This window comes from Haloactinopolyspora sp. (assembly GCF_027324685.1).
In the GTDB taxonomy this organism is placed as follows: Bacteria; Actinomycetota; Actinomycetes; order Jiangellales; family Jiangellaceae; genus Haloactinopolyspora.
The window spans coordinates 1-44,976 of the sequence record NZ_DAHVSH010000179.1 but is presented as its reverse complement, the minus strand read 5'-3'; the positions used below and the strand labels follow the sequence as shown (position 1 = coordinate 44,976).

The following is a 44,976-nucleotide window of genomic DNA, read 5'->3' as shown; positions in this document are numbered from 1 at the left end:
CAGCACTCCGGCGACGGCCAGGGCGACGGAACTGAGACGGTGGCGGGACATGACGTTCTCCTGAGCGTGGCGGCAGCATCACCGGTGACCGGGGAGGCTGTCGATGAACATCTGGATGAGGTGGTCGTAGCTCTCGTCGAGCTGTTCCGGCAGCCCGAAGCCGCCGCTGACCTCGATGGTGGCGAAGCCGTGTGCGATGGAGCGCAGCGCCCGGATCGCATGGATGGCCGCAGAACCCTCCAGGCCGTAGCCGCGCATGACGGCACGGAACACGTCCAGCAGGACGGCGGCGGGTGCGGCGAGCGCGGGATCGCCCAGCGCGTCGGGGGTGATCGCGGCGTACCGACCTGGGTGCTCGACCACGTAGTCGCGGTAGGTGTACATCAAGGCCCGGACGGCGTCGTCGTGGCTGCGGCCCATGATGGCGGCGCTCAGGCGTTGCGTGACCTCGTCGATGACCCGGGCAGCCACGCGCGAGCGCAGCTCGGTGAGCCCGCCGACGTGCTTGTACAGCGATGGCGCGGCCACCCCGGTCCGCGATGCGACAGCGGCCAGGGTGAGCGCGTCGAGTCCCTTGTCGTCGATGACGGCGAGCGCGGCGTCGACGACGACCTCAGGTGTCAGTCCGGCTCTAGGCATGCCGGCGGGCCTGGTCGAGGAAGCCGACGACGCGCGGGTTGACGAGGTCGGGGCGCTGGGCTTGCGGGTAGTGCCCGGCGTCGGGCACCACGTCGATCTCGGTGGGCCCGCCCAGAGCGTCGGCGATGAAGCGTGCCTCGGCCGCGGGATCGGCGAAGTCGGGGTCGCGTTCCCCCATGACGACGAGCGTGGGTGCCATCACGTGGGCGAGGCGCGGGGTCACCTGGGCATGCGACGTCTTGGTCGTGCGGACCACGGCCGCCCATGCACCCGGGCGGCGCAGCGCGGCCCGGATGCGTTGGAGGTGGTCGCCGAGGTCGGGCGGGGTGACGCCGGCATTGAGTGAACGATAGAACGCCGCGACCGCCGGGACGCCCCACGGGCGCCGCAGCATCAGCCACATCATCGCGCGCTGGAACCACGTGGTCGGTGGATTACGCACGAACGGCCCGAGCATGACGATGGCCTCGATCAGGCCGGGCTCGTCCGCGGCGACCAGAGTCGCTGCCGCTGCGCCCATGGAGTTGCCCACGACGACGGCCGGGCTCTGGTCGAGGTGGCCGATGAGCGCCAGGACGTCCGATGCGGCGGCCTGGTCGTCGTAGGCCGAGAACGTCGTGTCGCTCTCGCCGTGGCCGCGCAGGTCCATGGTGGCGACTCGATAACCCGCCTCGACCAACGCCGGAGCCAGGTGCCGATACGACGAACGGACGTCGACCATCCCGGGTACACAGACGACCAGCGGACCGTCGCCGCTGACGTCGTAGGCCAGGCGTCCCTCGGGGCGATCGAGGAACAATGTCTTGCTGCTATGACCCATAGCTTCGAAGCTACGCCTATTAGCCAGATGCGACAACCCTGCTCGTCACATCAGCGCGGTAAGGTCTGGGCGCATGGTGGGGTGGGAGTTCTGGATCGATCGGGGCGGTACTTTCACCGACGTCGTGGCCCGCCGTCCAGACGGCGCACTCGTCACCCACAAGCTGCTGTCCGAGAATCCCGAGCGCTATCGCGATGCCGCCGTCGCCGCGATCCGGGAACTGCTCGAGCTCTCGCCCGACGAACCGGTGTCCGCCGACCGCATCGATGCGGTCCGGATGGGCACCACCGTGGCCACCAACGCGCTGCTGGAACGCCGTGGAGAGCGGACCGTGCTGGTGGTCACTCGTGGTTTCGCCGACGCGTTGCGCATCGCCTACCAGGACCGTCCGCGCATCTTCGACCGGCACATCGTGCTGCCCACGTTGTTGCACGAGCGGGTGATCGAGGTCGACGAGCGAGTGAGTGCTGACGGTACGGTGCTGCGCGCGCCGGACTTGGCGGCACTGGAGGCGCCGCTGCGCCAGGCGTACGACGACGGCATCGGTGCGGTGGCGGTGCTGTGTATGCACAGCCACCTGTATCCGGCACACGAGCAGCTCATCGGACAGCTCGCCGCGCAGATCGGGTTCCGGCAGATCTCGTTGTCCAGCGAGGTCAGCCCGCTCATGAAGATCGTTCCGCGGGGCGACACCGCGGTGGCCGACGCCTACCTGTCGCCGATCCTGCGCCGATACGTCGACCAGGTCGCCGCCGAACTTCCGGGTGTCCGGTTGATGTTCATGCAGTCCAACGGTGGGCTTGCCGAGGCGCGGCACTTCCGTGGCAAGGACGCCGTCCTGTCCGGACCGGCCGGGGGCATCGTCGGCATGGCACGCATGTCCGAGCTCGCCGGGTTCGATCAAGTCATCGGGTTCGACATGGGCGGAACCTCCACCGACGTCTCGCATTACACCGGGGCGTACGAGCGGGTGTTCGACACCGAGGTGGCCGGGGTGCGGCTGCGCGCGCCCATGCTCGACATCCACACCGTGGCCGCCGGCGGCGGGTCGGTCCTGCACTTCGACGGCAGCCGGTATCGGGTGGGCCCGGACTCCGCCGGGGCCTTCCCCGGGCCGGCGTGTTACCGCAACGGTGGGCCGCTGACCGTCACCGACGCCAACGTCATGCTCGGTCGCATTCAGCCGGCCCACTTCCCGGCGGTGTTCGGCCCCGGCGGCGATCAGCCGCTGGACGAGCAGACCGTGCGCGAGAAGTTCACCCGCTTGGCTGCCCAGATCGCCGAGCACACCGGCGACGATCGCACGCCGGAACACGTGGCGGAAGGGTTCTTGGCCATCGCGGTGGCCAACATGGCCAACGCCGTCAAGAAGATCTCGGTGCAGAAGGGCCACGACGTCACCGAGCACGTCTTGACGACCTTCGGTGGTGCCGGCGCCCAGCACGCCTGCGCGGTCGCCGATGCGCTGGGCATCCGGACCGTGCTCGTCCCGCCCCTGGCCGGCGTCCTGTCAGCCCTGGGCATCGGCATGGCCGACACGACGACGATGCGTGAGCAGTCCGTCGAGTGCCGTCTCGAACCCAGCACCATCGATCGCCTGACCGGTGTGGCCGCATCACTGTCGGCCGACGCCCGCTCGGAGTTGCTCGCTCAAGGCGTTGCCGAGCACACCATCGAGGTGCACGCGCGTGCCCACCTGCGCTACGACGGCACCGACACCGCGGTCCCGGTCGCGCTCGACACCGTCGAGGCGATGCATGCGGAGTTCGAGCAGAGCTACCGGCGTACGTACTCGTTCCTGATGGACCGCCCGCTGCTCGTCGAAGCAGTCTCCGTAGAGGCGATCGGCCGCAACGAGCAACTTTCTGGTGGGGGTGGGGGAGGTTCCGGCCATGGTGCGGACGGGCATCGGCGAGCGAGGGACGAGCGAGTCGCGGGCGAGGACGGAACCTCCCCCACCCCCACCGACCCGTCCACCGTTCGCCTCTACTCGGGTGGGGAATGGACGGACGCGCCGCTGTACCAGCGGGCGGACCTGAACGAGACGGACAAGGTCACCGGCCCGGCGATCATCGTGGAGCCGAACGCGACGACGGTCGTCGACGACGGGTGGCAGGCGACGGTGACCACCCACGGTCATCTGATCGTCCGGCGGGTGCGGGCCCGCAGCGACGTCGAGCGGGTCGGAACCGCCGTCGATCCGGTGATGCTCGAGATCTTCAACAATCTGTTCATGTCGATCGCCGAGCAGATGGGCGCGCGTTTGGAGGCCACCGCCCAGTCGGTCAACATCAAAGAACGCCTCGACTTCTCGTGTGCGCTGTTCGATCCCGACGGCAACCTGATCGCCAACGCGCCGCACATGCCGGTGCATCTGGGGTCGATGGGCTCCAGCGTGCAGGAGGTCATCCGTCGTCGCGGCGAGCGGATGCGGCCCGGCGACGTGTACGCGGTCAACGACCCTTACCACGGTGGCACGCACCTGCCGGACATCACGGTGATCACCCCGGTGTTCGCCGAGACCGGCGATGCCGTGCTGTTCTACGTCGCCTCCCGCGGACACCACGCCGAGATCGGCGGGCTCACCCCGGGCTCGATGCCGGCGTTCAGCCGCGACGTCCACGAGGAAGGCGTCCTGTTCGACAACTGGCTGCTCGCCGAGGACGGCCGCTTCCGTGAGCAGGAGACGCTCCACCTGCTGACCGCCTCGCCGTATCCGTCCCGCAATCCGGGCACCAACCTGGCCGACCTGCGCGCGCAGATCGCCGCGAACCACAAGGGCGTGGCCGAAGTCGGCCGCATGATCGAGCACTTCGGGCTGGACGTCGTCCAGGCGTACATGCGACACGTGCAGGACAACGCGGAAGAGGCGGTGCGCCGGGTCATCGACGCGCTCGACGACGGGCAGTATCGCTACGAGATGGACAGCGGCGCGCAGATCGTCGTCAACGTCACCGTCGATCGGGCGAACCGGCAGGCCACGATCGATTTCACCGGAACGTCGCCCCAGTTGGACACGAACTTCAACGCGCCGACGTCGGTGGCGACGGCCGCGGTGCTGTACGTGTTCCGCACCCTCGTCGCCGACGACATCCCGCTCAACGACGGGTGCTTGCGACCGCTGCACATCGTCGTCCCGGAGCCGTCGATGCTCGCGCCACGCTTCCCGGCCGCGGTGGTCGCCGGAAACGTGGAGACGTCGCAGGCGGTGACGGGTGCGCTGTACGCCGCGCTCGGTGTGCAGGCCGAGGGGTCGGGAACGATGAACAACGTGACCTTCGGCAACGACCGCTACCAGTACTACGAGACCGTCGCGTCCGGTTCGGGCGCGGGCGAGGGCTTTCACGGCGCGTCGGCCGTCCAGACCCACATGACGAACTCTCGGCTCACCGATCCCGAAGTGCTCGAATGGCGCTTCCCGGTGATCGTCGACAGCTTCGAGATACGGCGCGGCAGCGGCGGTTCGGGCCGGTGGCGTGGCGGTGACGGCGTCGTGCGGCGGTTGCGTTTCCGAGAGGCGATGACGGTCAGCACGCTGTCGGGTCATCGGCGAGTCCCGCCGTATGGCATGGCCGGCGGTTCTCCCGGCGCGCTGGGGCGCAACGTCGTCGAGCGGGCCGATGGCACCGTGGTGGAGCTGGCCGGATGCGACTCGGCGCAGGTGGAAGCCGACGACGTGCTGGTCGTCGAGACCCCCGGCGGCGGCGGATACGGGCAGCCGTGACGCTGGTGCCGTAGCGAAAAAGTCCTCGAAAATTGTTCGGCGGGTGTCGTATCGGGGTAGCGGCGTTCGTGGTGATGATGAGAGGCAGCCACACGGGCCGCCCGTGATCAAGGAGAACCGCATGACGCAGTACCTGCTGACGCTGCCGCACGATTCAGCCGAAGAACCCACGATGGAGTCGATGGACCCGGCCATGCTCGAGGATGTCTTCGCTGCGGTCGATGGGTTCAACACGAGACTCAAGGAGGATGGTGCTTGGGTCTTCGCCGGTGGCCTGCACCCGCCGTCGACGGCGACGACGGTCGACTTCACCGGCGAGGCGCCGATCCTCACCGATGGGCCCTACGTCGAGGCGAAGGAGTACCTGGGCGGCTTCTGGGTCATCGAGGCTCCGGACCGCGATGCAGCGCTGGAGTACGCCAAGCTCGCCTCGAAGGCGTTGAAAGGTCGTATCGAGGTGCGGGCCTTCCAAGAACCGCCGGAGCAGGGTGAGTCCTGAGGCGCGGATGCGTGTCGGAGTCTGTCGCGTCGGCTACTCATGCCACGGTCGAGCGGATCTTCCGCGAAGAGTACGGCCGGGTGATCGCCTCGCTGGTCCGCCGATTCGGTGACATCGACGTCGCCGAGGAGGCAGCCGGCGAGGCCCTCGTGGTCGCCCTCGAGCGCTGGCCGGTCGACGGTACGCCACACAACCCGGGTGGCTGGCTGACGACGACCGCCGTACGCCGGGCGGTGGACCGGTTGCGTCGCGAACAGCGACGCGACGACAAGCATCAGGCGGCGCAGATGATCTACGACGACACTCCGCACGAGCCGACCGGCCCGGTCCACGACGACCGGCTGCGCCTGATGTTCACCTGCTGTCATCCAGCGCTGTCGCTGGAGGCCAGGGTGGCTCTGACCCTGCGACTGCTCGGCGGGCTGACCGTCGCCGAGGTCGCTCAGGCCTTCCTCGTCCCTGAGACGACGATGGCCCAGCGGATCACCCGGGCCAAGGCGAAGATCCGCGACGCCAAGATCCCGTACCGGGTGCCGGCCGAAGCCGACTTGACCGAGCGGCTCTCCGCCGTACTGGCCGTGTTGTTCCTCGTGTTCAACGAGGGGTACCTCGCCAGCGCAGGCACCGAGCCGATCCGCGACGAGCTCACCGGCGAAGCCATCCGGCTGACGCGGGCCCTGCGTGCTCAATTGCCTCGAGAGACCGAGGTCACCGGCTTGCTCGCGCTGATGCTGCTGATCGAGGCCCGGCGCGTCGCCCGGGTTTCCGGCGGCGAGCTGGTTCCGTTGCACCAGCAGGATCGTCGACGGTGGGACCGTGCACTGATCGCCGAAGGACATGCCATGGTGCGAGCCTGCCTCGCGGTCAACCGGCCGGGGCGCTACCAGCTCCTCGCCGCGGTCAATGCCGTCCACACCGACGCGCCCACCGCCGCCGACACCGACTGGTCCCAGATCGTCGCGCTCTACGATCAGTTGGCTGCGATGGACCCGTCGCCGATCGTCGCGCTCAACCGCGCTGTCGCCGTCGCCGAGCTGGACGGCCCGGAGGTCGCGCTCGCTCTCGTCGACGCGCTCCCGTTGACGACCTACCACGCGTGGCACGCGACACGCGCCGACCTGCTACGGCGCCTCGAACGCCAGGACGAGGCACGCGCGGCCTACGACGCGGCCATTGCGGCCACGCAGAACGTCGCCGAGCGCGGCTACCTCGCCCGGCGGCGCGACGAGCTCGGCGCCTGACGCCGGATGTCACAGCGCACGGGTGCCGGGCACCTTCACCGGCAGCAGAGGTGGATTTCCGGCGGTCGGGCGAGGGTGATGCGACGTGGGCGAGCGCCCGGTGTCCGACGTCGCCGACGCGCTACGGGGACTTCGATCAGTCGTCAACGACGAGGTTGATCGAGCAGTCGAACTGATCCAGGGTGAGGCGACGGCACTGAGCGCCGCCTGCGTGCAGGCGGCCGCTCTCAACACCTGGCCCACGTCGCAGCTGAGATCGAGCAGGTGTCGCAGCAGCTGCCGTCCGTGCTCGCCGACATCCCTGCCGAGGTGGGCACCGTCGTCGACACCGCGATCGCCGACCTGGACCGACTGTTGCGTCCACCCGGCGAATCGACGGCCGCGGGCGCTTCTCCGCTCGCAGCGGTGCCCGTGTTCGAACGGCGCGACCCGCCGCAAGCGCCGAGCGCCGCGGGTCAGCACCCGCTGATCGAGTTCGCCACCGAAGCCGAGTTCAAGGTCGCCGCAGAGAATCCGGAGCCGAACACCAGGTACCGCTACCGCGACGTGGAGTGGACGACCGACGAGCTGGGCCGGACCATCAGCGTGATCGGTAAGCCCAGCTTGACACGTGCAACTCGCGACAAACGGCTGCAGGCGCAGATCGGCCGTGAGGGTCGCCCCACCGACGTGGGGTTCCACCTGTTGGGGCATGCCCTCGGTGGCCCGACGAACCGGATCAACGTCGTCTCGGGTAACGGGGTTCGCATCGACGACGGGTTGGCCAACCTCAACCAGGGCGCCTACGCGAAGTTCGAGAAGGAGATACGGAAGCAACTGGCGGCTGGCCGTGACGTGCGTGTAGAGATCCGCGTGGTGTACGGCCCTCGGAATTCCACCACTCGGCCCGACGAGTTCGTCGCACGGCTTACTGTCGATGGTGATCGGTCTCGGCCGTACAGGTTCGTCAACAAGTGAGGACTGCATGAACAAGCCACAGTCGACGGTCGATGCGGTCGTGGAGCGCCTGACCGATCTAGCGCCTCCGGGCTGGATCAGACTGGTCCTGAACTGGGAAGTCACCCCAGACGAAGACGACGATCTGATGGCCGGCATGGCCATTTTCGCGGTCGTGCGGGACGGCACCGAACTGAGGCGCAGCGAGATCGACTACGACTGGACTCTGGGGCAGTGCATCGACTGCCTCTACTGGTTGATGGCGGAGGTCAACGACCGACGTTGGACGACGATGCATTTGGAGGTCGACGTCGACGGAGATCGCCGTGTGGGATTCGAATACGACCGGCCGGCGCCGTTGGGGTCCATCGATCATCGCTTCGATGACTACATCGAGAAGCACCGGGCCGAGCTGGATGCGCTGGCCGAGGCTGTGCAGGTCGGTGAATCTGGTGGCGCCGCATCCATGAGCCCGTCGCCCGGCACGCCGCAGCCGGCCGGCTTGGACGAGCAGCAAGAACTCATCCAGACGATCGTCCAGCGATTCGCCGCGATCGCACCCGACGGGTGGGCGAGGCTCGCCGGCAACTGGGAGGCATACCGCGACGACGACGGCCGGCTGACGCTGAACTACATCACGGTGGCGATCGTCAACGGCGGGCACGAGTGGCTGTACGGGCAGGTCGGTTACGACCACGTCCTCTACGACGCGGTGATCGAGCTCAACGAGCGCATGGCCGGCGGCGACGAGCAGCGCCGGTGGACCGTGTTCGACCTGGAAGTCGATGCCGATCCGCCGGAGTTTCGCGTCGATTTCGGCTACGGCACGCCGAAGCGGGTGAACGGCATCGACGACCACGAGTCGATCGGGCGGTTCAGGGATTACCTGCAGACGTGGATCGACGCCCACGGCCCGACGCCCTGATCTGGCCGCGGCTCACCTCGACGGCTGACACGTGGGGCACCAGAACGCCACCCGTTCCTGCGGAGCTCGGCCGATCTCGCCGACACGCACGGGTGTTCCACATCGCCGGCACGGCCGTGGCGCCCGGCCGTACACCCAGTGCTGCCGACCGGGACGAGGGTCACCGGTGGTGACCTGCTGGCCCGTCTGCGCGTTGCGCGCCATCAGCGTATGCGCCCGCACGACCAGTTGCTCCAGGTTCGCGACCCGTTCGACCGGGGTGTACGGCGACTCACCGGCCAGGAAGCACACCTCGGCGAGGTAGACCGTACCGATGCCGGCGAGATTGCGTTGGTCGAGCAGCGCGGCTCCGAGCTCGCGGCCGGGCGTCGCCAGCAGCCGACGTACCGCCTCGGCCGGGTCCCAATCGGCGCCGAGCAGGTCCGGACCCAGATGCCCGACGACGCCGGGTTCCGCACTGGTCCGGATCAGCTCCACGATGGGCAACCGGTAACCCACAGCGTGCACGCGCTCGGTCGACAGCACCACCCTGATCTGGAAGCCGGGCCCACCGCGCCACCGCTCACCCGGCGCGTAGACCCGCCACGCTCCCTCCATCCGCAGGTGGCTGTGCAGCGTCAGGTCGCCGGTCATCCGCGTGAGCAGGTGTTTTCCGCGCGAGACCACTTCGGTGACGGTGCGGCCGCTGAGATCGGCCGTGGCAAACCTGGGAACCCGGAAGTCAGTACTGGTCAGCACGTCGCCGGCCAGCACGCCGTGCAGCCGAGCAGCCGTTCTGTAGACGGTGTCGCCTTCGGGCATGTTTCAGAGTGCCATAGTCCGGCTGAACTCTCGTCGGCCCGGCCAGGGTCTCGTCACGCCGCCCGTCGGCGACTAGCATTCTGAGCAGGGGCGACCGCGGATGAACACGAACTTCGCCGATCTCACCCGAGCCTTGCGACGGCGCTGGTCCTCGGGTCGGAGCCAGCCGTGCGCAGTCGCTGATCCGTTCCGGACTCTCACGGTGCAGCTGCGGCTGTCCAGGATGGCCGATGAGATGCGGAGCCTCGAGCGCGACGTGGGCCGGTGGGCCCGCGCTCACCATCTGACCGCGGCGACGGCTGCCTACGACGATCTGCTGATCGAGGCTGCCCACATGGCCGGTCTCGACATCCCGGATGCGCCACCGGCGGTGCGCCGCCTGATGATCGAGAGCGCGTTACGCCATGACGGTTGGAGCTGGTGACGCGCCGACGTTGGCGGCCTCGAGATCCAGCAGCGCGCGCTTGCGGTCGAGCCCGCCGCCGTAGCCGGTGAGCGCCCCGCTCGAGCCGATCACGCGGTGGCACGGCACGATGATCGACAACGGGTTGCGGCCGTTGGCCATCCCCACCGCGCGCGAGGCCGTCGGGCGCCCGATCTGCGTGGCGATCATGGCGTAGCTGCGCACGTGACCGTACGGAATGGTGCGCAGGGCCTGCCACACCGTGAGCTGGAAGGGGGTACCGACCGGGGCGAGCGGAAGATCGAACTCATGCAGCCGTCCCTCGAAGTACGCGTCGAGCTGGCGGCGAGTCTCGGCGAACCAGGCGTCGTCGCGGCGCCAGGAGGCGTCGATGCCGACGGGCCCGTGCCGGTGTTGTTCCATGTAGACCCCGGTGAGGCCCGCATCGCTGGCGGTCACCCGCAGCGGGCCGATCGGGCTGTCGATGGAGGTCCAGATCGTGGTGGTCATCGTCATTCCTCGCTGTGCGTAGTCGTCAGGCACGCCCAGATGTGCATCAATGCGTACGATCGCCAAGGGCGCCAGCGCTCGGCCAGCTTCGTGACGGCCTTCGGCTCGGTGGGCAGGCCGAGCCGACGCAGCCCGTGTTTGACGCCCAGGTCGGTGGGCAGGAACACGTCCGGATCACCGAGCCCCCGCATACGGAGGTAACCGGCGGTCCAGGGTCCGATACCGGGAACCTCGAGCAGTTGGCGTTCGGCTTCGTCGCGGTCCACACCCGGGTCGAGCCGAATCCGCCCGGTGGCCAACCTCCTGGTCAGCTCGTGCAGCGTGTTCTGCCGGGTCCGTGGCATGGGGAACGCGGATGGGTCGGCCTCCGCCAGGGCGGCCGCCGTAGGGAACGCGTGGGTGATCGTCCCGACCGGCGCATCGAGTGGCTTGCCGTACGTCGTGGTGAGCCGCGCGGCGATCGTGCGCGCGGCGGCCACGGACACCTGCTGGCCGAGCACCCCACGCACGGCGAGTTCGTCGGCATCGACCGATCCCGGCAGGCGTCGCCCGGGGGCGGAGCCCACGAGTTCGGCGAGCGCGCGATCGGCGGCGAGGACGGCGTCAGCTGCCTGCGGGTCGGCGTCGAGATCGAAGATCCGGCGGCATCGGGCGACCGCCGCGGTCAGGTCTCGGGGATCGGCCAGGCGCAACCGGGCCTGAACCCAACCGTCCCGGGGCGTGAGCTCAGCGACCCCGACGCCGTGCGGCAGCGAGATGCTGCGGCGGTAGGTGTCGCCGTCGACTTCCTCGACACCGGGGATCGCGCGCTGGGCCAAGAACGTGAGGACGCCGGCGAGGTGGGCCGGCGCCCGGTAGGCGAGCCGCAGGTCTATCGCACCGGCAACCCGAGAGCGCTCGTGGCGGCGGGAGGTGGCGCGCAACTCGCTCGGCGAGGCGGCGTAGATCTCCCGGACGGTGTCGTTGAACTGGCGAATGCTGGTGAACCCCGCGGCGAACGCGATCTCGGTCACCGGCATGGCCGTCGTCTCCAGCAGTGTCCGGGCGGTGTGGGCACGCTGCGAACGGGCCAACCGGAGCGGCCCGGCGCCGACCTCTTCGGTGAGCGTACGGTGCACCTGCCGCTCGCTGTAACCCAGCTTCCCGGCCAAGCCGGCCACGCCGTCGCGGTCGACCACGCCGTCAGCGATCAGGCGCATTGCACGCCCGACCACGTCCGCGCGCACGTTCCACTCCGCCGAGCCCGGCGTGGCATCCGGCCGGCAGCGTCGACAGGCCCGGAACCCAGCGGTCTGGGCCTGCGCCGCCGTGCGGAAATAGCGGATGTTCGTCCGTTTGGGCGTCATCGCCGGACAGCTGGGCCGGCAGTAGATGCCCGTCGTGGTGACACCGAGGTAGAACACGCCGTCGAACCTCGCGTCGCGGCTGCTCACCGCTCGGTACTGCGCTTCTTCGTCCAGCATGATTCCAGTGTCGTTGCTGGACGACGCTGCGACTAGCGGAAATCAGACACGGCAGAGCAATCAGATGTCGCGGAACGCTTCGATCCGGGCACCGAGCACGGACAGCCGGGCGGCGAGGTCTTCGTAGCCGCGGTTGATGACGTAGACGTTGCGCAGAACCGACGTGCCTCTGGCTGCGAGCATCGCCAGGAGGACCACGACGGCCGGGCGAAGCGCCGGCGGGCAGATGACCTCGGTACCGGACCACCGGGTCGGGCCCTCGACGAGGACGCGGTGTGGGTCGAGCAGCGTGACGCCGGCACCCAGCTTCGTCAACTCGGTGAGGTAGATGGCCCGATTCTCGTAGACCCAGTCGTGGATCATCGTCTGGCCGTGGGCCGTCGCCGCGATCAGCGCGAAGAACGGGAGGTTGTCGATGTTCAGGCCCGGGAACGGCATCGGGTGGATCTTGTCGCGCGGCGGGCGCAGCATCGACGGACGCACCGTGAGGTCGACCAGGCGCGTCTTGCCGTTGGCTGCCACGTACTCCGCGCTGCGGTCGTAGTCCAGCCCCATCTCCTCGAGCAGTGCGAGTTCGATCTCGAGGAACTCGATGGGCGCCCGGCGGACCGTGATCTCCGACGATGTCACGATCGCAGCCGACAGCAGGCTCATGGCCTCGATCGGGTCTTCGGACGGGGAATAGTCGACATCGCAGTCGATGTCGGCCTTGCCGTGCACGGTCAGCGTGGTGGTGCCGATTCCCTCGATCTTGACGCCGAGCCGGGTGAGGAAGAAGCACAGGTCCTGCACCATGTAGTTCGGGCTGGCGTTGCGGATGACCGTCACGCCGTCGTTGCGTGCGGCGGCCATCAGGGCGTTCTCGGTGACGGTGTCGCCGCGCTCGATCAGCACGATCGGGCGCGTCGGCGACGTCACCTGATCACGTTCGGCGTGGTAGTAGCCACCGGTGGCCTTCAGTTCCAGGCCGAACGGACGCAGCGCCGACATGTGCGGTTCGACCGTGCGCGTGCCGAGGTTGCAGCCGCCGGCGTACGGGAGTTTGAAGCTCTCTTCACGATGCAGCAGTGGGCCGAGGAACATGATGACGCTGCGCGTGCGGCGTGCGGCCTCGACGTCCATGCTGTCGAGATCGAGCCGTTCCGGCGGAGTGATCTCGAGGTCACGGCGATCACCGAGCCAGCGGGTGCGGATCCCGATGCTCTCCAGCACCTCGATGATGCGGTTGACCTCTTCGATCCGGGCGATGCCGCGCAGGACCGTGCGGCCCTTGTTGAGCAGGCTGGCACACAGCAGCGCGACGCTGGCGTTCTTGCTCGACTTGACGTCGATACTGCCGGACAGTTGCTGGCCGCCGGTGACTCGCAAGTGAGAGGGGCCAGTGGGAGCCAGGGACACGATCTCTTTGTCAAGAGCCTCGCCGATCCGGGCGATCATCTCGAGGCTGAGATTCTGCTGTCCGTGCTCGATCCTGTTGACCGCGCTCTGGCTGCTGCCCAGGGCGTCGGCGAGCTGGCTCTGAGTCCAGCCGCGATGCTGACGTGAGTCGCGGATCAACCGACCGATTCGACTCCGATAATCTTCTGCCACGCTGGCACCATAACTCACGTATGAGTTCGCTTACACCACAACAGCCACATTGGCCCCACCGTGGCGCGAATCACGGGCTCGTTCATGCACGTGATGATGTTGACGTGTCAGCCAAACCGTGGGGAGCGTCTGAGCTCAGCCGGCGCGCCGCGAGTCTAATCGACTCGCGCACAAGTTGCGGCTCACACGTCGAACGCGAGACGGCAGAACTCGCGCCGGATCGCGTTGAGAGGATCGCTGGCACGCGTGTAGAAGAGCTTGTTCGTCAGGAGTACAGCCCACCGGCCCCGGCGGGGCGACACCCACAGGCCGGTTCCGGTGAATCCGAAGTGCGCCCACACGTCGTTGTCGTCCGCGCTCGCCGGATGCCAGAACAGGCCACGCGACGGCGTCAGATTCGCCGTCCGGATCTTGAGTGACTCTTTGATCCACGCTGGCCCGAACCCAGGCCGGCGTGGTGCTTGGTCGGGCGCGACGAGGTAACGCAGGAACGCGGCGAGATCGGCCACCACCGAAAATGCCCCTGCGCTGCCGCACACCCCCAGCAAGCGCGCCGAGTAGTCGTGCGGGATGCCCTTGAGGTGGCCTCCGTGGTCCGGATCGAACTCCGTCGGTGCGCACCGGCCCACGAAGTCCGGGGACAGCGGGCTGAATCGGGTGGACATCATGTGCAGGGCATCCCATGCGCACACGCGGCTGAGCTCGTCGAGAGGCATCGCGGCCACCCGCTCGGCGAGGAAGCCGAGGATCAACGCTGCTCGGTCGGTGTATTCGACGGTTTGACCCGGCGGCCGGCTCAGCGGTTCGTGCAGGATGCCGCGCTCGATGGCGCTGCGGTCGGTGCCGTACAGCGCCCGGAGGTTGGCCCGCGACGGCACGCCGGCGGTGTGGGTGAGCAGCTGGATCACGGTGACGTCGGCGAGATCGTGGCCGCGCACCTCCGGCAGGTGGGTCGCCAACGAGTCCTCGAGACCGATGTCGCCGGCTTCCCACAGGGCGCCGATCGTCGACCAGACAACGATGATCTTGGTGAGGCTCGCCAGGTCGAACACGGTGTCCGGGGCCATGGGTGCGCGCGGATCCGCGGGATCGAGCAGGCCGGTGGCGCCCCAGCTGCGCGTACCGTCGGGCCCGCCGACCGCCCAGACGGCTCCCGGGAACACGAGGTCGTCCACGCCGCGGGTGAGCAACTCGCCGATGGGATCTGCGGTGCCTCTGGTCATCGGGGCCGTCCTGTTCGCTTGCCGGTGACGCCGGGTGTGCGTCGCGCCGTTCGCAACGGATGGGTCTACACCTGCTGCCCTTTCCATGATCCGCTGAAACGGCGCCCGACTGGGAGCACTCAACCACATTCTGGGCAAATACGACGTATCACCCCGGCGATGACGCCATCGGCGTGCGCGGCACACTGGGACCCGACCTCGATGCTTCACCCCGTCCTAGGAGTTCCGGGTGCGCGACCAGTCCATTGACGACTTCCTGGAGGAGCTAGCCGCCCGTGTGCCCGCGCCCGGGGGCGGCGCCGTGGCCGCGATGCACGCTGCGCAGGCCGCAGCCCTGCTGGCGATGGTAGCTCGCTACAGCGTCGGGCCGCGTTTCGCCGAGAACGCCGAGCTCGTGGAGCGTGTCCTCGTCAAGGCCGATGCGTTGCGGGTGGACGCCTTGGAACTGGCAGAAGACGACGCCGAGGCGTTTCTGGCGGTGACCGGCGCCTATGACCTGCCACAGGAGACCGACGAGGAAGCCGAGGAGCGCTCGGCCACCATCGCCAACGCGCTCGCCGAGGCGGCGGAGCCGCCGGCTGCCGTCATCGTCGCCGCCACCCATCTGATCGCCATGGCCGAGGAACTCCTCCCGGTGGCCAATCCCAATGTGGTGGCCGACATCGGCGCCGCCGTGGAGTCCGCCCGGGCGGCGGCGCTGACGGCGCGACTGAACATCGAGGTCAACGTCGCAGGTGTCACCGACGATGACGCGCGCCGGCGGCTGGCCGCGACGGTCGACGGCGTCGGTGCGTTGGCCCAGCGAGCCGACGAGGTGACCGCCTCCGTGCGGCAGCGGATGTCACGCTCGGCGTAGGTCCAGCCGCCAGACTTCGCCGACCAGGTCGTGGCCGAAGCTGTGGTGCGGTTCCTGCTCCACGAGTTCGAAGCCGGTCTTCTGATAGATGTGCCGAGCTGCGGTGAGCACGTTGTTGGTCCAGAGCGTGATCGCCTCGTAGTGGGCGTTCCGGGCGAAGGTCACGCACTCGTCGACCAGGCGCTTGCCCAGTCCGTCGCCACGCGCTGACGGCTCCACGTGAAGCAGCCGCAGCTGTGCGGTCTTGTCGTCCTTGCGCATACAGAACACGGCGCCGGCCCGGCGACCGTCGAGCTCGGCGATCCATGCGTTCTCTCGCCGTGGGTCGTGGCTCGCGCCGTAGTCGGCGACGATGCGCGCCACCAGAGCTTCATAGGTCTCGTCCCAGCCGTACTCCTCGGCGTAGAGCGCGCCGTTGCGTTGCACGACCCATCCGAGATCGCCGTTGCGCAGGCCGCGCAGCACGTAGGTGGCGCGGCTGTCGTCGTCGGCGCCGTCGTCCAGCAATTCGCGCACCGTGGCGAACGCGGCGATGAGCCGTCGCTGGTCGTGCTCGGAAAGCGAGCTCAGCAGCTTCTCCGCCTGGCGGTTCGAGCGCGAGTCGAGCGTGGCGAACGCGTCGCGCCCGGCTTGGGTGAGCGACGCGCGAAGCCGGCGGCCATCCGCGCTCGAGCGCGATCGGTCGACCAGGCCTGCGGAGTCCAGCCGGGCGAGGATCCGGCTCAACTGGCCGGCGTCGATGCCCAGCGCGGAGCGCACATCAGCGACGTCGGACTCCGGCTGCTGGGCGAGCTCGAAGATCACCCGCGCCTCGGTCAGCGTGTGCCGAGACATGAGCAGACCTTGGTCGAGGAATCCCATCACGCTCGTGTAGAAGCGGTTGAAGGACCGCACGGAGGCGACGCGGGCGGATGTGTCGGCATCCATGAGTTGACGGTATCAAGCAATATGTTGACTGAGTCAAGTATGTGAGTGGGCTCGGCCACCCGAGAACGGCGACTGCGCGTCGACGGCATGGTTAAGCTGACCGCGATGGCTGTTGAGGGGACCAGCGGCGGCTCGCGCCAAGAGCTGTCGATCACGATCCTCGGCCCGGTGAGTGCGTGGCGTGGCGGCGTCGAACTGGCGCTGCCCGCGGGCCGGCCCAGTGTGGTGTTGGCCGTACTGGCGCTGCGTCCCGGCTCCGTCGTGGGCCTCGACGTGCTGGAAGAGTATCTGTGGCCCGACCAGCCGCCGGAGCGTCCGCGCAGCACCATCCAGACTCATGTCGCTCGGCTGCGCCACGTCGTCGGCCGCGACACGATCCGTGCGGTCGCCGGTGGGTACGTCCTCGACGTGGCGCCCGACGCCGTCGATCTCGGGGCGTTCCGGGCTCTCGTGTCCGCGGCCACCGCCACGGCTGAGCCGCGCAACGAGCTCGACCTGCTCAACCGCGCGTTGTCGCTCTGGCGTGGTGCCCCGTTGTCCGGGTTGACCCCCGATCACGTCGAGCGCGAGCGGGCCACGGCCATCGTCGAGGAACTGCTCAATGCGACCGAACGCGCCAACGAATTGCGACTTCAGCTCGGTCACCTCGATGGACTACAGCGATCGCTGCGTGCGTTGGTCGCTGCGCATCCGTGGCGGGAGCGAACATGGGCCCAGCTGATGTTGACCCTCTACCGGCAGGGCCGACGGAGCGAAGCGCTGGCTGCATTCCATGACGTCGGGCATATCCTGCGTGACGAGCTCGGCATCGACCCGGGCTCGGAACTGGTCACGCTGCATCGCCGCATCCTCGAAAACGACTCGACGCTGCTGGAACCCGAAACCTCGCCGGCGCGGCCGTACACCCGCCCGGCCCAATTGCCACCACCCGTGCCGGATTTCATCGGCCGCGAACAGCAGGTCGAGCATCTGGTCGACGTGCTCACCGGTCCCGCCGCGGCCACCAGAGTCGTGCTGATCTCCGGCCCAGGCGGTTCCGGCAAGTCCACGCTCGCGATCCACGTCGCCCACCGCGTTCGGGAGCACTATCCCGACGGGCAGCTGGTCGCCGAATTGCGAGGTCCACACGGGCGGACCGAACACGGCGACGTCCTCGGGCGCCTGCTTCGATCCCTGGGGGTCGCCGCGGCCGAGGTGCCGGCCGACGTCGCCGAGCGGGCCAGTCTGTTCCGGACGCTGTGCGATGGCCAACGGCTCCTGCTGATCCTCGACGACGCGCACATCGCCGACGATCTCCCGCGGTTGATTCCCGGCGGCGAGATGTGCGGGGTGATCGTCACGAGCCGACCACCGTTGACCAATGTGCCCGCAGCCGCCCGCGTCGACCTCGGCTTCTTCGGCGAGGCCGATTCGGGCCGGCTGCTCACGTCCATCGTCGGCGCTGAACGCACCTCGAGCGACCCGGAGTCGGCAGCGGCGATCAGTGCGGCGTGCGAAGGCTCGCCGTTGGCACTGCGGATCGCCGGCGGACGGATCGCGGCCCGGCCCACGTGGCCGTTGGCTCATTTCGCGCAGCGACTCACCGCGGGCAACCGCCTCGACGAGCTCGCCATGGGCGGACTCGGTGTACGGGCGATGCTCGAAGCGAGTCACGACGACCTCGAACCACAGACCGCACAGCGGTTGCGGTTGCTGGCGGCCGCCCCGATTCCCGCGATCGACGTCGAGTTCGCCGCGGTTGCCTGGGACGTCGATGACGACGACGCGCAAGCGTCGTTGGAGGCGCTGGCCGACGTTCGGTTGATCGAACCCACGGGACCGGGCCACTACACCTGGCACGATCTGGTCAACGACTACCTGAACGATGACGGCGACCCAGCCGACCAGGCCGCTGTGGCTGCCGCGACTCGCCGGCTCATGCGCTACTACCTGCGCAGCCTCGACAACGCCAAGTACGTGTTCCGCCCGGGAGGCACCAACCGCGACACTTCATCGTGGTACCCGCACGACGTCGCCGGGCGAACGTTCGAAAGCCAAGTCGCCGTCCACACGTGGCTGCATCCGCGCCATCACCTCATCGCGGGGTTGGCCCGGCGGGTCCTGACGACGCCGGGTACGCCGGATTCGGCGGATGCCGCCCAGGCCGCAGCGTTGATGTTGCTGCTCGGGTCGGTGGCCTACGAGTGTTGTGACGATCGAGAGCATCTGGAGAACACCGCGCGCGCTGTCCTGGCGGCCGAGGAACAGCTGTCCGACCGGTTCTTCGTCTCGGCCGCGTGGCACAGCGTCAGCCTGGCGCTCAGCGAGGAGATGCGCATCGACGAATCGCTGGAAGCAGCCGCTCGGGCGCTGGCGATTCGCCGCGAGATCGGGGACCGGTTCGGCGAGGTGACGTTGCTGAACAACATGGCGATGCTGCACCAGCACGCCGGGCGGCATCACGAGGCCGCCGAGTTACTGGAACGGTGCGTGACCACCGAGGACCCCCTCCCGCCTGAGGTCCGGGCCTGTTGCCTGCGGAATCTCGGGGAGGTTCAGCTGAGTCTCGGTCGGCTCGACGATGCTCGCCGCAGCCTGCAAGCCGCTGTCGCGACGTGCCCGCCCGAGCCGGTTTCGCGCGACGCCTTCTACCAAGCGGCCGCGGAGGCATCGCTGTACCTGCAGTGTGGTGATCACGACGCCGCGTTCGCGTCGTGCACCGAGGCGGCGGCGGTGGCCGAGAAGCTGGGGGCGTCGTCCCTGCAGGCCGTGGCGTGGGTCCAGCACGGGCGTATCCATGCCGCGGTGGGAGCGACGGCCGATGCCGTGCGCCTGTGGCGGGATGCCATGGCCGTCCCAGCGGGATTGGACGACGCCACGGCTGCGGAGGTGCGCCGGTTGATCGCCGAGGCCACCGGCTGCGGAGCGTCCTGATGCCGGCGGAGGCCACCTCGGTCGTGCGGTTGGTCACCGACGAGGAGCGTCGGGCGCGGCTGGGCGTCCGGCATGCGCTGGCGCCGTCCGGTCGAGTGCGCTCACCCGAAGACGCTGCTCGAGCGGTCGTGTGCTTGCACGCGACCGAGCCGCCGAGCGTGCACCTGTCCTGCTGGGCACGGACCGAGGCCAGCAGCGTCGACGACGTTGAACGAGCGCTCTACGACACGCGTACCCTGATCAGGCAGCAGGCCATGCGTGAAACGCTTTTCGTGTTTCCGCGCGAGGTCGTCCCCGCTGCCTGGGGCAGCGTCTCCGCGCGCTTCGCCGCGGTCAGCCGCAACCGACTCATCAAGGACCTGGAACGCTGGGGCACGGTGCCGGCCGGGGAAGGCGCGACGTTCGTGCAGGCTGCTGAGATCGCGGTCCTCGACCACCTCGCCGACGGCGTCCCGCGGTCGTCGGCCCAACTGCGGGAGGAGGTCCCCGAAGTCGGCGGGTTCATCGTGCAGGCTCCCGGCAAGTCGTGGGGCGGCAAGGTGGCGATCGCCCCTCGCGTCCTCGCTCAGCTCAACCTGGCCGGAAAGATCGCCCGGGCGGGCAACGCCGGCCCCTGGTACACCAGCCGGCCCACGTGGACGACCACCGCAGCATGGTGGGGTCACGAGGTCCCCAACGCGCTCGAGGCACGGCAGGGCTACGCCGACCTGGTGAACCGGTGGCTGTGGGCCTACGGCCCCGGCACCATCGACGACATGGCGTGGTGGCTCGGCGCCACCAAGGCCACGGTCCGGACTGCACTCGACGACCTAGCAGCGGTGCGGGTGTCGCTGGAGAATGGTTCGGTCGGCTGGCTGCGAGAAGACGACATCGAGCCGGTCCGCGCCCCCGAACCCTGGGTGGCGCTGCTGCCGTTGCTCGATCCCACCGTGATGGGGTGGAAGAAGCGCGATTTCGTCCTCGGCGAGCTCGGCCCCCAGTTGTTCGACAGCGTAGGCAACGCCGGAACGACCGTGTGGGTCGATGGGCGGGCCGTCGGCGCCTGGGTGCAGGACGTCGATGGCATCGTCCAGGTGAGACTCCTCGAAGACGTCGCCCCTCCGGCTCGCCAGGCGTTGCAGGCCGAAGCGCGCAGGCTCACCGAGTGGCTGGCCGGCCAGCGGGTCTTCGCCGTCTACCCGTCACCGGCCATGAAGTCACGCGCTGCTGGCTGAGCGGTGTCAGGCGACGGCGAGCCAGGGGTCTTCGAGCACGGTCGCGAGGTCTCGGATGAACTCCGCGGCCTGAGCGCCGTCGACGACCCGGTGGTCCGACGACATGGTCATCGTCATCCGCTGGACCACGCCGACCGCACCGTCGCGGACACCGGCCTCGGAGCGCACCGCGCCGACGGCGAGGATGGCCGCCTCAGGCGGGTTGATGACGGCGGTGAAGTGGTCGATGCCGTACATGCCGAGGTTGCTGACGGTGAACGTGCTGCCGGTCATCTCGTCCGGGGTCAGCTTGCGCTCACGAGCCCGGCCGGCGAGTTCGCGGGTCTCGGCCGCGATGGTGGTGAGGTTCTTGCTGTCGGCGTCCCGGATGACCGGCACGACGAGGCCCGCGTCGGTGGCCACGGCGACGCCGACGTGGATGCGTCCGTGCTGCACGATCGAGTCGTCGGCGAACGACGAGTTCACGACCGGGTGATCGCGCAACACCACGGCGGCGGCCCGGACGATGATGTCGTTCACGCTGACCTTCGGCCGGCCGGCTGCGACCAGCCGGTCGTTGAGATCTGCGCGCAGCGTCATCAACGGCTCGGCGTCCACGGTCTTGGTGACGTAGTAGTGCGGTGCGGTCTGCTTGCTCTGGCTCAGCCGGCGCGCGATGGTGCGCCGGATCGGGGTGAGCGAGATGACCTCGTCACTGTCGGTGACCGGCACTTCGGGAGCAGGTGTCGCCGCGGCCGGTGCGGCCGCCGGGGCGGATGCCGCGCGAGCCTGCTCGTCGCGAGCGCGGGCGACGTCGGCGCGGATGATGCGCCCGCCGGGACCGGTTCCCGTGACGGTCGCCAGGTCGATGCCGTACTCGCGGGCGTCACGGCGTGCCAACGGCGAGGAGAGGATGCGCGCGCCGTCGCCCGTCGACGCCGCGGCGGGCGCTGCCGGTGTGGCTGGCGTGGCTGGTGCTTGCGCAGCCGCCGGTGCCGCCGGCTCGGCCTCGGCGGATTCGGCCTCGGCCGCGGCGACTCCCGTCTCAGCCGGCGCCGGCTCGGACTCTTCGGCCGCTGGGGCAGACTCGGGTTCACCGGCCGCCCGCAGCCGCGCGATCGGTGCACCGATCGGAGCGGAATCACCCTCGGCGACCACGATCTCTTCCAGAACACCGTCCTCGTAGGCCTGGTGCTCCATGACTGCCTTGTCGGTCTCGATCTCGACCAAGGTGTCGCCCGCCTTGACCTCGTCACCGACCTGCTTGAGCCAGGCGTTGACGACGCCCTCTTCCATCGTGTCCGAGAGGCGGGGCATCAGGATGTCGACCATGGTGTCTCCTCGTCGCCGCGCTAGCGTGCGCGGGCCCGGTCCGATCGGCGCCCGACGGCGTCGAGAGTCTGTTGAACGACGGTGACGACGTCATCCGCCGACGGCAGCGCGGCGAGCTCCAGTGGTTTGGCGTAGGGCAGCGGCACCTCGGCCATCGCCACCCGGCGCACCGGTGCGTCCAGCCAGTCGAAGGCGCCGTCGGAGATCGACGCCGCCACCTCGGCGCCGATGCCGTAGGTGAGCCAATCGTCTTCGAGAACCACGGCGCAGTTGGTCTTGCGTACCGATTGGACGACGGTCTCGCGGTCGAGCGGGCGCAAGCTACGCAGGTCGACGACCTCGGCGTCGATGCCTTCCTCAGCTGCCAGCTTCTCCGCCACCTGCAGCGCGACCCGGGCCATGCGCGAGTACCCGACGAGGGTGATGTCGCTGCCCTCGCGCGTCACCGCAGCGCGCCCGATCTCGCCGGGCTCGTCGCCGTCGGGCACCTCGCCCTTGGTGTTGTACAGCGCCAGATTCTCGAGGAACAGCACCGGATCGTCGTCGCGAATCGCCGCGAGCAGCAGCGCCTTGGCGTCGGCCGGCGACGACGGCGCCACGACCTTGAGCCCGGGGGTGAAGGCGTAGAAGAGCTCGACGTTCTGCGAATGGGTGGCGGCCAGCTGCTGGCCCCCACCGCCTGGCGTCCGGATGACCATCGGGACGCTGTTCTGCCCCCCGAACATGCCGTAGATCTTCGCCGCATGGTTGACGATCTGATCGAGCGCCAGCAGGGAGAAGTTGATGGTCATGATCTCGACCACGGGCCGCAGCCCCAGCATGGCGGCACCGACGGCGATCCCGGTGAAGCCTTCCTCGGCGATCGGGGTGTCACGCACCCGGCGGGGCCCGAACTCGTCGAGCATGCCGGCAGTGATCTTGTACGACCCCTCGAACCGGCCGATCTCCTCGCCCATCAGGAAGACGTTCTCATCGCGCAGCATCTCCGCACGCAGGGTGTCGTGCAGCGCCTGGCGGTAGGTGATGACGGCCATGTCAGGCTCCCGCGGTGGGGTCGAGGGGGAAGAGCGGGTCAGCGGGCAGCCGCCGGGAGTCGTTCGGCACCGGCGTGGCGTAGGTGTAGTCGAACAGTGACTCGACCTCGGGGTGTGGGCTGTTCTCGGCGAACTCGACGGCAGCCGCGACGACCTCGCCGACTTCGGCGTCGATGGCGCTCAACTGGTCCGCGTCGGCGATGCCCTCGCTGATCAGGTGGTTGTGCAAGGTGGCGACGGGGTCCTGCTCCTGGACCGCCTGGACCTCCTCGGGATCGCGGTAGGTGGCGGGGTCGACGACGGAGTGCCCACGCAGCCGCCCGCTCATCGTCTCGAGCAGGAACGGCTTGTGTTCGGTTCGAGCACGCTCGACGGCCGCCGCCGCGGCGTCGCGCACGGCGATGACGTCGTTGCCGTCGACGCGTGCGGACTCCATCCGATACGCCGAGGCTCGCTTGTACAACTCCGGTTCCGCTGAGGCCATCTCGACCGTGGTACCCATACCGAGCTGGTTGTTCACGACCACGAACACGACCGGAAGGTCCCACAGGGCGGCGATGTTCAGCGTTTCGTGGAACGCGCCGATGTTGGTGGTGCCATCGCCCATCTGGCACATGACGACCTCGTCGCCGCCGCGGTACGAGATCGCCATCGCGGCCCCGGCGGCCAACGGCAGCTGCCCTCCTACGATGCCGTAGCCCCCGAGGAGGCGAACCTCGGTGTCGAACAGGTGCATGGAGCCGCCCCAGCCGCGGGCGACGCCGTCTGAGCGTCCGTACAGCTCGGCCATGACGCGGCCCGGATCCATGCCGCGGATCAGCGCGTAGCCGTGGTCACGGTAGTTCGTGAACAGATAGTCGCGCTCGGTGATCGCTTCCATCAGGCCCACGACGGTGGCTTCCTCGCCGAGGTTGAGGTGGCAGTAGCCGCCGATCTTGGCCTCGGTGTAAGCCCGTGCGGTCCGTTCCTCGAACCGCCTGACCAGCAGCATCTGGCGGTAATAGGTCAGCAGCTGTTTCCCGTCCTTGGTCGAACGGCGCTGCGGGCGCTTGCGCGCACGACTCGTGGTCGCCACTCTCGCTCGCCCCTCTCGTGTGCCGAGACGCTCAGATCCGGCCCGGCGGTGACCGGGCTACAAATGAAACGCTATCGTTTCATTCTTGGAAAGCATAGATCGGGGTCGCCATGGCAACCAACGAGGTTCGGCGGTCACCGGCGCGAGGCCGCCCGCGAGACGAGGATCGCGCTGCTCGGCGCGATGCGCTCCTGGAGTCGGCCATGCGCCAGTTCCTGAGCCGCGGGTACTCGGCGACCACCATCGAAGACGTCGCCGCCGGCGCCCGGGTGGCCAAGCGCACGATCTACACCACCATCGGCGACAAGGAAGAGCTGTTCGTAGCGGTGGTCCGGCGCCTCGGTGACCGCGCGGTCACAGCGACGACGGGCGACTCCGACGACCCCGTCTCGCTCCTGCACGCCTTCGGTGTCCGACTGGTGCGGCTGATGCTGTCCGACGAGGCTGTGGGGCTGCACCGGTTGGTGATCGGCGAAGCCGCCCGCTTCCCGGAGCTGGCCGAGCGTCACTACATGAACGGCTCTCATCGCTACATCGGCGTGTTGTGTGACCTCTTGGCCGCCTTGCCGCCCGGCGCCCTCGTGCTGCCCGCCGACCGCAACGGGCACGGCCTGGCGGCCCAGGCCGAGGCGCTGTTCACGCAGTGGCTGGGCGAGCGACACCGGCGACGCCTGTTCGGACTCGACCCCGCGCCTTCGGATGACGACATCGAGAAGCACGTCGCGACGGTGCTGCAGCGATTCGTGCGCACGGCTTGACGTGCACGAGGAATTCGTTCCTCCGCGCCGAGGTTCTGCGCCCGAAAACGGCGATAATCACCGCGATGCGCAAAGCGCGCGGAGACACGTCATTGCGCCAAGAGCTGGGTCTACCTCGGGAAACGCACGCTTGTAGGGACATTTCCGGACAAGGATGCAGGAAAAGGCCGGGCTTGCGTCACCGATTCAAGAACTCCACGTGACTTGATCACCCGCATGATGTATGTCAGCTGTCAAGCTGTGTAACGTTGCCCCAGATCCGGTTTGGACACCTGGCCGATTCGGCCGCTACGCACCGTCTTTTCCGGACCAGCCATGTCAAATGACACTTATTGGAGAACATCAGTGAGCACCATGTTGCTGCGCCGCCGAGGCGCAGCACGTGCTACCGGGGCCTTCGTGGCTGCCGCCGTCGCCGGCGGGTGCGTCATCGCATCCGCTGCGGTGCCGGCTCATGCCGACGACGACCGTGCCCCGTTAGCCGTGCAGACCTTCGCCGCTGCGGACTTCACCGACCTGGCAGCCGAGCTGCCGGCGGCGCTGCGCGAAGCGATCCAGCGTGACCTCGGCCTCGAGCCGGCGCAATATCTCGCCAATGCCGAAGCGGCGCGTACGGCGTCGGACGTGGCGGACTCGCTGCGTGCCGAAGGCGTGAACGTCCTGGGCTCGTCCATCGACGGCCAGGACGTGACCATTCACGTCGGCTCCGACAGCGACGTTCCGTTGGCCGAGGCCACCGGCGCCAAGGTCGAGGTCGGCGGGCTGATCGAGCTCAGCACCGAACGCGAGGTCCAGCCCGCCCGCGATCACAAGGGCGGCTACGGCTACGCCTACCAAACCAGCGAGCCGGATGAAACCGGTGCCTTCCAGCTCGGCCGGTGCTCGGCCGGGTTCAGCGGGTACGACGCTGACGGCAACTCGCGCTTCCTGACCGCCGGGCACTGCGGTACGGACACCGCGACCGGTGAGCAGCTGACCTACCCCGTCCACCACATCGAGCTCGACGAGCCGATCTGGGCCAGCGAGGACTGGGCGCAGGAGTTCCCCGGCACTTCGCTGGGCGAGTTCGTTCCGGGCTCGATGCACTACGGCAACGAACACGACGGCGGCCTGGTCGACGTCACGTCGGAGTGGGACGGGATCCCGCAGGTCGCGGGCTGGGCCGGCGGTGCCGGTAGCCCGGACGAGGCCTCGGTCGACGTCCTGGGGACCATCGGCGCGGTCGCCGGTGCGCAGGCGTGCAAGTCCGGCGCGACCTCCGGCTGGAGCTGCGGCGAGGTCCTCGTTCCGCAGGAGAGCATCGCCGTGGGCGACCAGCAGGTCACCGGGTTCATCTTCAACGCGTGCCTGCTCGGCGGTGACAGCGGCGGCTCGATCCTCGTGGGCAGCTACGCGCTCGGTGTGAACAGCGGTTCGACTCACGACGGCCGCACCGACTGCGACACCTGGACGCCTGCCACCGGGCCGGACGACACCAGCGGTGACTTCAGCATCGGCTACGCCGTGGCTGGCGGCGAGTACAGCGCCAAGAGCCTGTTCGGTGCCGACTGGGAGCCGGCGATCAAGATCAACACGCCGGTCGTCACCTCGCCCGAGGACGGCGGCGAGACCGGCCCGACCCCGACGTTCACCGGGACCGTCGAGGGCGCGCGCTCCACGCACAAGGTCCGCCTCGTGATCGACGGCGAGAACTCCTACGGCGGCGAGGTGACCAACGACGGCGCGTTCTCCGTCGACGTCACCGAGGCCCTCGAGCCGGGTGAGCACACCTACGAGCTGCAGGCCACGTACGGCCAGTACTCGAAGTCCGAGGTCGTCGAGGGCAACTTCACCGCCACCGAGGTGCAGGTCGAGCAGCTCGCGGTGGAGTCCCCGACCGATGGGCAGACCACCAGCGACGTCCGTCCCGACTTCACCGGCACCGGCCAGCCCGGCGCCACGGTCACCCTGACCGTCGGCGACGAGGTCGTGGGCGAGGCGACGGTCGGCGAGGACGGCACCTGGACCATCACGCCGGAATCGGACCTGCCGATCGGCAAGCGCTTCGACGCGACCGTCACGCAGCAGTTCGACGGTGACACCCAGGAGGCCACGGTGGCCGACCTCGGCATCAAGGCGCCTGAGGTCACCATCGCCGCGCCCGAGGACGGCTCCTCGGTCTCCGGTGACGTCGTCTTCACCGGTACGGCCTTCCCGGGGGCCACGGTCGGCCTGGAGATCGAAGGCACCGTCACCGAGTCGGGCGCGGTGCAGACCGCGGCCGACACGTGGGAGGGCGACCTCGAGGTCGACGAGAACGGCGCATGGACGTTCACCCCCGCGGAGCCGTTGCAGGACGGTGAGTACACGCTGACGGCGTCGGCCACGCTGGAAGGTGGCGACCCTGAGCTCACCGACTCCGAAGCCACTGTTTCGTTCACGGTGACCACCGGGGACGACGGTGCGGACGAGAACGGCGACGAGCAAGGCGACGAGAACGGCGACGACGACCTTCCCGACACCGGATCGTCCAACACCTGGATGATTTTCCTCGGGATCGGTCTTCTCCTGGCCGGCGGCGCAGCCATCGCCGTCCGCGCCAAGCGCAACAGCAGCGTCGCCTGAGGAGCGAGTCTGTTGGTCGGGGCGTTGACCTGGATGAATACATCGTGAAAGCGATGTGAAGGCAACGCCCCGTACCGTCAGTGACGGTCGGCTGGCCGCCGAGTCGGGTGGCCGCGGCCGTTGCCGGGATCCGTCGCAGAAAGACGGATGGCCCGCTCATGATCCGGCCCCGCAGGTCCGTGCCCGGCCTGCGGGGCCGCTTTCATGTCCGGGTGTGGCCTCAGTGGGCTTTCTTGGCGATCTTCTGGGCCTTCTTGAGCGGCATGTCCAGAGTCTCCTCCGGCAGCCGCCACACGTCGGTGCCGCCCATGACGTTGTACACGAGGATCTTGACTCTCGGTGCGCCCGGGCGCGGCGGCCTCGTGCTTCCCCGCTCGCCGGTGCCGCCCATGATCGAGAACCCGCCCACTTCGACGTCCACGGTGTCGGGGACGTAGATGTCGGCGCCACCCATCACGCTGATCGACACGATCGTGGTCTCGTCGGAATCGAGTTCGGCGTTACGCAGGTCGATCGTGTGCCCACCCATGATGGCCAACGCCGTCACGCGCTCGGCCACCCGCCAGCGTCCCTGCTTCTCGGTGCCGCCCATGATCGCGACGATCCACTTGGTGAGTTTGCGGCGGCGGGTCTCGGGCTCGGTGGCCGAACGAGACGCCGAATCGGTCGAGGGCAAATCGGCGACGAGCCGATCCAGTTCCTCCCGGGTGGTGGCCCGGTAGGCGAGGCCGATGCGTTCCTCGAGTTCGGCGAGGGTGAGTCGCCCGGTGGTGGCGTGCTCCGAGAGCGCCTCGACGACCTGTTCGCGCTCGAGGTCCGATGCTCGAACCGCGGGAGTGGAAGGCGTGGGCGGGAGGCGCCCGGGCTCGTCCCGGTCGGCAGGCTCGGAGGTCGGCGTCATGTCGCCAGGTTAGTCGTGGCCGGCAAGCGCGGCTACGACCGCTCGGTCGGCCGGCAGCCAGGACACCGCGTGCCACGAGCCGGGCTCCAGCCAGCGCAACGCGTCATGGTCGGCCATCGCTTCGGGAACACCGGACTCGACGACGGCCCACCACACCCGCATGCAGGCCTGGGCGGTCAACGGCCAGGCCCCGTCCACCGGCCCCAGCACCTCAGCGCCCAGCCGGACCGAGACCGCCAACTCCTCGCGCAATTCGCGGTGCAGGGCGGCCACCGGTGTCTCGTCCGGCTCCACCTTCCCGCCCGGGAACTCCCACCCTCCGGCCAGTTCGGCCGGGGCGCGGCGGCGTGCGGCGAGCAGCCGCTGCGGCCGCGCGAGGTCGTCGACGATCGCAGCGGCCACGACCAGCATCGTCGGCGACTGAGGGCGGTATTCGGTCATCTACGACATCCAGATGCAGGCGGGCGGATCGGGAGGTAGGGGTCATATGATCTTGGCACGTGCAGTATGGTCGGGCATCGTCGGAAGGACTTTGACCCGTGACCTTGTGGCAACCTCGGCACCGACGACCGAGTAAAACCCCCCTGTACCTGCGCCTCGGCTCTCTGGTTCTGATCCCCGTTCTCACGGTCGGCGCCATCGCGGTCCTCAACGAGGATCCGTCGTCGTCCGGCACTCTGCGCGTCGAGACCGAGAGTACGCGGACCTCCGACCGGCCCAGCGACACGACGTCGTCGTCGGCCACGGGCACCCCGTCCGATGCCGGCACATCGGGCACCCCCGGCGCCTCCGAGACCTCCGACGCGGCCAGCGATCCGCATGGCGACGGCGCGGACCGCACCGACGGGTCGAGCGGCGGCGATTCGAGCTCGACCGGCGATCCCGACTCGACCGGGGATCCGGACCCCTCCGGCGAGCCGGACCCGACCAGCGATCCCACGGACGACACCGACCCGGCCGAACCCGAAACGTCCGGCTCGCCGCGGCCGTCGTCCACCCCTGAGCCCACCGACGAGCCGACCCGGCCCGGCAAGCCGACGCCGACCGGAGAGCCCTCCACGCCGAACGATCCGACGCCCACCCCGTCCACGACGCCGACCGACCCGCAGCCCACCACTCCGGTACTCGCCCGGGACGAACAGGCGCTGATCGATGCCACCAACGCGGTGCGTGCGGAGGCGGGTTGCTCGCCGCTTCGGGCCGACGCTCGGCTCCTGGCCGCTGCCAGAGAACACAGCCGCGACATGCGCCAGCGGTGGTTCGTCTCACTGGTGAGTCCGGACGGCGAGACCCCGACCGACCGCGCTGAAGACCACGGCTACAGCGCACCCGTCACCGGGAACGTGTGGCGCGGGACCCGCAGCGCCGAACGTGTCGTCAAGCACTGGATGGCCGATGCCGACTCGCGCGCCCGGCTGCTGGACTGCAGCTACACCTCGGTCGGCGTCGGCGTCGAGAAGGGGTTGCTGCTCAACGCCTGGTGGTCGCAGCTCTTGGGACGCGCCTGATCTGAAGCGCGCCGGAGGGCGCCCTGGGTCCGGAACTGGTCGAAAAATCGCTCGCTGCTCGCGCCACACCGATCTAGCGTGTGCCGCATGTCCAGCGCACAACTGGCCCCGGTCCGGGTCCGCGCCGCCGCACCGGCGAACCTTCCGGGCTTGCCGTCCGGCGTCGATCTGACCTGGCGGGCGCTGACCCCGGCCGATGTTCCAGCGTGGTACGCGCTGACGGGCGTGGCCGACGACGCCGACGACGCCACCGAGCGTCGCTCACGAAGCGAACTGGCCCAGATGTTCGAGGGCGGCTGGCGGGACCCGGCCCGCGACTCGGTGGCCGGTTTCGACGCTGCCGGCCGAATGCGTGCGTATGCGTGGTCGGAGTTCCGCCCCGCCACCGAAGGCACCCACGCCACCGTCCTGTACGGCACGGTGCACCCGGACGATCGCCGCCGTGGGATCGGCCGGGCGATCCTGGCGTGGAGCGAGGCACGCTCGCGGCAGCAGCTGGCCGCCGCGGCGGTCAATCTGCCGGCTCGGATCCGGTTATTCGTCGACGAGCACCACGTCGCGGCGAGACGTCTCGGCGAACGCTCCGGCTTCGAACCGCGGCGGTGGTACATCGGGATGCGTCGAGACCTGGCGGCGCCGCTGCCTGAGATTCGAGTCCCCGACGGCGTGACGGTACGTCCGTATGCCCGGTCGTGGGACGAGGCGGTCCGGCTCGCCCACAACGAGTCGTTCGCCCGCGACCACTGGGGCTCGAGTCCGTTCGATGCCGAGGTGTGGCAGGTGAACGTCGTAGGCACCGATGCGTTCCGGCCCGATTGGAGCTTCGTCGCGCTCGACGCCGCGGGCCTGGTGGTCGGTTACCTGATCTCCGGTGCCTACCACCAGGACTGGGAGCCCCAGGGCTACACCGAGGGCTGGACCGACCTGCTCGGCGTCCGCCGCGAGTGGCGGCGGCAGGGCCTGGGCGGCGCGCTGTTGGTCGCCGCGATGCGCGCCTACTCGGCCTCGGGCATGCAGTACGCCGGCCTGGACGTCGACACCGCGAATCCCACCGGCGCCCTGGGCGTGTACACCCGGTTGGGCTACGAGCGCGAGACCGGCGCGGTCATGCTGACCAAAGAGATCTGAGCCGCGATCAGCCGCGCCGCCGGTCCTCAGCGCACGTCCCGCCGGCGAAACGACACCACGCCCACGACGATCACCGCGGCCGCGAGCCCGGTCAACGTCAGCGATGCCGCCACGTCCATGCTGCCGCCCGGTAACCGTGGCGTGTGCTCGAACGGCGACAGCTCGAGCACCCAGTCGGGCAGCCGGATCAGCGAGCCCAGCATCGCGGCGACCACGCAGCCGGCCAGAATCGCCCACGCTGTGACGGCCAGTCGAGGCAGTAGGCCGATCAAGAGCACCGTGGCGGCGGTGAGCAACCACACTGCGGGCACGTGCGCCATGGCCGCGCCGGCCAGGCGTGGGATTTGCTCGGCGTCGCTGGTCAAGATGCCGTAGGCGATTCCGGTCCCCAGACCTCCGGCGACAGGCACCACGATCGCAGCGGCGAGTGGCGCGACGAGGTGGCTGAGCAACCATGCCGGCCGGCTGAGCGGGGTGGCCAAGATGGGTTCGGCCCGCCCGGCCGACTCTTCGCTGGTGATGCGCAACGCCGAGGCGATGGCGCAACCGGCAGCTGCCAGTGACAACAGCAGTAGCGTCAAGGCCAGGAACGCCTCGGTCGGGTTCGCGCCGTACGCACTCACCCACTCCTGCAGGTCGTCGCTCTCGGCGACGATGTCCTCCATCTCGCGTGCGACCGATCCGAAAGCCAGGCCACCGAGAAACACGCCCACCGTCCAGCCGATCAGCGACGCCCGCTGCAGACGCAGTGAGAATCCCACCTGGTGGAGCAGTGTCGGTGACGCCGACGCCGGCCCCGGCCGCTGCGGTACGAGTCCCGCCCCGACATCGCGCCGATTCTGCAGCGCGACGGCCATGGCGACCAGGAGGGCGGCAGCGCCGAGCGCGATCAGCAGTGGCCACCAGCGTTCGTCGGCGAACGGGCGGGTGGCCTGTACCCAGCCGAACGGCGAGAGCCAGGACAGGCCGGTCTCGCCGACGTCACCGGCCGCGCGGATCACGTAGGCGGCTGCGACCACCGTGCCCGCGATGGCGTTCGACCCTCGTACGTGTTCGGTGATCTGACTGGTCACCGCGGCGACGGCGCCGAAGACGATGCCGATGCCCGCCAGCGCGGCTCCGAACGTGGCAGCTCCGGCGGCTGAAACGTCGAAGGCGGTCATGATCGCCGCCACCGCGGTCCCGACGGCGATGTTCATCGCCACCATGACGATGACCGCGGCGGCCAGCGCGGCATGCCGGCCGAGGACATTGGCTCGCAACAGCTCGAGGCGTCCGGACTCTTCTTCCGCACGGGTGCAGCGGCCGATGATCAGCACGCTCATCAGCGCGACCGCGACCGAGAGGTAACCGCCGACCTCGAACACCGTCGCCCCGCCTGCGGTGTCGACGGCGTGGCCCGGTCCATTGAGCGCGGTGGCCGCCGGGCTGGAGCCCGCCGTCTCGGCGTAGCCGGCCAGGTCGGCCGCGGTGGGGTAGAGACTCTTGATGCCCGCGGTGGTCGCCGCGAGGAGCCCGGTGAGGGCTGCGAGCCAGACGGCAAGGCGGACCCGGTCGCGGCGTACGTTCAGCCGGGCCAGATGCATGGTTCCGGTCAGCGTGCTCATCGGGCGGCCTCGGCGGGTTGCGGTTCGGTGCTGGTGTCGTCGCCGGTGCCGTAGTGGCGCATGAACAGCTCCTCGAGTGAGGGCGGTGCGCTGGTGAGGGCTTGCACGCCGTACGTCGTGAGCGCACGCAGGGCTGCGTCGAGATGGTCACCGTCGACGTCGAATCGCACGGTTGCGCCGTCGACGGTCAACCCGTGGACCCCGGGCACGCGGTCCAAGTCGTCTGCCGGGCGGCTGGTCGTGGCTTCGATGCTGGTCCGGGTCAGGTGCCGTAGTTCACTCAACGAGCCGGACTGCACGGTGCGCCCGGCCCGGATGATGCTGACTCGGTCACACAGCTTCTCGACCTCGGCCATGATGTGGCTGGAGAGCAGGACCGTGCGCCCCTCGGACTTTGCTTCGCGGATGCATTCGGTGAACACCGCTTCCATCAACGGGTCCAAACCGGACGTCGGCTCATCCAAGATCAACAACTTTGCGTCGGAGGCAAGCGCGGCCACCAGGGCGACCTTCTGCCGGTTGCCCTTCGAGTAGGTGCGGCCCTTCTTGGTCGGGTCGAGGTCGAAGCGCTGCAGCAGGTCGGCGCGGCGACGTGGATCGAGCCCGCCGCGCAGCCGGCCGAGGACGTCGATGACCTCACCACCGGTCAGCGACGGCCACAGGTTCACGTCACCGGGGACGTAGGCCAGCCGCCGGTGTAGGTCGACCGCGTCGGACCACGGGTCGCGCCCGAACATCGTCGCGGCTCCGTCGTCGGCGCGCAGCAGCCCGAGCAGGATGCGGATCGTGGTGGACTTTCCGGCGCCGTTCGGGCCGAGTAGGCCGTGCACCTCGCCGGTGCGCACCGTCAGATCGAGTCCGTCGAGTGCGCGCGTGCGGCCGAAGTGTTTGGTCAACCCGCCGACGTCGATCGGCAGAGACATCAGGCCTCCTAGAGCTGAGAGTTACTGTCAATTAGTAGTAACTCTCGCATACGTAGGACGCAAACTGCAAGTGACTGTCAGTTCTTCCAGGAGGGCGCTACGATCGCAGCAATGGCGGCCGAACTCAGCTTGCGCGAGCGCAAGAAGCTCAAGGCGATGCGCCACATCCAACGGGTGGCCGTCGACTTGTTCGATCAGCATGGCTACGACGCGGTGTCCATCGAACGCATCGCGGCCGAGGCCGAGGTGTCACCGAGTTCGATCTACCGCTACTTCGGCACCAAGGAACAGCTGATCCTGCACGACGAGTACGACCCCGTCGCGGTCCGGGCGCTCGACAACGAGTTGGCGGCCCGCGACCCGATCACCGCGCTGCGCAAGGTCATCACCGAGATGGTCGAGGTGATGATGAGCAACGACGACGAGGACCTCGTACGCCGCCGGATGAGTTACGCAGTGACGGTGCCCGCCGTGCGGGCCGGCATGTATCGCCAGGGTGACGAGGTCAATGCCGACATTCGGGCGCTGCTGGCCAAGCACACCGGCCGGGACCCGAACGAACTGGAGATCCGGGTCCTCGTCGCCGCGCTCGTCGCTGGGTTCCTGGCGAGCATCGAGTACTGGCACGACAGCGGCTATCGAGAATCGTTGCACGAGGTGCTCGACCGTTCGCTTGACGTCATGACCGGCCTCAGCCTCGAGTGGCGCCGAGCGAAAGCCCCTACTGGGTGAGGCGGGCTCGCTCCAGGAACGTCAAGACTGCGGCATTGAACGCAGCCGGCTGCTCCATGGCCAGCGTGTGCCCGGTGCCCGGGATCACCGCACTCGCGGCGAACTGTGCCTCGGCTTCAAGGCATCCGGCCACCGTGTGGATGTCGGTGGAGTCGAGGTCGCCCACGAGAACCAGCACTGGCGGGGTGAGCTCACGCAGGCGGGTGAGCGCGCCGACCTCGCGCATGGCGCCGGAGGCCGCGGCATGGTTGCGGACGACGTCGGTGGCCATCTGCCGGCACCGTTTTCGCACCGAGGCATCGACCTGGTCCGGTCCTCGATGGGGCCCGTCGACCCAGGCCCGGAGGAAGTACTCGACGTAGCCGTCGAGATCGCCCGCCTGCGCTGCAGCCGACTGCCGCTGCATCAGCTCGAGGATTGCGGGATCGGTGAACTGCATGCCGCTGACGCCGGGACTCGCCAGCGTCATCATGTCGACCAAGTCCGGGTAGGTCAGGGCGAAGTCGATGGCGATGCGCGCGCCCGTGGACAGCCCGACCAGCGAGGCTCGGGGAACGTCGAGCCCGGCGAGCAGATCTGCGAGATCGTCACAGGCGGAGTAGTCGGCAACCGGTGTGGACGAGGCGCCGTGCCCGCGTGCGTCGTAGCGGATCACGCGGTAACCAGCCCGGGCGAAGACGTCGACCTGGTCGTCCCACATCCGGTGGTCGAGCATGCCGGCATGGATGAGCACGAGCGGGTGGCCGGCCCCGCGGTCGTCGACGAACAGCTCTCCGTCGCGAACGGGTAATCGGCCACTGGTCATCGTGCGAAGCTCCGTTCTCTACCGAGTCAGGGCCGCCCGAACGCAGGCTGGGCGACCCTGACGCAACGTATGACAGATCAGGATCCGATCGGTAGTGGTGTCCATGTGGTGGGCACCATGACCGACATTTGCCGCGAACCTTCAGCCGGACGGGTCGGCGAGGCGAACCGAGGCGATCAGCCAGCCCCCGGCCGGCTCGGCGTACACGAGCCCGAGATCGAGCTTCATGCCGGAGTCGTAGGTCAGCACGCCGCGGGTTTTCGTGGCCTCGCCGGGATCGTCGACGTCGACGTCGACGAGCGTGCCCGTCGGGATGTCGGCGACGCGCACGTCGCGATACATCGCCGCCTGCTCGTCGGTGAGCCACGAGGACACCGCGGCGAACCACGCCTGCTGACCCAGCGTCGTCTGGGTGAAGGTCCGGCCGAATCCCGTCGCCACTTCGGCCCACCCGCCGGCCGAAGCGCCGATGACGTCAGCGGTCCCTGTGATCGACGGCGCAGCCGTCGACGATGGCGACGACGTGGACATCGGCTCACTTGGTGTGGCGGAGACGGGAGACGAGCCGGCCGAGGGCAGCGGCACCGGACGAGGGCCGGTGGAGAGGATCGCCCACACCGCGCCCCCGCAGGCCAGCGCCGTCACGGCGACCAGCAGCCACAGCCAGTGCTGCCGAAGGAATCCGATGACGCCGACGGCACGCCCGGACACGCGAGCTCGTGGCGCAGGGACGACGGGAAACGTCACAGCAACCCGTCGTCGTCATCAGCGTCGGCGAGCCTGCGCTGCAGGGACGTCAGTGGATGATCGGGCGGGGATGCCGGCAGCGTCGGTGGCCACGGCATGGCGTGCGCATCGAGCACGGCGCTGAGCGTGTGGTCGGCTTCGCGGGCGCGGCGCTGCAACAGCGGGAGCAGCAGCGCCTGGCCGAGATCAAACGGATCGGCCGCCAGCGCGGCGAGGGCCGCATACAGCGACCGCCGCGCGGTCAGGGCGTCGGCCGCCGCGTCGAGCTGGTTCCTGGTGTCGTCGAGTTCGGGCATGGGGGTGAGAGCTCCTCCCACAGGTGGGGTGTCTACTGCCTGTGGGTGCGCAGCGTGGGTGCTTCGTGACACCTGCGGCGACGATCTGGTAGCACGATGCGTCGTCCCGACGAGGCCGTCACAGTCTCGTCGTCACCTCGACGGTCGCCTCGCCGGTGGCTTCGAGCGTGGTGATGCCGATGAGCGACAGGATGCGCGCCGGTTCGGTCGTATCGGTTCGAACGACGATGGTATTGCCCTCCAGCGTGACCGAGCCGGCAACGCCGGCCGCGGACAGGTGGTTTCGGGCGGCGGCGACGGCGCGGCGCCGATCGAGACCACTCGAGCCGGTCACCACCGACCCGCTGATGTGCTGACCGGCAGCCCGTGCCGCCTCAGCGGCGACGTTGTCGGCGCGCTGCTGAGCCGTCATTTGGGCGCGGCCGTCGAACACCAGGCCCACCATCGCGATCAGCGCCAGGGTGACGACTGCGAAGATCAAGGTGATGCTGCCGGTGTCGCTGCTCGTCCTGAGCCTGGTCGTCCGCGTCATCCGAGTGCTCCTCATCGTTCGCGGTATGTGTCGACGGGGCTGACGGCGGTTGCGCGGACGGTGACCGTCGGCAAGGCCAACGGAAGGTCGGCCACCTTGAGCGGACAGCTCACGGTGACCGTCACCCGGCCCGGATCGCCGAGGGCCGCTCGGAGCCCGGAGGTGTCGACCTCAACCGTCGTGCTCAGACAAGCCAGGCCCTGATCGGCCAGGGAGCGGCGGGCGACTTCGGCTGCGGCCGTTTCCCCGGCCGTCGCTGTGCGTTGCAGCGACGCTGCCCGGGCCGCGTCCGCAGCCGCCTGCTCGACCGTCCCGTCGGCCAGGGCGTGTCGGCCGGCGAACGTAAGCAACGCGATGAGCAGGAGGAGGCCCGGCGCCAGGACCGCCATCTCGAGTGTCGCCGAGCCACGTTCGGCGGCGCCCGCACGGCCTGCGCGGGTCATGGATCGGTCCATCGGCGAATCGGCGCCGTCGACGACTGCGTCACGTCGATCATCCATCCGGGGATCAGCGTCGTCGACGCAGCCGACACGGTCACGGTGACATCGTCGGCACGCGCCGACTGGGTGATGGTGCGCACGCTCAGGATCGAGTCGCTCCCGGCGCTGGAGATGAATTCGGCGGCACGCTCGGCTCCGCCGTCGCCGTTGTTCATGCTGGCGGTGCGGGCACCTTCTTGGGCGGCGGTGAGCGCGATGTTGCGCGCGTGGAACCAGATGCCGGCGTGCACGATGCCGAAGATCAGCAGGAAGACCGCCGGCCACAGAATGACGGTCTCCAGGGTGGCCGAGCCGCGGTCGCGCCCGTACCTGCGCGGACTCGATCGATTCGACGGGACCACGGAGTCAGCCGATCTGCATGGCGACGGGAGCGGCCAGGATCAACATGAACACCACCGACGTCGCCGCCAACGGTGCCGTGGCACGCTCGGTTCGCGCGCCGGCGCGGGCTTGGTCACCGGCGAGGATCTCACTGCGCATGGCCGAGGCCCTGGCCCGCAGGATGTCGTAGACGGTGGCGCCTTCGTGAGCTGACATCTGCATCACGTCGCCGGTCTCGGCGAGTTCGGGCAGCCGGAGTTCCTCGCCCACGGTGCGCAGCGCGTCCCAGGCTGGCGTTCCTGCCCAGCGGGCGTGAGCGAGCTCGTCGCGCACGCGGTGGAACGCCCAGGAATCGCCGATCTGGGCGGCCGACTCGAGCGCTTGTGTGGTTCCGGCACCCGCCGCTCGTTCGAGCGCGACGAGGTCGATGTACGAGGTCATGGCGCGCTGGAACTCCGCCCGTTTGGCCTTGGCCAGGTCTGCTGCGTTGTACAAGGGCAGGTATGACAGCGCGATGGCAGCGACGATGCCAGCCCCGACCGGGACCGTGAACGGCAGCGAGATGCCGTTGACAGCCAGGGACAGGGTGCACGCCCACGGCAGGCACAGGCCGATCGCACCGTACAGCGCTCGCTCGCCGAGGAACTGCGGCACGCTTTTGCGGAGCAGAGCCAGATCACGGTGCGGCACGTGCAGCAGAGCCGCACCGGCCGCCCGCCGCAACACCACCCGGCCGAGGCGGTCGGTGTAGCCGTTGTCGCCCACCAGGTCGGCCGTCGCCGTCGCGGTGCCGGTCAACCGCGCCGCGGTATGCGCTGGATGCAGCTGCCGTGTTCGTCGGCCGATGAGTTCTCTGAACAGCAGAATCAGTCCGGAGCCCGCGCCCAAGCCCAGCACGACGGCCAACTGCGTGGTGGACATCATGGGCCTTCCGCATCGGCGCCGGCCGCGAGGATGCGTGGCTGGCGTGGGGTGGTCGTGATCTGTCGCATCCACACCAGGCACCCGACGTAGCACGCGAGCAGCCCGCTGAGGATCAGCTGGCCGGTGGCCGTCCGGTAGGGGTCGGCGTACGGGCTGAGCAGCATCAGACCCAGCCCGGACGCGCTGATGATGGTCACCAGGCGGGCCGTGGTGCGGCCTTTCGCCTGTTCGGCGTCGATGATCCGGCGGGCTCGCACGTCGTCACGCACGGCCGCCGCGAGACCGTCCAGCACACTGCTGAGCTGGTTACCCCGCCGATTCGCGCCGAGCAGCAGGGCGGCGACGAGGAAGTCGCCGGTGGCGTCATCGAGATCGTCGGCGAACGCCCGCAGCGCTGCCGAGATGTCCCAGCGCGCCTGCAGCCGGGCGACCAGGCGAGCCACCTCGGGGCGAATGGGCTCCGGCGACGAGCGCAGGCTGGCCGTGATGGCCTGCTCGATGCCGATCCCGACGCCAAGCACGCTCGACAGGTTCTGCGCCCACTCGCTCATCGCCTCGAGCCGGGCGATCTCGGCCTTGCTCGACGACGTCTGAAGCAGCACCGGCAGCCCCCACACGGCCGCCGGAATGATCAGCACGGCAAGCACCCATCCGGTGATCAACCACACCGCGACGCCCACGCCGGCGGCCATGGCCACGCGACGCCGTGAACGTCGCTGCTGGGGCGTGTGCCCGCGCAGCGCCGCCAGCCGGCGCCGGATCCGGTCGTGGCGCGGGGTGCCGGCATCGACGCGGACCTTGACCGAGCCGAAGCCCGTCGCGGCCAGTCCGGCCAGGCCCGCGATGGCGGTCACGGCTGCGAGCGCCGGGATCACGCCGGGCCTCCTGGTCGATGTGTCCGTGGGTCGTAGCCGTGTGCCGCGAGTTCACCGATCCAGGTCGGCGCGGACGCCGGAACGAGGCCGGCTCCGGACCGCTCCTCGAACACGTCGGTACTGGCCGGCATGCCCCGCTCGCCGGGTTCGAGCGCGACGATCTGCGCGACGCGACGCTGCCGGCGCACCGGTGCGTCCGGGTCGTAGCCGCCCTCGCGTCGCTCGACGTGGACGATCAGATTGACGTGCTGCGCGATCTGCCGGTAGGCGAACTCGGCGGTGACGTGCTGGCCGGCCTCCATGGCACACGTCACCAGTCGTTCGATGGCGGCGTGGGCGGAGTGAGCGTGCACGGTGGACAACGATCCAGCGCCGGACTGCATGGCCTTGAACATCGGTAACACCTCACGCCCGCGGACCTCTCCGACGATGAGGCGGTCGAGATTCATCCGCAGCGCGTCGTAAACCAGTTCGTCCAGCGAGATCTCACCGGCCACGCGTCCGTCGGCGCCTCGTTCACCACTGCCGGTGCGCGCCTCCCAGGCGATGATGCGGTGGTGGCGATCACGCATGTGATGCAGCCCGAGCTCGTACTCGGTCTCGATGGTGCCGAGCTTCTCCTCCGCGTGGATCTCGTTGGCCAGCGCTCGGACGAGTGTCGTCTTGCCGGCACCCATCGACCCCGACACCACGATGCTGCGACGGGCGCGAACCGCGGCGCGCAAGAACTGTGCGGCCTGCGGAGGCAAGGTCGTGCCGTCGACGAGGTCGTCGAGATCGATGTCGACCAGCCGGTGCCGGCGGATGACCACGACCGGCTGGTGGGTGGTCCAGCCCGACGCGGCGAGCCGGTGACCGCCGTGCAGGTGGAGGTGGAGACTCGGGCTGGCGGTGGAGAACGTGCGCTCGCTGGCGCCGCCACGCGTGGCCAGGAACGTGAGCATGTCGATGAGCTCGTCTTCGGAGTCGACGATGGGCGGTCGCCTGCTGATGACGCCGTGGTGATCGATGACCACCACGGGTTCGGCGCCGTAGACCTCGATGTTCTCGATGGACGGGTCGTCGACCAATGGTTGCAGCCGGCCCAAACCGAACAAGGAGTCGAAGATCGCCTGCGCCAACTGTGTCTGGTGGTCGACGTCCATGGCCCCGGCCCCGGCGGTGACCGTCTGGCGAACGTGCTCGTCCAGGATCTGGGCGATGACCTCGCGGCCCACCGCGCGGCGTTCGTCCTCGGCGGTGTTTTCGTCGACCTGGTCCGCCAAGCGCGCAGCTGCCTGTTGCCGGAAGGCACGTACCTGAGCCCAGTCGACGTCGCCGTCGGTGTGCTGCTCGGTACGAGCCGGGGCAACGGTGACCTCGGAGCGTGGGTGCACCGGGGGCATCGCGCTGAGAATCTCGCGGGGGCTTCGGGACGGCCTGGTGAAGGGAACAGACGCGGGCTCGATCACTGGCGGCCGGTCGAAGATCGGCAGCCGCGTGATTTCGTCGTCGGCCGGCTCGTTCATGCTCATACGCCCACGCTCCCCCCAACGCGCGCGTCGGGGTGACCGGTCGGCCGGCCGAGAACCCGCCGCCGGCGGTCGTCGACGTCAGCCAACTCGGCGATGGCGGCCCGCCCGGATCGGATCAGGCGCGAGTTGCCGACCCGAGTGAGACTCGTACGTACGCGCTCCCGGCCGTTGACGCGTTCGGCGGTGAGCGGATCCCAGGCGACGCTCGCCCACACCGGCAGGGTGGTGGCGTCAGCGGCCTCGTTCGCCCGATGTGGCCGCCCGTCGCCGACCAGGAGAAGTCCGCGCCGTTCCATGACGGCGTCGGCTTCGGTGCCAGGCAGCTGATCGGCGTTCGCGCGGACGGCCACGAGGTCGTCCAGTCCAGTCCGGCTCACCACCGCCAGCAGGTCTGCGGTGCGTAACAAGGGGTCGGGTCCGTGCCGCATGCCCAGCCGTCCTGCGTCGACGATGACATCGACGCCGTGGCCCGAGACTGCCTTCAGCAGCGTGGCCAAGGATTCCCAGAACGTCTCGGTCAGACTCGCCGCCTGCGCTCGGGTGGCGAGGCCAGGCAGCACCAGTCGGCCTCGGTCGTCGGTCAAGGCGATCGTCTGACCGCGGAGCGTGTCCAGGTTCAAGGCACCGCCGCGATGGGCGAGGGCCAAGTTGATCAGGCTGAGCTGATGGTCGTACTCACCGCGCAGGTGGCCCGCCTTGATGCTGCTGCTGCCGCAGACGTCGGCCTCGACCAACAAGACCGGGCGTGGCCAGGCCAAGGTGAGAACCAATGCCGTGGTGGTGACGCCGGGGGCGCCGCGCGCGGACGTCATCGCGATGACCGTCACTGCTGTTCGTCCTCATCGGAGGCTGCATCGGGTTCCTGCGCGGAATCCAGCACGATGGCCACCCGGCCGGTCGCGACCCGGGCGGCGAGCTCGCCGGCGACGTCGTCATCGACGACCACGTCGACGATGACCTGGCCGTGATCGGTGATCCCAGAGACGCTCACCACGGTGGCGGGGATGGACGGTGGTGACTCGGCGGGGGGATCGTCTCCGGGGTTCGGAGTGTCGAAAATGCGCACGGGATCGCCCGGAACCATCTCGTGCTGGGGCAGCTGTGCTTCGGTGACGGCGACGCCCACCACCGTCTCACCCGCCGCCGGGACGGCGGCGGAGGTGACGGCGCTCTCCGTCAGCAGGGTGCCGGCCGTCAGGTCGGCGGCGGCGTGCTGGCCCACGATTCCGTCGCGGCGGTCGGCCGGTATCGGTGCGACCGCGGGGTCCGGGGCCGCGCGGGCGATGGTGAGGTCGTCGGTGGTGATGATCTCACCGCGGTGGACGTCGGCGGCGACGGCCAGCACCTGTGTGGTGTCCCCGGAGAGCTGGGCCAGATAAGCCGCTCCGGCGCCGCAGACCGCGAGCAGGCCGACCCCTAGGCCGATCAGCGCGGGACGTCGACGATAGCGCGGGTCGGACGTTCCGATGTCGCGCACGCCCGTAGCCCCGCTCAGGCCGGGGTCGATCGTGGGACGCGCCGGGGCCTCGACGGGGCCGTCGCTTGTTCGGGTCATGCGCCTTCCCTAGAAGCCGTAGATCTACATGGACGCCGGCGGAAATGGTGGCCTGACGGTGCGGAACCAGTGCGGAGGTGAAACGGGCGAGCAGTGAATGCTAGTAATGCCGTCGGTGTTGTCAAACAGGGGTCTTCCTGACGTCGAGACGGTTGTCTATCTCAGGGATGAGCGCTGTGCTCGCGTACAGCTGAGGCCAAGCGTTTGGTGGACCTCAGGCAGCGCTGCCGGACGGTGGCCGGCTGCAGCCCGAGGGTCTGGGCCACCGCCAGTGCACCACCCTTCTCGCCGGGAGCCGGGCAGTAGACCCGGCTGAGCAAGGAAGCGTCGTCGGGGCTGATGACTCCGGCGTCGACACCCCAGGCGAGCGTGGTGAGCAGTTCCGCCGCCGGTGCGGGTGTGTGCTGGACGAACAGCGCCTCGCCCGACTCCAAGACATGGTCGTCGACAGCGGAGGGTGCGTGATCGTCCACCGTCGAGGTGAACGCGCCGAGAGCGTCCATGCACAGGTTCACGGCGACTTTGCGCGTTCTGCGCGTGACCGGGTAGGTGGCGATGCTGTGCCACAGTGCGGCGACGGCCGCTGCCGTGAGCTGGTCGATGTCGCCGCGAATCCCTGGTGCACCCTGCCGGTGGGCGCGGCGCGCGAGGTTGACCGCGCGGCCGAGCATGGCTTGCAGCACCAGCCGTCCGGCGACGGCGTCGCCGTCGACGATGTGCCGCGTGAGCAGACCGATCAGGATCGAGTCGGCTGATTCGGGTTGCGACCTGCGCGCCTGGGTGACCACGTCGAGCGCGTCGGCCAACGACACGCACGCGTTCAGCGCCGGGATGTTCCAGCGTGCCGGCGGGCGCCGGTGAGCCATGGCGCTCCACTCGGTGTTGAGCTGATCGGTGATCAAGGTCATCGAGGTCATCGAGGTTGTGGTGCGACCGGGAGTGGCGGTGGTGGTCACGGGTGCTCCTCGCCGTGGATATGCAGGGGATACGGACCCGTTCAGCCGACCGGGCGGTGGTAGCCCTGGGGATAGCCCTGGCCGGGTCCGAACGGCGACGAGCGGTTGCCCTGTATGGATGCCGGTTGCCCTGAGTGCTTTCTCCACGCAGGCATAGGGCACCCTGGACGCCTTCCTTCGGCGGTCGTGTCACACGCCAGGACTCACCGTCACCCACAGGTCACGACAGGCTCGACGAGGAGGCTTGTGATGATCGGCTCGAGGCGACGGCGCGCGGCGTCCGCGGCGGATGTCGCGCGCGGATTGGCCGCATTGGTGGTCTTGACGGTTCTCGTCGTGGGTGTACCGGTCGCGCTCTGGGTGATCGACGGCTCGCCACTGCCCAGCGCGGTCCCCGCTGTGTCGGACGTGTGGGCAACCATCACCAGCCCGGACGACGGCACGTTCTTTCTCGACGTTCTCGTCTTCGCGGGCTGGCTGGGTTGGGCGACGTTCGCGGTGAGCGTGCTCGTCGAGATTCCCGCCGCTCTGCGCGGCGTCCGAGCCCCGGCACTGCCCGGATTGGCCGCGCAACAGCGCGCTGTGGCCGCGCTCATCACCGCGATCGCAGCGATCGTCCCGGCGTCCCAGATCGCTGCGGCCGAGACCGCGCCGTCGTCGGCTCCCGCGCAGCAGGGTCCATGGCAACCTGCGCCACCGGTGACCACAGCGTTGGTCGAAGGCGGATCGGCGACGACACCCACTCCGGACGCACCCACATCACGGACGCATGAGGTCGTGGCCGGCGACACGCTCTGGGCCATCGCTGAGCAGCATCTCGGCGATCCGAACCGTTACACGGAGGTCTATTCCGCCTCGACCGACACGGTGCAACCCGACGGCCGTCAGCTCACCGATCCCGACCTCATCGTGCCCGGCTGGGTTCTGACGTTGCCGTCCGCCGGCGACCGGGGGACTTCGGAGCAGAGCCGGGTCGACCATGACGAGCCCGCCGAGGAACGTACCCGAGCCGCGGAGCCCTCCGCTACGGTCGAACGGGACGAACCTGCAGGTGCCACCGAAGATGCAGTATCCATGACCCCGACCGGCGCCATCGGCGGACTCGTGCCCGAGGAGGCGCACGCCGCTGATGACGGCCTGGCGGCGGACACCGGCGTCGGCGAATCGCGCGACGAACCAGGGCCCGGCGGATTGCTACGCACCGCGGATGGCGTCGGCGCGGTGCTGGCCGCCGGATTGATCGCCGTGCTGGCCGCGCGGCGGGCGGTGAGCCAGCGGCGTCGCCGGGCTGGTCAGCGCTTGTCCACCGGCGCCACGGGCGATCGCGTGATCGAGATCCAGATGCGCCACGTCGCCGACGCGCCCGCGGTGGAGTTCGTGGATCGTGCGCTGCGCACCCTTGCCGCCACGCTGCATGCCCGCCGCCGAGCACTGCCGGCCCTGCGTGCTGCCCGGCTCACCCGCACGATGCTGGAGCTCTACCTGGACACACCCGACGAGCTGCCCGAACCGTTCGTCGATCTCGGGGAGCGACGAGTCTGGGGTCTGGCGGTCGGCACTGGTGCGGTTCTTCCGGCTGCTGCCGCGCGAGAACATCCGGCACCGTTCCCGGGCCTGGTCACGCTCGGCCACGACACCGAGGACGGGCTCCTGTTGGTCGATCTCGAGCATCTGCGCTCGCTCGCC

General features: G+C 69.2%; 42 protein-coding genes. 15 read left to right on the top strand and 27 right to left on the bottom strand.

Annotation, left to right across the window (positions count from 1 at the left end):
- Positions 1-78: 78 nt before the first annotated feature.
- Both M6444_RS19685 and M6444_RS19680 read right to left on the bottom strand, forming a co-directional pair.
- Positions 79-639, bottom strand: a complete 561-nt coding sequence (locus tag M6444_RS19685; protein WP_298331339.1) for a TetR/AcrR family transcriptional regulator — start codon at positions 637-639, stop codon at positions 79-81.
- Positions 632-1,459, bottom strand: coding sequence for an alpha/beta hydrolase (locus tag M6444_RS19680; protein WP_298331337.1), 828 nt, complete (start codon positions 1,457-1,459; stop codon positions 632-634). The genes M6444_RS19685 and M6444_RS19680 overlap by 8 nt, the downstream gene beginning before the upstream one ends.
- Positions 1,460-1,532: 73 nt before the next feature.
- Between M6444_RS19680 and M6444_RS19675 the strand changes: the two genes are divergently transcribed.
- The 5 genes from M6444_RS19675 to M6444_RS19655 all read left to right on the top strand — a co-directional run bounded on the left by M6444_RS19675 (position 1,533) and on the right by M6444_RS19655 (position 8,784).
- Positions 1,533-5,183, top strand: coding sequence for a hydantoinase B/oxoprolinase family protein (locus M6444_RS19675; protein WP_298331335.1), 3,651 nt, complete (start codon positions 1,533-1,535; stop codon positions 5,181-5,183).
- Positions 5,184-5,304: 121 nt separating this feature from the next.
- Positions 5,305-5,682, top strand: coding sequence for a YciI family protein (locus M6444_RS19670; protein WP_298331333.1), 378 nt, complete (start codon positions 5,305-5,307; stop codon positions 5,680-5,682).
- Between the two features lie 11 nt (positions 5,683-5,693).
- On the top strand, positions 5,694-6,923 hold the full coding sequence (locus tag M6444_RS19665) for a DUF6596 domain-containing protein (protein ID WP_298331331.1): 1,230 nt from the start codon (positions 5,694-5,696) through the stop codon (positions 6,921-6,923).
- Between the two features lie 264 nt (positions 6,924-7,187).
- Entirely contained in the window at positions 7,188-7,880 is a 693-nt protein-coding gene (locus M6444_RS19660) for a DNA/RNA non-specific endonuclease (RefSeq protein WP_298331329.1), read from the top strand.
- Positions 7,881-7,887: 7 nt separating this feature from the next.
- Positions 7,888-8,784 carry a hypothetical protein gene (locus M6444_RS19655; protein ID WP_298331328.1) on the top strand — a complete coding sequence of 299 codons (897 nt, stop codon included), beginning with the start codon at positions 7,888-7,890 and terminating at the stop codon, positions 8,782-8,784.
- Between the two features lie 12 nt (positions 8,785-8,796).
- Here the strand turns inward: M6444_RS19655 and M6444_RS19650 are convergent, their stop codons facing one another.
- On the bottom strand, positions 8,797-9,585 hold the full coding sequence (locus M6444_RS19650; protein ID WP_298331326.1) for a DNA-formamidopyrimidine glycosylase family protein: 789 nt from the start codon (positions 9,583-9,585) through the stop codon (positions 8,797-8,799).
- Positions 9,586-9,685: 100 nt separating this feature from the next.
- Between M6444_RS19650 and M6444_RS19645 the strand changes: the two genes are divergently transcribed.
- Positions 9,686-10,009 carry a hypothetical protein gene (locus tag M6444_RS19645; protein ID WP_298331324.1) on the top strand — a complete coding sequence of 108 codons (324 nt, stop codon included), beginning with the start codon at positions 9,686-9,688 and terminating at the stop codon, positions 10,007-10,009.
- Here M6444_RS19645 and M6444_RS19640 read toward each other — a convergent pair.
- From M6444_RS19640 to M6444_RS19625, 4 genes are all read right to left on the bottom strand, one after another.
- The gene (locus M6444_RS19640; RefSeq protein WP_298331322.1) at positions 9,983-10,498 is read right to left on the bottom strand and encodes a methylated-DNA--[protein]-cysteine S-methyltransferase; all 516 of its coding nucleotides are present in this window, start codon (positions 10,496-10,498) and stop codon (positions 9,983-9,985) included. The genes M6444_RS19645 and M6444_RS19640 overlap by 27 nt on opposite strands.
- Before the next feature lie 2 nt (positions 10,499-10,500).
- Entirely contained in the window at positions 10,501-11,961 is a 1,461-nt protein-coding gene (locus M6444_RS19635) for a DNA-3-methyladenine glycosylase 2 (RefSeq protein ID WP_298331320.1), read from the bottom strand.
- Between the two features lie 60 nt (positions 11,962-12,021).
- Entirely contained in the window at positions 12,022-13,551 is a 1,530-nt protein-coding gene (locus M6444_RS19630) for a UDP-N-acetylglucosamine 1-carboxyvinyltransferase (RefSeq protein ID WP_298331318.1), read from the bottom strand.
- A 182-nt stretch (positions 13,552-13,733) separates the two neighbouring features.
- The gene (locus M6444_RS19625) at positions 13,734-14,774 is read right to left on the bottom strand and encodes a serine hydrolase domain-containing protein (protein ID WP_298331316.1); all 1,041 of its coding nucleotides are present in this window, start codon (positions 14,772-14,774) and stop codon (positions 13,734-13,736) included.
- Positions 14,775-15,003: 229 nt separating this feature from the next.
- Between M6444_RS19625 and M6444_RS19620 the strand changes: the two genes are divergently transcribed.
- Positions 15,004-15,630, top strand: a complete 627-nt coding sequence (locus M6444_RS19620) for a cyclodeaminase/cyclohydrolase family protein (protein WP_298331314.1) — start codon at positions 15,004-15,006, stop codon at positions 15,628-15,630.
- Here M6444_RS19620 and M6444_RS19615 read toward each other — a convergent pair.
- A complete protein-coding gene (locus M6444_RS19615; protein WP_298331313.1) occupies positions 15,616-16,557 on the bottom strand; it encodes a bifunctional helix-turn-helix transcriptional regulator/GNAT family N-acetyltransferase in 942 nt (313 codons plus the stop codon). The two genes, M6444_RS19620 and M6444_RS19615, sit on opposite strands and share 15 nt — an antisense overlap.
- Before the next feature lie 105 nt (positions 16,558-16,662).
- Between M6444_RS19615 and M6444_RS19610 the strand changes: the two genes are divergently transcribed.
- Positions 16,663-19,470: a BTAD domain-containing putative transcriptional regulator gene (locus M6444_RS19610; RefSeq protein ID WP_298331311.1), complete on the top strand. Its 2,808-nt coding sequence runs from the start codon at positions 16,663-16,665 to the stop codon at positions 19,468-19,470.
- Positions 19,470-20,684: a winged helix DNA-binding domain-containing protein gene (locus M6444_RS19605; RefSeq protein WP_298331309.1), complete on the top strand. Its 1,215-nt coding sequence runs from the start codon at positions 19,470-19,472 to the stop codon at positions 20,682-20,684. Before M6444_RS19610 ends, M6444_RS19605 begins: the two co-directional genes overlap by 1 nt.
- 6 nt (positions 20,685-20,690) lie before the next feature.
- Here M6444_RS19605 and M6444_RS19600 read toward each other — a convergent pair whose 3' ends face one another.
- From M6444_RS19600 to pdhA, 3 genes are read right to left on the bottom strand one after another with little or no spacing between them, the layout of a single operon-like run.
- Positions 20,691-21,995 carry a dihydrolipoamide acetyltransferase family protein gene (locus M6444_RS19600; protein ID WP_298331308.1) on the bottom strand — a complete coding sequence of 435 codons (1,305 nt, stop codon included), beginning with the start codon at positions 21,993-21,995 and terminating at the stop codon, positions 20,691-20,693.
- 20 nt (positions 21,996-22,015) lie between these two features.
- Positions 22,016-23,029 (bottom strand): alpha-ketoacid dehydrogenase subunit beta, encoded by a 1,014-nt coding sequence (locus M6444_RS19595; RefSeq protein WP_298331307.1) that lies wholly within the window; start codon positions 23,027-23,029, stop codon positions 22,016-22,018.
- 1 nt (position 23,030) lies between these two features.
- On the bottom strand, positions 23,031-24,104 hold the full coding sequence (gene pdhA, locus M6444_RS19590; protein ID WP_298331305.1) for a pyruvate dehydrogenase (acetyl-transferring) E1 component subunit alpha: 1,074 nt from the start codon (positions 24,102-24,104) through the stop codon (positions 23,031-23,033).
- Between the two features lie 110 nt (positions 24,105-24,214).
- Here pdhA and M6444_RS19585 point away from each other — a divergent pair, with 110 nt between their 5' ends.
- Together M6444_RS19585 and M6444_RS19580 are read left to right on the top strand one after the other, a co-directional pair.
- Entirely contained in the window at positions 24,215-24,862 is a 648-nt protein-coding gene (locus M6444_RS19585) for a TetR/AcrR family transcriptional regulator (protein WP_298331303.1), read from the top strand.
- 354 nt (positions 24,863-25,216) lie between these two features.
- Positions 25,217-27,466: an Ig-like domain-containing protein gene (locus M6444_RS19580; RefSeq protein ID WP_298331341.1), complete on the top strand. Its 2,250-nt coding sequence runs from the start codon at positions 25,217-25,219 to the stop codon at positions 27,464-27,466.
- A gap of 220 nt (positions 27,467-27,686) precedes the next feature.
- On the opposite strand, the gene M6444_RS19575 is transcribed toward M6444_RS19580, so the two are convergent.
- Positions 27,687-28,367: a DUF1707 domain-containing protein gene (locus M6444_RS19575; RefSeq protein WP_298331300.1), complete on the bottom strand. Its 681-nt coding sequence runs from the start codon at positions 28,365-28,367 to the stop codon at positions 27,687-27,689.
- Between the two features lie 9 nt (positions 28,368-28,376).
- Positions 28,377-28,808: a (deoxy)nucleoside triphosphate pyrophosphohydrolase gene (locus M6444_RS19570; protein ID WP_298331298.1), complete on the bottom strand. Its 432-nt coding sequence runs from the start codon at positions 28,806-28,808 to the stop codon at positions 28,377-28,379.
- Positions 28,809-28,906: 98 nt separating this feature from the next.
- Here M6444_RS19570 and M6444_RS19565 point away from each other — a divergent pair, with 98 nt between their 5' ends.
- Positions 28,907-29,875: a CAP domain-containing protein gene (locus M6444_RS19565; RefSeq protein WP_298331296.1), complete on the top strand. Its 969-nt coding sequence runs from the start codon at positions 28,907-28,909 to the stop codon at positions 29,873-29,875.
- An 87-nt stretch (positions 29,876-29,962) separates the two neighbouring features.
- Positions 29,963-31,003, top strand: coding sequence for a GNAT family N-acetyltransferase (locus tag M6444_RS19560; protein ID WP_298331294.1), 1,041 nt, complete (start codon positions 29,963-29,965; stop codon positions 31,001-31,003).
- 26 nt (positions 31,004-31,029) lie between these two features.
- On the opposite strand, the gene M6444_RS19555 is transcribed toward M6444_RS19560, so the two are convergent.
- Positions 31,030-32,610, bottom strand: a complete 1,581-nt coding sequence (locus tag M6444_RS19555; protein WP_298331292.1) for a hypothetical protein — start codon at positions 32,608-32,610, stop codon at positions 31,030-31,032.
- Positions 32,607-33,533 carry an ABC transporter ATP-binding protein gene (locus tag M6444_RS19550; protein ID WP_298331290.1) on the bottom strand — a complete coding sequence of 309 codons (927 nt, stop codon included), beginning with the start codon at positions 33,531-33,533 and terminating at the stop codon, positions 32,607-32,609. Before M6444_RS19550 ends, M6444_RS19555 begins: the two co-directional genes overlap by 4 nt.
- 111 nt (positions 33,534-33,644) lie before the next feature.
- On the opposite strand from M6444_RS19550, the gene M6444_RS19545 reads away from it, so the two are divergent.
- Entirely contained in the window at positions 33,645-34,265 is a 621-nt protein-coding gene (locus M6444_RS19545) for a TetR/AcrR family transcriptional regulator (RefSeq protein WP_298331288.1), read from the top strand.
- On the opposite strand, the gene M6444_RS19540 is transcribed toward M6444_RS19545, so the two are convergent.
- The 12 genes from M6444_RS19540 to M6444_RS19485 all read right to left on the bottom strand — a co-directional run bounded on the left by M6444_RS19540 (position 34,255) and on the right by M6444_RS19485 (position 43,290).
- Complete coding sequence (locus tag M6444_RS19540) at positions 34,255-35,070, bottom strand: alpha/beta hydrolase (RefSeq protein WP_298331287.1); 816 nt, start codon at positions 35,068-35,070, stop codon at positions 34,255-34,257. The genes M6444_RS19545 and M6444_RS19540 overlap by 11 nt on opposite strands.
- 141 nt (positions 35,071-35,211) lie before the next feature.
- Positions 35,212-35,781 carry a hypothetical protein gene (locus tag M6444_RS19535; protein WP_298331285.1) on the bottom strand — a complete coding sequence of 190 codons (570 nt, stop codon included), beginning with the start codon at positions 35,779-35,781 and terminating at the stop codon, positions 35,212-35,214.
- A 32-nt stretch (positions 35,782-35,813) separates the two neighbouring features.
- Complete coding sequence (locus M6444_RS19530) at positions 35,814-36,113, bottom strand: hypothetical protein (protein WP_298331283.1); 300 nt, start codon at positions 36,111-36,113, stop codon at positions 35,814-35,816.
- 118 nt (positions 36,114-36,231) lie between these two features.
- On the bottom strand, positions 36,232-36,645 hold the full coding sequence (locus M6444_RS19525) for a pilus assembly protein TadG-related protein (RefSeq protein WP_298331281.1): 414 nt from the start codon (positions 36,643-36,645) through the stop codon (positions 36,232-36,234).
- Between the two features lie 11 nt (positions 36,646-36,656).
- Positions 36,657-37,088: a TadE/TadG family type IV pilus assembly protein gene (locus M6444_RS19520; RefSeq protein WP_298331279.1), complete on the bottom strand. Its 432-nt coding sequence runs from the start codon at positions 37,086-37,088 to the stop codon at positions 36,657-36,659.
- Positions 37,085-37,486, bottom strand: a complete 402-nt coding sequence (locus M6444_RS19515) for a TadE/TadG family type IV pilus assembly protein (protein ID WP_298331278.1) — start codon at positions 37,484-37,486, stop codon at positions 37,085-37,087. Before M6444_RS19515 ends, M6444_RS19520 begins: the two co-directional genes overlap by 4 nt.
- Positions 37,487-37,490: 4 nt before the next feature.
- Complete coding sequence (locus M6444_RS19510) at positions 37,491-38,390, bottom strand: type II secretion system F family protein (RefSeq protein WP_298331277.1); 900 nt, start codon at positions 38,388-38,390, stop codon at positions 37,491-37,493.
- A complete protein-coding gene (locus tag M6444_RS19505) occupies positions 38,387-39,265 on the bottom strand; it encodes a type II secretion system F family protein (protein WP_298331274.1) in 879 nt (292 codons plus the stop codon). The genes M6444_RS19510 and M6444_RS19505 overlap by 4 nt, the downstream gene beginning before the upstream one ends.
- Positions 39,262-40,779, bottom strand: coding sequence for a CpaF/VirB11 family protein (locus M6444_RS19500; RefSeq protein ID WP_298331272.1), 1,518 nt, complete (start codon positions 40,777-40,779; stop codon positions 39,262-39,264). Before M6444_RS19500 ends, M6444_RS19505 begins: the two co-directional genes overlap by 4 nt.
- Positions 40,776-41,591, bottom strand: coding sequence for a hypothetical protein (locus M6444_RS19495; protein ID WP_298331270.1), 816 nt, complete (start codon positions 41,589-41,591; stop codon positions 40,776-40,778). Before M6444_RS19495 ends, M6444_RS19500 begins: the two co-directional genes overlap by 4 nt.
- 11 nt (positions 41,592-41,602) lie before the next feature.
- Positions 41,603-42,334, bottom strand: a complete 732-nt coding sequence (locus tag M6444_RS19490) for an SAF domain-containing protein (RefSeq protein WP_298331268.1) — start codon at positions 42,332-42,334, stop codon at positions 41,603-41,605.
- A 161-nt stretch (positions 42,335-42,495) separates the two neighbouring features.
- A complete protein-coding gene (locus M6444_RS19485) occupies positions 42,496-43,290 on the bottom strand; it encodes a hypothetical protein (RefSeq protein ID WP_298331266.1) in 795 nt (264 codons plus the stop codon).
- Positions 43,291-43,539: 249 nt separating this feature from the next.
- Here M6444_RS19485 and M6444_RS19480 point away from each other — a divergent pair.
- A partial coding sequence (locus tag M6444_RS19480) for a LysM peptidoglycan-binding domain-containing protein (RefSeq protein ID WP_298331264.1) occupies positions 43,540-44,976 on the top strand: 1,437 nt, incomplete at its 3' end.

Excerpts from the sequence above, each read along its gene's own strand:
- M6444_RS19685 (WP_298331339.1), bottom strand. The coding sequence starts at position 639 with ATGCCTAGAGCCGGACTGACACCTGAGGTCGTCGTCGACGCCGCGCTC.
- M6444_RS19680 (WP_298331337.1), bottom strand. The coding sequence starts at position 1,459 with ATGGGTCATAGCAGCAAGACATTGTTCCTCGATCGCCCCGAGGGACGC.
- M6444_RS19675 (WP_298331335.1), top strand. The coding sequence starts at position 1,533 with ATGGTGGGGTGGGAGTTCTGGATCGATCGGGGCGGTACTTTCACCGAC.
- M6444_RS19670 (WP_298331333.1), top strand. The coding sequence starts at position 5,305 with ATGACGCAGTACCTGCTGACGCTGCCGCACGATTCAGCCGAAGAACCC.
- M6444_RS19655 (WP_298331328.1), top strand. The coding sequence starts at position 7,888 with ATGAACAAGCCACAGTCGACGGTCGATGCGGTCGTGGAGCGCCTGACC.
- M6444_RS19650 (WP_298331326.1), bottom strand. The coding sequence starts at position 9,585 with ATGCCCGAAGGCGACACCGTCTACAGAACGGCTGCTCGGCTGCACGGC.
- M6444_RS19645 (WP_298331324.1), top strand. The coding sequence starts at position 9,686 with ATGAACACGAACTTCGCCGATCTCACCCGAGCCTTGCGACGGCGCTGG.
- M6444_RS19640 (WP_298331322.1), bottom strand. The coding sequence starts at position 10,498 with ATGACCACCACGATCTGGACCTCCATCGACAGCCCGATCGGCCCGCTG.
- M6444_RS19635 (WP_298331320.1), bottom strand. The coding sequence starts at position 11,961 with ATGCTGGACGAAGAAGCGCAGTACCGAGCGGTGAGCAGCCGCGACGCG.
- M6444_RS19625 (WP_298331316.1), bottom strand. The coding sequence starts at position 14,774 with ATGACCAGAGGCACCGCAGATCCCATCGGCGAGTTGCTCACCCGCGGC.
- M6444_RS19615 (WP_298331313.1), bottom strand. The coding sequence starts at position 16,557 with ATGGATGCCGACACATCCGCCCGCGTCGCCTCCGTGCGGTCCTTCAAC.
- M6444_RS19610 (WP_298331311.1), top strand. The coding sequence starts at position 16,663 with ATGGCTGTTGAGGGGACCAGCGGCGGCTCGCGCCAAGAGCTGTCGATC.
- M6444_RS19605 (WP_298331309.1), top strand. The coding sequence starts at position 19,470 with ATGCCGGCGGAGGCCACCTCGGTCGTGCGGTTGGTCACCGACGAGGAG.
- M6444_RS19600 (WP_298331308.1), bottom strand. The coding sequence starts at position 21,995 with ATGGTCGACATCCTGATGCCCCGCCTCTCGGACACGATGGAAGAGGGC.
- M6444_RS19595 (WP_298331307.1), bottom strand. The coding sequence starts at position 23,029 with ATGGCCGTCATCACCTACCGCCAGGCGCTGCACGACACCCTGCGTGCG.
- M6444_RS19585 (WP_298331303.1), top strand. The coding sequence starts at position 24,215 with ATGGCAACCAACGAGGTTCGGCGGTCACCGGCGCGAGGCCGCCCGCGA.
- M6444_RS19580 (WP_298331341.1), top strand. The coding sequence starts at position 25,217 with ATGTTGCTGCGCCGCCGAGGCGCAGCACGTGCTACCGGGGCCTTCGTG.
- M6444_RS19575 (WP_298331300.1), bottom strand. The coding sequence starts at position 28,367 with ATGACGCCGACCTCCGAGCCTGCCGACCGGGACGAGCCCGGGCGCCTC.
- M6444_RS19570 (WP_298331298.1), bottom strand. The coding sequence starts at position 28,808 with ATGACCGAATACCGCCCTCAGTCGCCGACGATGCTGGTCGTGGCCGCT.
- M6444_RS19560 (WP_298331294.1), top strand. The coding sequence starts at position 29,963 with ATGTCCAGCGCACAACTGGCCCCGGTCCGGGTCCGCGCCGCCGCACCG.
- M6444_RS19555 (WP_298331292.1), bottom strand. The coding sequence starts at position 32,610 with ATGAGCACGCTGACCGGAACCATGCATCTGGCCCGGCTGAACGTACGC.
- M6444_RS19550 (WP_298331290.1), bottom strand. The coding sequence starts at position 33,533 with ATGTCTCTGCCGATCGACGTCGGCGGGTTGACCAAACACTTCGGCCGC.
- M6444_RS19545 (WP_298331288.1), top strand. The coding sequence starts at position 33,645 with ATGGCGGCCGAACTCAGCTTGCGCGAGCGCAAGAAGCTCAAGGCGATG.
- M6444_RS19540 (WP_298331287.1), bottom strand. The coding sequence starts at position 35,070 with ATGACCAGTGGCCGATTACCCGTTCGCGACGGAGAGCTGTTCGTCGAC.
- M6444_RS19530 (WP_298331283.1), bottom strand. The coding sequence starts at position 36,113 with ATGCCCGAACTCGACGACACCAGGAACCAGCTCGACGCGGCGGCCGAC.
- M6444_RS19525 (WP_298331281.1), bottom strand. The coding sequence starts at position 36,645 with ATGACGCGGACGACCAGGCTCAGGACGAGCAGCGACACCGGCAGCATC.
- M6444_RS19520 (WP_298331279.1), bottom strand. The coding sequence starts at position 37,088 with ATGACCCGCGCAGGCCGTGCGGGCGCCGCCGAACGTGGCTCGGCGACA.
- M6444_RS19510 (WP_298331277.1), bottom strand. The coding sequence starts at position 38,390 with ATGATGTCCACCACGCAGTTGGCCGTCGTGCTGGGCTTGGGCGCGGGC.
- M6444_RS19500 (WP_298331272.1), bottom strand. The coding sequence starts at position 40,779 with ATGAGCATGAACGAGCCGGCCGACGACGAAATCACGCGGCTGCCGATC.
- M6444_RS19495 (WP_298331270.1), bottom strand. The coding sequence starts at position 41,591 with ATGACGTCCGCGCGCGGCGCCCCCGGCGTCACCACCACGGCATTGGTT.
- M6444_RS19490 (WP_298331268.1), bottom strand. The coding sequence starts at position 42,334 with ATGACCCGAACAAGCGACGGCCCCGTCGAGGCCCCGGCGCGTCCCACG.